General features: G+C 64.8%; 51 protein-coding genes, 2 pseudogenes and 1 riboswitch (2 of these 54 only partly in view). Of the genes and pseudogenes, 22 read left to right on the top strand and 31 right to left on the bottom strand.

Going from position 1 to position 56,301, the window contains the following annotated elements; all coding sequences use genetic code 11:
• From ABIA90_RS00750 to ABIA90_RS00740, 3 genes and pseudogenes are all read left to right on the top strand, one after another.
• Nucleotides 1-1,125, top strand: a pseudogene (locus ABIA90_RS00750) (thiamine pyrophosphate-requiring protein); its annotated part reaches 519 nt to the left of the window's first position; the annotation flags it as partial.
• A 101-nt stretch (nt 1,126-1,226) separates the two neighbouring features.
• Nucleotides 1,227-3,740: a GAF domain-containing protein gene (locus ABIA90_RS00745; protein WP_354116926.1), complete on the top strand. Its 2,514-nt coding sequence runs from the start codon at nt 1,227-1,229 to the stop codon at nt 3,738-3,740.
• A 21-nt stretch (nt 3,741-3,761) separates the two neighbouring features.
• Complete coding sequence (locus tag ABIA90_RS00740; RefSeq protein WP_354116925.1) at nt 3,762-5,462, top strand: alpha/beta hydrolase; 1,701 nt, start codon at nt 3,762-3,764, stop codon at nt 5,460-5,462.
• A gap of 3 nt (nt 5,463-5,465) precedes the next feature.
• Here the strand turns inward: ABIA90_RS00740 and ABIA90_RS00735 are convergent, their stop codons facing one another.
• On the bottom strand, nt 5,466-7,052 hold the full coding sequence (locus ABIA90_RS00735) for an MDR family MFS transporter (RefSeq protein WP_354116924.1): 1,587 nt from the start codon (nt 7,050-7,052) through the stop codon (nt 5,466-5,468).
• Between the two features lie 155 nt (nt 7,053-7,207).
• On the bottom strand, nt 7,208-7,723 hold the full coding sequence (locus ABIA90_RS00730; protein ID WP_014496718.1) for a YcgN family cysteine cluster protein: 516 nt from the start codon (nt 7,721-7,723) through the stop codon (nt 7,208-7,210).
• A gap of 292 nt (nt 7,724-8,015) precedes the next feature.
• Between ABIA90_RS00730 and ABIA90_RS00725 the strand changes: the two genes are divergently transcribed.
• Genes ABIA90_RS00725 through ABIA90_RS00715 form a run of 3 tightly spaced genes read left to right on the top strand, consistent with a single transcriptional unit; the run spans nt 8,016 to nt 11,470 of the window.
• Nucleotides 8,016-10,301, top strand: coding sequence for a transglycosylase domain-containing protein (locus ABIA90_RS00725; RefSeq protein ID WP_354116923.1), 2,286 nt, complete (start codon nt 8,016-8,018; stop codon nt 10,299-10,301).
• Between the two features lie 9 nt (nt 10,302-10,310).
• Nucleotides 10,311-10,889 (top strand): DUF1214 domain-containing protein, encoded by a 579-nt coding sequence (locus ABIA90_RS00720; RefSeq protein ID WP_354116922.1) that lies wholly within the window; start codon nt 10,311-10,313, stop codon nt 10,887-10,889.
• Nucleotides 10,886-11,470 (top strand): DUF1254 domain-containing protein, encoded by a 585-nt coding sequence (locus ABIA90_RS00715; RefSeq protein ID WP_166351371.1) that lies wholly within the window; start codon nt 10,886-10,888, stop codon nt 11,468-11,470. Before ABIA90_RS00720 ends, ABIA90_RS00715 begins: the two co-directional genes overlap by 4 nt.
• 350 nt (nt 11,471-11,820) lie before the next feature.
• Here ABIA90_RS00715 and ABIA90_RS00710 read toward each other — a convergent pair whose 3' ends face one another.
• Both ABIA90_RS00710 and ABIA90_RS00705 read right to left on the bottom strand, forming a co-directional pair.
• Nucleotides 11,821-12,513: a glutathione S-transferase family protein gene (locus ABIA90_RS00710; protein WP_063984560.1), complete on the bottom strand. Its 693-nt coding sequence runs from the start codon at nt 12,511-12,513 to the stop codon at nt 11,821-11,823.
• 40 nt (nt 12,514-12,553) lie between these two features.
• Nucleotides 12,554-12,790: a DUF1127 domain-containing protein gene (locus tag ABIA90_RS00705; RefSeq protein ID WP_354116921.1), complete on the bottom strand. Its 237-nt coding sequence runs from the start codon at nt 12,788-12,790 to the stop codon at nt 12,554-12,556.
• A 129-nt stretch (nt 12,791-12,919) separates the two neighbouring features.
• Here ABIA90_RS00705 and ABIA90_RS00700 point away from each other — a divergent pair, with 129 nt between their 5' ends.
• Nucleotides 12,920-13,858, top strand: coding sequence for a transcriptional regulator GcvA (locus tag ABIA90_RS00700; RefSeq protein WP_354116920.1), 939 nt, complete (start codon nt 12,920-12,922; stop codon nt 13,856-13,858).
• Nucleotides 13,859-13,930: 72 nt separating this feature from the next.
• Here the strand turns inward: ABIA90_RS00700 and ABIA90_RS00695 are convergent, their stop codons facing one another.
• From ABIA90_RS00695 to ABIA90_RS00685, 3 genes are all read right to left on the bottom strand, one after another.
• The gene (locus ABIA90_RS00695; protein WP_354116919.1) at nt 13,931-14,677 is read right to left on the bottom strand and encodes a sulfite exporter TauE/SafE family protein; all 747 of its coding nucleotides are present in this window, start codon (nt 14,675-14,677) and stop codon (nt 13,931-13,933) included.
• Between the two features lie 143 nt (nt 14,678-14,820).
• Entirely contained in the window at nt 14,821-15,417 is a 597-nt protein-coding gene (locus ABIA90_RS00690) for a superoxide dismutase (RefSeq protein WP_354116918.1), read from the bottom strand.
• Nucleotides 15,418-15,445: 28 nt separating this feature from the next.
• Nucleotides 15,446-16,342, bottom strand: coding sequence for a DUF1259 domain-containing protein (locus ABIA90_RS00685; RefSeq protein WP_354116917.1), 897 nt, complete (start codon nt 16,340-16,342; stop codon nt 15,446-15,448).
• Between the two features lie 701 nt (nt 16,343-17,043).
• On the opposite strand from ABIA90_RS00685, the gene ABIA90_RS00680 reads away from it, so the two are divergent.
• Entirely contained in the window at nt 17,044-17,826 is a 783-nt protein-coding gene (locus ABIA90_RS00680; RefSeq protein WP_354117610.1) for a sulfite exporter TauE/SafE family protein, read from the top strand.
• A gap of 5 nt (nt 17,827-17,831) precedes the next feature.
• Here the strand turns inward: ABIA90_RS00680 and ABIA90_RS00675 are convergent, their stop codons facing one another.
• From ABIA90_RS00675 to ABIA90_RS00655, 5 genes are all read right to left on the bottom strand, one after another.
• Nucleotides 17,832-19,004 (bottom strand): MFS transporter, encoded by a 1,173-nt coding sequence (locus ABIA90_RS00675; RefSeq protein ID WP_354116916.1) that lies wholly within the window; start codon nt 19,002-19,004, stop codon nt 17,832-17,834.
• A 28-nt stretch (nt 19,005-19,032) separates the two neighbouring features.
• The gene (locus ABIA90_RS00670; RefSeq protein WP_354117609.1) at nt 19,033-20,253 is read right to left on the bottom strand and encodes an MFS transporter; all 1,221 of its coding nucleotides are present in this window, start codon (nt 20,251-20,253) and stop codon (nt 19,033-19,035) included.
• Nucleotides 20,250-21,620, bottom strand: a complete 1,371-nt coding sequence (locus ABIA90_RS00665; RefSeq protein WP_354116915.1) for an NAD(P)-binding domain-containing protein — start codon at nt 21,618-21,620, stop codon at nt 20,250-20,252. The genes ABIA90_RS00670 and ABIA90_RS00665 overlap by 4 nt, the downstream gene beginning before the upstream one ends.
• A 48-nt stretch (nt 21,621-21,668) precedes the next feature.
• The gene (locus ABIA90_RS00660; protein WP_063986549.1) at nt 21,669-21,986 is read right to left on the bottom strand and encodes an ArsR/SmtB family transcription factor; all 318 of its coding nucleotides are present in this window, start codon (nt 21,984-21,986) and stop codon (nt 21,669-21,671) included.
• 90 nt (nt 21,987-22,076) lie between these two features.
• Nucleotides 22,077-22,277, bottom strand: a complete 201-nt coding sequence (locus ABIA90_RS00655) for a GDCCVxC domain-containing (seleno)protein (protein ID WP_354116914.1) — start codon at nt 22,275-22,277, stop codon at nt 22,077-22,079.
• 98 nt (nt 22,278-22,375) lie between these two features.
• Between ABIA90_RS00655 and ABIA90_RS00650 the strand changes: the two genes are divergently transcribed.
• From ABIA90_RS00650 to arsC, 4 genes and pseudogenes are all read left to right on the top strand, one after another.
• Entirely contained in the window at nt 22,376-22,738 is a 363-nt protein-coding gene (locus ABIA90_RS00650; protein ID WP_063984569.1) for an ArsR/SmtB family transcription factor, read from the top strand.
• Nucleotides 22,731-22,868 (top strand): annotated as a pseudogene (locus ABIA90_RS00645) (arsenate reductase/protein-tyrosine-phosphatase family protein); the annotation flags it as partial. The gene ABIA90_RS00650 and the pseudogene ABIA90_RS00645, both read left to right, overlap by 8 nt.
• A gap of 20 nt (nt 22,869-22,888) precedes the next feature.
• Entirely contained in the window at nt 22,889-23,590 is a 702-nt protein-coding gene (locus ABIA90_RS00640; protein WP_354116913.1) for an aquaporin, read from the top strand.
• On the top strand, nt 23,587-23,988 hold the full coding sequence (arsC, locus tag ABIA90_RS00635) for an arsenate reductase (glutaredoxin) (protein WP_354116912.1): 402 nt from the start codon (nt 23,587-23,589) through the stop codon (nt 23,986-23,988). The genes ABIA90_RS00640 and arsC overlap by 4 nt, the downstream gene beginning before the upstream one ends.
• 97 nt (nt 23,989-24,085) lie before the next feature.
• Here arsC and ABIA90_RS00630 read toward each other — a convergent pair whose 3' ends face one another.
• The 4 genes from ABIA90_RS00630 to ABIA90_RS00615 form a co-directional block, all read right to left on the bottom strand.
• A complete protein-coding gene (locus ABIA90_RS00630) occupies nt 24,086-27,256 on the bottom strand; it encodes an efflux RND transporter permease subunit (RefSeq protein ID WP_354116911.1) in 3,171 nt (1,056 codons plus the stop codon).
• Nucleotides 27,253-28,686, bottom strand: a complete 1,434-nt coding sequence (locus ABIA90_RS00625) for an efflux RND transporter periplasmic adaptor subunit (RefSeq protein WP_354116910.1) — start codon at nt 28,684-28,686, stop codon at nt 27,253-27,255. The genes ABIA90_RS00630 and ABIA90_RS00625 overlap by 4 nt, the downstream gene beginning before the upstream one ends.
• An 84-nt stretch (nt 28,687-28,770) precedes the next feature.
• A complete protein-coding gene (locus tag ABIA90_RS00620) occupies nt 28,771-29,163 on the bottom strand; it encodes a FixH family protein (protein ID WP_014496735.1) in 393 nt (130 codons plus the stop codon).
• A gap of 102 nt (nt 29,164-29,265) precedes the next feature.
• Entirely contained in the window at nt 29,266-29,631 is a 366-nt protein-coding gene (locus ABIA90_RS00615; RefSeq protein ID WP_354117608.1) for a hypothetical protein, read from the bottom strand.
• Nucleotides 29,632-29,863: 232 nt separating this feature from the next.
• Nucleotides 29,864-30,071, top strand: a riboswitch (cobalamin riboswitch).
• A gap of 125 nt (nt 30,072-30,196) precedes the next feature.
• Here ABIA90_RS00615 and ABIA90_RS00610 point away from each other — a divergent pair.
• From ABIA90_RS00610 to ABIA90_RS00600, 3 genes are all read left to right on the top strand, one after another.
• A complete protein-coding gene (locus tag ABIA90_RS00610; protein ID WP_502916613.1) occupies nt 30,197-32,620 on the top strand; it encodes a TonB-dependent receptor in 2,424 nt (807 codons plus the stop codon).
• Between the two features lie 138 nt (nt 32,621-32,758).
• Nucleotides 32,759-33,169 carry a GFA family protein gene (locus tag ABIA90_RS00605; RefSeq protein ID WP_354116908.1) on the top strand — a complete coding sequence of 137 codons (411 nt, stop codon included), beginning with the start codon at nt 32,759-32,761 and terminating at the stop codon, nt 33,167-33,169.
• Between the two features lie 157 nt (nt 33,170-33,326).
• Complete coding sequence (locus ABIA90_RS00600) at nt 33,327-34,406, top strand: Cj0069 family protein (RefSeq protein ID WP_354116907.1); 1,080 nt, start codon at nt 33,327-33,329, stop codon at nt 34,404-34,406.
• 138 nt (nt 34,407-34,544) lie between these two features.
• Here the strand turns inward: ABIA90_RS00600 and ABIA90_RS00595 are convergent, their stop codons facing one another.
• The 5 genes from ABIA90_RS00595 to ABIA90_RS00575 all read right to left on the bottom strand — a co-directional run bounded on the left by ABIA90_RS00595 (nt 34,545) and on the right by ABIA90_RS00575 (nt 40,265).
• Complete coding sequence (locus ABIA90_RS00595; RefSeq protein ID WP_354117607.1) at nt 34,545-36,392, bottom strand: TRAP transporter large permease; 1,848 nt, start codon at nt 36,390-36,392, stop codon at nt 34,545-34,547.
• Nucleotides 36,393-36,433: 41 nt separating this feature from the next.
• The gene (locus ABIA90_RS00590; protein ID WP_208072437.1) at nt 36,434-37,459 is read right to left on the bottom strand and encodes a TRAP transporter substrate-binding protein; all 1,026 of its coding nucleotides are present in this window, start codon (nt 37,457-37,459) and stop codon (nt 36,434-36,436) included.
• Between the two features lie 169 nt (nt 37,460-37,628).
• Nucleotides 37,629-38,639, bottom strand: a complete 1,011-nt coding sequence (locus tag ABIA90_RS00585; protein WP_166098524.1) for a transketolase family protein — start codon at nt 38,637-38,639, stop codon at nt 37,629-37,631.
• Nucleotides 38,636-39,481 carry a transketolase gene (locus ABIA90_RS00580; protein WP_354116906.1) on the bottom strand — a complete coding sequence of 282 codons (846 nt, stop codon included), beginning with the start codon at nt 39,479-39,481 and terminating at the stop codon, nt 38,636-38,638. Before ABIA90_RS00580 ends, ABIA90_RS00585 begins: the two co-directional genes overlap by 4 nt.
• 22 nt (nt 39,482-39,503) lie before the next feature.
• Complete coding sequence (locus ABIA90_RS00575; protein WP_071915650.1) at nt 39,504-40,265, bottom strand: SDR family NAD(P)-dependent oxidoreductase; 762 nt, start codon at nt 40,263-40,265, stop codon at nt 39,504-39,506.
• 137 nt (nt 40,266-40,402) lie between these two features.
• Here ABIA90_RS00575 and ABIA90_RS00570 point away from each other — a divergent pair, with 137 nt between their 5' ends.
• Complete coding sequence (locus ABIA90_RS00570; protein ID WP_354117606.1) at nt 40,403-41,299, top strand: LysR substrate-binding domain-containing protein; 897 nt, start codon at nt 40,403-40,405, stop codon at nt 41,297-41,299.
• Here ABIA90_RS00570 and ABIA90_RS00565 read toward each other — a convergent pair.
• The gene (locus ABIA90_RS00565; protein ID WP_354116905.1) at nt 41,296-42,123 is read right to left on the bottom strand and encodes an MBL fold metallo-hydrolase; all 828 of its coding nucleotides are present in this window, start codon (nt 42,121-42,123) and stop codon (nt 41,296-41,298) included. The genes ABIA90_RS00570 and ABIA90_RS00565 overlap by 4 nt on opposite strands.
• A gap of 93 nt (nt 42,124-42,216) precedes the next feature.
• On the opposite strand from ABIA90_RS00565, the gene ABIA90_RS00560 reads away from it, so the two are divergent.
• Nucleotides 42,217-43,080 carry a LysR family transcriptional regulator gene (locus ABIA90_RS00560; protein WP_354116904.1) on the top strand — a complete coding sequence of 288 codons (864 nt, stop codon included), beginning with the start codon at nt 42,217-42,219 and terminating at the stop codon, nt 43,078-43,080.
• Here the strand turns inward: ABIA90_RS00560 and ABIA90_RS00555 are convergent.
• Nucleotides 43,077-43,838, bottom strand: a complete 762-nt coding sequence (locus ABIA90_RS00555) for a hypothetical protein (RefSeq protein ID WP_085402711.1) — start codon at nt 43,836-43,838, stop codon at nt 43,077-43,079. The genes ABIA90_RS00560 and ABIA90_RS00555 overlap by 4 nt on opposite strands.
• 15 nt (nt 43,839-43,853) lie before the next feature.
• Nucleotides 43,854-44,042, bottom strand: coding sequence for a hypothetical protein (locus ABIA90_RS00550; protein ID WP_014496746.1), 189 nt, complete (start codon nt 44,040-44,042; stop codon nt 43,854-43,856).
• Nucleotides 44,043-44,297: 255 nt separating this feature from the next.
• Between ABIA90_RS00550 and ABIA90_RS00545 the strand changes: the two genes are divergently transcribed.
• Nucleotides 44,298-45,272: a DUF2336 domain-containing protein gene (locus tag ABIA90_RS00545; protein ID WP_354116903.1), complete on the top strand. Its 975-nt coding sequence runs from the start codon at nt 44,298-44,300 to the stop codon at nt 45,270-45,272.
• Here the strand turns inward: ABIA90_RS00545 and ABIA90_RS00540 are convergent.
• Genes ABIA90_RS00540 through ABIA90_RS00530 form a run of 3 tightly spaced genes read right to left on the bottom strand, consistent with a single transcriptional unit; the run spans nt 45,269 to nt 48,251 of the window.
• Nucleotides 45,269-45,613: a DUF1491 family protein gene (locus ABIA90_RS00540; protein ID WP_063986550.1), complete on the bottom strand. Its 345-nt coding sequence runs from the start codon at nt 45,611-45,613 to the stop codon at nt 45,269-45,271. The genes ABIA90_RS00545 and ABIA90_RS00540 overlap by 4 nt on opposite strands.
• 57 nt (nt 45,614-45,670) lie before the next feature.
• The gene (locus ABIA90_RS00535) at nt 45,671-46,387 is read right to left on the bottom strand and encodes a peptidoglycan-binding domain-containing protein (RefSeq protein ID WP_354116902.1); all 717 of its coding nucleotides are present in this window, start codon (nt 46,385-46,387) and stop codon (nt 45,671-45,673) included.
• Nucleotides 46,380-48,251 carry a PAS domain-containing sensor histidine kinase gene (locus tag ABIA90_RS00530; protein WP_166098565.1) on the bottom strand — a complete coding sequence of 624 codons (1,872 nt, stop codon included), beginning with the start codon at nt 48,249-48,251 and terminating at the stop codon, nt 46,380-46,382. The genes ABIA90_RS00535 and ABIA90_RS00530 overlap by 8 nt, the downstream gene beginning before the upstream one ends.
• A 409-nt stretch (nt 48,252-48,660) precedes the next feature.
• Here ABIA90_RS00530 and ABIA90_RS00525 point away from each other — a divergent pair, with 409 nt between their 5' ends.
• Complete coding sequence (locus ABIA90_RS00525; protein WP_354116901.1) at nt 48,661-49,086, top strand: DUF5330 domain-containing protein; 426 nt, start codon at nt 48,661-48,663, stop codon at nt 49,084-49,086.
• A gap of 68 nt (nt 49,087-49,154) precedes the next feature.
• On the top strand, nt 49,155-49,583 hold the full coding sequence (locus tag ABIA90_RS00520) for a SufE family protein (RefSeq protein ID WP_028149946.1): 429 nt from the start codon (nt 49,155-49,157) through the stop codon (nt 49,581-49,583).
• Between the two features lie 5 nt (nt 49,584-49,588).
• Here the strand turns inward: ABIA90_RS00520 and ABIA90_RS00515 are convergent, their stop codons facing one another.
• Entirely contained in the window at nt 49,589-50,005 is a 417-nt protein-coding gene (locus ABIA90_RS00515; RefSeq protein WP_063984587.1) for a Ros/MucR family transcriptional regulator, read from the bottom strand.
• 158 nt (nt 50,006-50,163) lie between these two features.
• Nucleotides 50,164-51,024, bottom strand: a complete 861-nt coding sequence (locus ABIA90_RS00510) for a DUF308 domain-containing protein (protein WP_354116900.1) — start codon at nt 51,022-51,024, stop codon at nt 50,164-50,166.
• Between the two features lie 312 nt (nt 51,025-51,336).
• Here ABIA90_RS00510 and ABIA90_RS00505 point away from each other — a divergent pair, with 312 nt between their 5' ends.
• Entirely contained in the window at nt 51,337-52,986 is a 1,650-nt protein-coding gene (locus tag ABIA90_RS00505; RefSeq protein WP_354116899.1) for a glycosyltransferase family 39 protein, read from the top strand.
• Between the two features lie 175 nt (nt 52,987-53,161).
• Nucleotides 53,162-53,941: a class II aldolase/adducin family protein gene (locus ABIA90_RS00500; protein WP_028153549.1), complete on the top strand. Its 780-nt coding sequence runs from the start codon at nt 53,162-53,164 to the stop codon at nt 53,939-53,941.
• 294 nt (nt 53,942-54,235) lie between these two features.
• Here the strand turns inward: ABIA90_RS00500 and ABIA90_RS00495 are convergent, their stop codons facing one another.
• Together ABIA90_RS00495 and ABIA90_RS00490 are read right to left on the bottom strand one after the other, a co-directional pair.
• Entirely contained in the window at nt 54,236-55,630 is a 1,395-nt protein-coding gene (locus ABIA90_RS00495; RefSeq protein ID WP_354116898.1) for a M20/M25/M40 family metallo-hydrolase, read from the bottom strand.
• Between the two features lie 24 nt (nt 55,631-55,654).
• Nucleotides 55,655-56,301, bottom strand: partial view of a glycosyltransferase family 87 protein gene (locus tag ABIA90_RS00490; RefSeq protein ID WP_354116897.1) — the 3' portion only. It continues 637 nt past the right edge of the window; 647 of the gene's 1,284 nt are visible here — the last part of the coding sequence; its start codon lies off the right edge, out of view — the gene reads right to left on this strand; it ends in the stop codon at nt 55,655-55,657.

Below are 56,301 nucleotides of genomic sequence, written 5' to 3'. Positions count from 1 at the left end.
CCGGTGCTGCGCACGCGCTACGGCGCCGATCCCGTTCATGTGAAGGAGGCGGCAGCCCTGCTCGTCAACGCGAAGCGCCCCGTGATCTATGCCGGCCAGGGCGTGCACTACGCGCAGGCCTGGCCGCAACTGAAGCGGCTCGCCGAACGGCTCGCCATTCCCGTCACCACCAGCTTGGGGGGCAAATCATCGTTCCCGGAAACGCATCCGCTGTCGCTAGGCTCGGGCGGCCTCGCGGTGCCGCGCGCTGTTCCAAAATTCCTCGCTGAGGCCGACGTCATCTTCGGCATCGGCTGTTCCTTCACCGAGACCAGCTTTGGCATCGCGATGCCGAAGGGAAAGACCATCATCCACTCCACGCTCGATCCGAACCATCTCAACAAGGATGTGGAAGCCAAGGTCGGCCTCGTCGGCGATGCCGGCCTCGTGCTCGATGCGCTGCTGGAGGAGATCGGCAAGACCGTCACGGCGGATCGCGACGCATCAGCGGTCGCGGCCGAGATCGCCGCTTCGCACAAGGAGTGGCTGGCGAAATGGATGCCGAAACTCACCAGCGATGACGCGCCGCTCAGCCCCTATCGCGTGCTCTGGGACCTGCAGCACACCGTCGACGTCAGCAACACCATCATCACCCATGATGCCGGCAGCCCGCGCGACCAGCTCTCGCCGTTCTGGAAGGCGGTCGAGCCCCTCACCTATCTCGGCTGGGGCAAGACGACGCAGCTCGGCTACGGCCTTGGGCTGGCGATGGGCGCAAAACTCGCAAAGCCCGACAAGCTCTGCATCAATGTCTGGGGCGACGCCGCCATCGGGTTCACCGGTATGGATTTCGAGACCGCGGTGCGCGAGCGCATCCCGATCATGTCGATCCTGCTGAACAATTTCTCGATGGCGATCGAGTTGAAGGTGATGCCGATCTCGACCGAGAAATATCGCTCGACCGACATTTCCGGCGACTATGCCGCGATGGCGCGCGCCTTTGGCGGTCATGGCGAGCGGGTGACGCGACCGGAGGACATCATCCCCGCGATCAAGCGCGGCATCCAGAAGACGAAGGAAGGCATTCCGGTGCTACTGGAGTTCATCACCAGCAAGGAGACCGAGGTGTCTCGGCCGGGCACGTGAGCCGTTTGCACTAAGGCGGGGGCTCGGCGCTGGCTCCGGCCGCAGGAGATGTGATAATCGGGCTGGTACCGCATACGTCGCGGCGCTTAGCCGGATTATCAATGACCGCGCCTCCCCAGGACAAGGCCGCCGAGTTCGAACGGCAATTGCGATCCCAAGCGGCCGAGAACGCCCGCCTGCAAGCCGAGCTTGCCATTGCGCGCGACCGCCAGAACGCCAGCATGGAGATCCTGCGCACCATCGCTAACTCCTCGGGCGATGCGGAGGGCTCGCTGCAACAGATCGCGGAAGCGACCATGCATCTGTTCGGCGCGCCGAGCGCCACCATTCACATTGCGGAAGGCGACGGGTGGTCCAGGGTGATCCGGGTCGGCGACAGCTCCATGCGCGTCGGCGCCGGCGTGCCGCTCGCCCAGCTCAAGATCGGCGGCCGCAACATGCCCGGCACCATCGTGGCCGAGAACCGGCAGGTTCATGTTCCCGATCTCGACAATGTCGATCCGGCCATCGCCGACTGGCCCGGCATGCCTCACGCTCGCGCCGCCGGCACGCGTTCGATGTCCGGCTCGCCGCTGCGGCTTGAAGGCAAGGCCATCGGCGCGTTGATCGTCTACCGCGACCGCCTCGCGCCCTTCACCGATGACGAGATGGCGCTGCAACAGAGCTTTGCCGACCAGGCCGCGATCGCGATCGAGAACGCGCGCCTGTTCAACGAGACGCGGGAATCACTGGAACGGCAGACCGCGACCGCCGACATTCTGAAAGTGCTGGCGAGTTCGCCCTCCGACGTGCAGCCGGTGTTCGACGCCGTCGCCGCCAACGCCAACCGGCTGATCGGCGGCTTCTCCACCGCGGTGCTGCGCTATGTCGACGGCGCCGCGCACCTCGTGGCATTCACACCGGGCGATCCGGCCGGCGACCGCGTGCTCCAGGCTTCGTTTCCGGTGCCGTTCGCGCAGTTCCCGGCGTACCAGCTCACGGCCCATGGTGAATCGGCGCAGCTGCCGGATACCGAGCTCGAGCCGGCGGCACGCGACATCGCGCGCGCCCGCGGCTTTCGCAGCATGCTGTTCACGCCGCTGATGAGCGAGGGCGAGGCCAAAGGCGTCATCATCGCCACGCGGCGGACGACCGGCGCATTCGCCGAGCATCATGTGCGGCTGCTGCAGACCTTCGCCGACCAGGCGGTGATCGCGGTCAAGAATGTCAGCCTGTTCAACGCCACCAGGGAAGCGCTGGAACGGCAGACCGCGACCGCCGACATCCTCAAGGTGATCGCGGCCTCGCCGGCGGACGTCACGCCGGTGTTCCAGGCCATCTCCGACAGTGCCAAGGCGCTGGTCGGCGGACATTCCTCCACCGTCACCCGCGTCATCAACGGCATGCTGCATCTGGCCGCCTTCACCACTGACAACGAGGCCGGCAACGCGGAACTGCGCAGCTCGTTCCCGGCGCCGCTTGCGGCATCGGGCATTCACAGCCGGGTGGCGACGAGTGGTGAATACGCCTTCCGCAGCGACATGCAGAACGAGCCCGACCTCACGGAGGCGATGCGGGAGCTGGCGCGGACGCGAGGCTATCGCAGCATCCTCGTGATTCCGATGCTGCGCGACGGGATTGCAATCGGAACCATCGGCGTGACGCGCCCCGAGGCCGGGCCTTTCCCGGACAAGGCGATCAGCCTGCTCAAGACCTTTGCCGACCAGGCCGTGATCGCGGTCGAGAACACCCGCCTGTTCAACGAGGTGCAGGACCGCACGCGGGAGCTCGCCAGATCGCTCGACGATTTGCGCGCGGCGCAAGACCGCCTGGTCCAGACCGAAAAGCTGGCCTCGCTCGGCCAGCTCACCGCCGGCATTGCGCACGAGATCAAGAACCCGCTCAACTTCGTCAACAATTTTGCATCGCTCTCGGCCGAGCTGACCGACGAGCTGAACGAGGTGCTTGCGCCCGTCCCGCTCGCCGACGATCTGCGCGCGGAGGTCGACGAGCTGACGGGGCTGCTGAGAGACAATCTTGGAAAGATCGTGCAGCACGGAAGGCGGGCCGATTCCATCGTCAAGAACATGCTGCTGCATTCGCGCGAGGGCGGCGGCGAGCACCGGCTGAGCGACATCAACGCCCTGGTCGAGGAGAGCCTCAACCTCGCCTATCACGGCGCGCGTGCCGAGAAGCCGCTCTTCGACGTGACGATGAAGAGCGAGCTCGACCCGGCGGCAGGTTCGGCGGAGGTGTTTCCGCAGGAGATTTCCCGGGTGCTTTTGAACCTGATCTCGAACGGGTTCTATGCGGTGACCAGGCGCCAGATGGGCAGCGGCGCCGGTTACGAGCCGGTGGTGATCGCAGCGACCCGCGACCGCGGCGACAGCATCGAGATCCGCATCCGCGACAACGGCACCGGCATTCCGGAAGACGTCAAGGCGAAGATGTTCAATCCGTTCTTCACCACCAAGCCGGCCGGCGAAGGTACCGGTCTCGGGCTGTCGATGAGCCACGACATCATCGTGAAGCAGCACGGCGGCACGATCGACGTCACGACAGAGCCCGGCGCGTTCACGGAGTTCACGATCCTGTTGCCGCGAAAGAGCAGCTTTCCGGACACGACCGGAGGATAGCGTGGCTCGGGAGGTGCTTTCATGAATCCAGCTCGGTTCATTCGGCGACAATTGCTGTCGCTGTCCGGCGTCGGCCTCATGCTGGGTGCGCTGTTCTTCGCGGCCGCGCTGACGCCGACGCTGATCCCGCGCAGCTATCTCACGCAAGGTGCCCTCGCCGGCGGCTGCTTTGCGATCGGCTATTTCACCGGAATCCTGTGGCGCCGGCTGTGGCACTATCTCGAACTGCCCGAACCTTCGGCGCGCGCAAGATCAATTGCGAATGCACTGGCCGCAGCCGTCTGCTTGCTCGTCGTCATCGTCTTCCTGTGGCGCACGGCCGAATGGCAGAACTCGATCCGCGCCGTGATGAAGATGGCGCCGTTGGAGACCGCCCATCCGCTCAAGGTCTGCGTCATCGCCCTGATCACGTTCGTCGTGCTGCTGGCGCTGGGGCGGCTGTTCGCGCTTGTCGCCCGCTTTCTCGCCGCGCGCACACGACGCCTCGTTCCGCGGAAGGTCGCGAACGTGATCGGCGTGCTCGTCGCAGCCCTGCTGTTCTGGTCGATCGCCAGCAATGTCCTGATCCGCACGGCGTTCAACGCACTCGATTCGTCCTTCCGCGAACTCGATGTTCTGTTCGAGCCGGAGCGGCCGCAGCCGACCGCAGCCGACCGGACGGGAAGCCCAGCATCGCTGGTGAAGTGGACGGAGCTCGGGCGCATGGGGCGCCGGTTCATCGCCTCAAGCCCGACCGCAGCCGAGATCAGCGCCGTCACGGAAAGGCCCGCGCAGAATCCCGTGCGCGTCTATGTGGGGCTCGGCAGCCGCGACACCGCGCAAGCGCGCGCCAGGCTCGCGCTCGAGGAGCTCAAGCGCCAGCACGGCTTCGACCGCAAAATCCTGATCGTCATCACGCCGACCGGCACTGGCTGGATCGATCCGGCCGCGATGGATACGGTCGAATATCTCCACCATGGCGATGTCGCGAGCGTCGCGATGCAGTATTCCTATCTCAACAGCCCGCTGTCGCTGCTGTTTCAGCCCGAATACGGCGCCGAAGCCTCGCGCGCGCTATTCGCGGAGATCTACGGCTATTGGACGACGCTGCCGAAGGACAAGCGGCCGATGCTGTATTTGCACGGACTGAGTCTCGGCGCCATGAACTCGGAGAAATCCGCGGAGCTGTTCGAGACGATCGGGGATCCCATTAGCGGCGCACTGTGGAGCGGGGCGCCATTTGAGAGCCGCATCTGGCGCTCGGTCACCGCGAACCGCAATCCGGGATCGCCGGCCTGGCTCCCGGAATTCCGCGACGGCCGCCTCGTCCGCTTCATGAACCAGAACGGGCCGACGGTGCCGGCGGATAGGTCCTGGGGGCCGATGCGCGTCGTTTATCTGCAATATGCCAGTGACGCGATCACGTTCTTCGCTTACCGCGACGCCTATCGGGCGCCGGACTGGATGAATGCGCCGCGCGGGCCGGACGTATCACCGGAGCTGCGTTGGTATCCCATCGTGACGATGCTGCAGCTCGCCCTCGACATGGCGGTCGCGACCGCTACGCCGATGGGTTTTGGCCATGTCTACGCGCCCGAGCATTACGTCGATGCCTGGGTCGCGGTGACGAATGTTAGTGATTGGTCCGCCGACGCACTGGCGCGTCTCAAGGAACAGCTCGCGGCGAAGGCGCGAAAGACGAGCGCAGGTGATGCCGACGACGATCCCGATCGCGGCGGCTAACCCCTACTCCGCCATCTCCACCTGCTGCGTGACGGAGGGGCCGGCGAGCGGCCGCTCCTCCATCATGATCAGGCAGAGCGAGGCGGTGGTCATCAGCGCGGTGGCGGCACCGAAGACGTAGCGGAACGCGTGCCTCATATCCTCGGCGGGAATCGCGGGGATGTTGCCCACGGCATGATGCTCACCGGCGAGTGGAACGTCGGCGCCGAGCGCGATCAGCAGGATCGCCGCGAACGCCGCGACCGTGAACGAGGACATCAGCGAGCGGAAGAAGTTCATCGCGCCGGTGATGGTGCCGACTTGCGGACGCGCGACCGAATTCTGCAGCGAGACCACGCAGACCGGGAAGGTCGTGCCGAGGCCGAGCGCGAACGCCGCCATCAGCATCAGCAAGCCCCACAGCGGCAAGGTGGTGACCGTGAGGGCGAGGCCGCACAGCGCGGCCCAGGACGTGCCGATGATGGCAACGCGCTTGTAGTGTTTTGCGCGCGCCATGGTACGGCCGGCAATCGCCGCACCGCAGGTCGAGACTGCCGCGAGCGGAATCAGCGCAAGGCCCGCCTCGCTTGCGCTGAGATGGTAGACCGACTCGTAGTAGAGCGGCAGCTGCACGGTGAGGCCCGTGATCGCACCAAGCCCGCAGCCACCGGCTGTCATGGCGAAAGGCGCCACCGAACCCGTCAATAGCTTCAACGGCAGGAACGGCTCGTCGGCCTGCCGCGCGTGCCAGACGAAGGTGACCGCGAGCGCGACTGCGCCGCCCACCATCGCAAGCACGGTCGGCGAGAGCCACGGATAGCGCGTGCCGCCCCAGGTCAGCACCAGCATGAAGACGACCGCTGAGGCCATCAGCAGCACGCCGCCGAGCCAGTCGACCTTGCGCTTGCGGTGGAACACCGGGATCTTCTTCATCTTCGGCAGCAGCATCGCGATGGCGGCGGCCGCGAGCGGCAGATTGATCCAGAAGATCATCGACCAGTGCAGATGCTCGGCGAACACGCCGCCGATGACCGGGCCCAAAATGCCGCCGACCATCCAGACGCTGGAGAAATAGGCCTGGTACTGGCCGCGCTCGCGCGGGGAGACGATGTCGGAGATCACGGTCTGCACGACCGGCATGATGCCGCCGCCGCCGAGGCCCTGAAGACCGCGCGCCAGGATCAGCATCGGCATGTTCGGCGCGATCGCGCACAGCACGGAGCCGGCGACGAACAGGCTGAGCGAGATGATGATCATCACGCGGCGGCCGTAGATATCGCTCAGCGTCCCGAACACCGGTGCGACCGCGGTCGAGGCGAGCAGATAGGCGGTGATGACCCAGGAGAGATTGGAGACGTCGTGAAACTGGCGCCCGATGGTCGGCAGCGCGGTCGCGACGATGGTCTGGTCGAGCGCAGCCAGGAACATCGTCAGCATCAGGCTGATCACGATGGTCCGGACCTCGTCCTGCGACAACGGTGCCGGCGGCGCGAGCGATGGCGCGTCGTCGACGCTCAAGACCTCGCTGGGAAGGCGGGACAGCTCTTCGGCAATGTCGTCAGGCAACGCCTGAATGTCGGCAGAACTGCTCTGCCGGTCAAACTTGTTCATCTCGATCGGAAGCCGTGAGGCGGCGCAACACCGCGAGGGATTCGTTCTATGCAGGCAATGTAGAGAGGAAAGTTCTTCTCAGGCAGGCACCGCGGCGCATGGGTGCATCCCGCCGCGAGGTCATCGCGATGACGTGATTCGACGTCGCAGGCGGGTCAGTCCTTCGGACGTCGCTTCAGGCGTGCCCGTTTCGGCAGCTGCGCCGGCCATTGTACGATGTGGTCCTCGAGCTCCTCGTCCGGGATCTCCTCCTCGCTGCCCTCGACCCGGCCGCGGACGGAGACGCCGGCTTCATGAACGGTGTTGGGATCGCCCGAGACCAGCGGATGCCACCAATAGAGGTCGCGGCCTTCCGCGACCAGCTTGTAGCCGCAGCTCGGCGGCAGCCAGTTCAGGGTGCGGACATTGGCCGGGGTCAGGCGGACGCAGTCGGGAACCTTGGCGGAGCGATTCGGATAGTCCTTGCAGCCGCAGGTCCCGGCATCGAGCAGCTTGCAGCCGACATGGGTGAAATAGATATCGCCGGTATCCTCGTCCTCGAGCTTGTTCAGGCAGCAGCGGCCGCAGCCGTCGCACAGGCTCTCCCATTCGGCCGTCGACAGCTCTTCCAACGTCTTGGTTTTCCAGAAGAATCCTTCCTGGCCTGAAGGTCGTTTGGGAGCTGCGGTCATGCGCCTCAACAAGGGTTCGAAAGAGCTACGGCTCGTTCATCTACGGCGTGCGGCCGGGACGCTGCAAGCAACGCCCAATTGAGGCCCGTAATGAACCGGGGTCAATTAGGCCTGTTGTTCAAAATCGCGAGCCTGACCATTGGTTTATGGGCCCTGCTCGGCTAGAAGGAACAGCAAGTCCCCTCGGACGCGAAACCGGCGCCTTGGGTTTGCCGTAACATTCCCTCAAGACGTCTCGGTGCCGCCCGGCCGGGTGCCTGAACGCTGTCGAACCGAGCCTCAAGGGTTCTAGGTGGTCCAGAACACACCATCCAATTGGAAGAGCCGCGTCCGGAATTTCTTTCTGGACCTCGACGCGCGCATCGATTCCTCGCTGTTCTCCTCGGCCAAGGGCATCCGCGAGCTCTACGAGCGCTATTCGACCTTCATGGACCGCTTCTATGTCGGGCGGTGGAAGCGCTGGGTGTTCATCGAGCCGCTGTCGGAGGCCGCGACGCTGGGCCTCGGCGGCCTGGTCGTGATGCTCACCCTCGCCATCCCCGCCTTCCGCGAGACCGCGGACGAGGACTGGCTGAAGAAGTCCGACCTGGCGGTGTCGTTCCTCGACCGCTACGGCAACCCGATCGGCAGCCGCGGCATCAAGCACAACGACTCGATCCCGCTGGAAGACTTTCCGGACGTGCTGATCAAGGCGACGCTCGCCACCGAAGACCGCCGCTTCTACGAGCATTTCGGCATCGACATCGCCGGCACCGCGCGCGCGCTCGTCACCAACGCCCAGGCCGGCGGCGTCCGCCAGGGCGGCTCCTCGATCACCCAGCAGCTCGCCAAGAATCTGTTCTTGAGCAACGAGCGCACCATCGAGCGCAAGGTCAACGAAGCCTTCCTCGCGGTCTGGCTGGAATGGCGCCTGACCAAGAACGAGATTCTCAAGCTGTACCTCGACCGCGCCTATATGGGCGGCGGCACTTTTGGCGTCGACGGCGCAGCCCACTTCTACTTCAACAAATCCGCGCGCGACGTGACGCTGGCGGAAGCCGCGATGCTCGCCGGCCTGTTCAAGGCGCCGACCAAATACGCGCCCCACATCAACCTGCCCGCGGCGCGTGCCCGCGCCAACGTCGTGCTCGACAACCTCGTCGACGCCGGCTTCATGACCGAGGGCCAGGTGTTCGGCGCCCGCCGCAACCCGGCCTTCGCGGTCGATCGCCGCGACGAGGCCTCGCCGAACTACTACCTCGACTACGCCTTCGACGAGATGCGCAAGCTGGTCGACACCTTCCCGAAGTCGTACACCGAGCGCGTCTTCGTGGTGCGCCTCGCGATCGACACCAACGTGCAGAAGGCCGCGGAAGACGCCATCGAGAACCAGCTGCGCCAGTTCGGCCGCGATTATCACGCGACGCAGGCCGCGACTGTCGTCTCCGATCTCGACGGCGGCATCCGCGCCATGGTCGGCGGCCGCGACTACGGCGCCAGCCAGTTCAACCGCGCCACCGACGCCTACCGCCAGCCCGGCTCGTCGTTCAAGCCTTACGTCTACACCACCGCGCTCCTCAACGGCTTCACGCCAAACTCGATCGTAGTCGACGGTCCGGTCTGCATCGGCAATTGGTGTCCGCAGAACTATGGCCATTCCTATTCCGGCTCGGTGACGCTGACGCAGGCGATCACGCGCTCGATCAACGTCGTGCCGGTCAAGCTGTCGATCGCGATCGGCCAGAAGGAACAGCCGAAGGCGCCGAACCCGGCCAAGCTCGGCCGCGCCAAGATCGTCGAGGTCGCCCGCCGCTTCGGCCTCAAGGCGCCGCTGCCCGACACGCCGTCGCTGCCGATCGGCTCGGACGAAGTCACCGTGATCGAGCACGCCGTCGCCTACGCCACCTTCCCCAACCGCGGCAAGGCGGTGACGCCGCATTCGGTGCTGGAAGTGCGCACCGGTGCCGGTGATCCGGTCTGGCGCTGGGACCGCGACGGTCCAAAACCGCGACAGGCGATCCCGGCCTCCGTTGCCGCCGACATGGCCGGCATGATGAGCCACGTCGTCAGCGAAGGCACCGCGCGCCGCGCCGCGCTCGACGGCATTCCGACCGCCGGCAAGACCGGTACGACCAATGCGTATCGCGACGCCTGGTTCGTCGGCTACACCGGCAATTTCACCTGCGCGGTGTGGTACGGCAATGACGACTATTCGCCGACCAACCGCATGACCGGCGGCTCGCTGCCGGCGCAGACCTGGCACGACATCATGGTCACCGCGCATCAGGGCGTCGAGGTCCGGGAAATCCCCGGCATCGGCATGGGCCAGAAGCTGCCGCCGCAGCCGATGGCAGCGCAGGCCAATGCGGCACCGAAGGTGCTGGAGACCAAGCCCGGCCCGCCGCCCGTGCTGACCAAGCGCGGCGCCGACGTGCTGGTGCGCGTCGAGAAGCTGCTCGATGACGCCGCCAGGACCGCGACCAAGGCGGCTGCCGACGACGACAAGCTGGCCAAGCCGTCGTCGTCGACGAGCGCGCTCGCCTTCCCGCAGAACTATGCGGAAGAGAATGCGAATGCATCCGTCCCGCGCAAGAACTGATCGAAACCCGTGCGGCTGATCCTGATCACATTGACGGCCCTTTTGCTCGCGAGCGTGGTCGGCGTCGGCGCGACCTGGATGACGACGACGCGCGGCACCGAGATCGGCGCGCTGACCATCGGCCCCTGGACCGCCCGCCCGCGCACCGGCACCGCCGACGTCGATCCCTATTCGCGCGCCACCATCGTGCGCAATGGCGAGCTGCCGATCGGCACCGGTGACGGCGTCGCCTTCACCGCGACCGCCGACGAGAAGAAGAAGGCGCTCGACGGCCGCTGCGACGTCATCGTCTCCGGCGTGACGCCGCCGGCGCGGTTCTGGACGCTGACGCTGTACGACCGCAAGGGCCACCTCGTCGCCAATTCGCTGCAGCGCTATGGCTTCACCAGCCAGGAGATCTTGCGGCAGTCCGACGGGACGTTCGAGATCCGCATCGCCTCGCGCTCACGCGCCGGCAACTGGCTGCCGACCGGCGGCATCGAGCGCTACGCGCTGATGCTGCGCCTCTACGACACCCCGGTCGGGGTCGCGACGCGCACCCAGCGCGATGCGCCGATGCCCACGATCAAGACGGTGGGCTGCTCATGATCCGCCTGATGTTCACCATCGTCGCGGGCGTGGTGCTGGGCCTCGTGGTCCATCTCGTCAGCGTGCTGGCGCTGCCGCGGATCGCGACACAGGACGCCTATTCGCGGCTGACGCCGATGACGAAGCTCAACGCCGTCACGCAGCTTCCCCTCGCCGATCCCAACAATTCGCCGATGCCGTTCATGGACCCGGCCTTCGCGATCGCGATCTGCCGCTACGACCTCACGGGCGGGCCGCTCAAGCTCACGGTGCCGGTGAGCCAGGCCTACACCTCGGTGTCGTTCTACACCCGCAACGAGATCGCCTATTACGCCATCAACGACCGCTCCGCCGGCAAGAAGGTGATCGAGCTCGACCTCATGACCGAGCCGCAGCACAACGAGCTGCCCGAGGACGAAGAGATCACCGCGGCCGACCGCCTCATCATCGACTCCCCTGCTACCACCGGCCTGATCGTGATGAAGGCGCTCGCCGCCGAGCCCGGCCTGATGCAGCAGGCGCAAAACTCGCTTCAGGCTGCGACCTGCGCGCCGCAGACCGAGCCGCCCGCCAAGGCCGAAGCGCCGCGCGGACGGCGCTGAGCGCGGCCGTTTCGGCGAGCCGCAATACAAAAACTGAAAAACAACCCCATGCACAGTAGCGGGGGCATTGAAACTGTTAGCTAATCTGAACGACCGATCAGCAGCAACGCGACCTCAGCGGCGAGACCATTTTGGCCGCCTTTGACACGTCGGGCAAAACACTGGCATGATGGCAACATCGAAAGTTCGTAACACCCGCGGCGGAGCAATCCGCCGCGTTTTTTTTCATGTCGTAGCACAGGTTGCCGTGATCTAAGGATCACCGTCGTCCCCCGCCGCTCGAAAACGCAATCCACTGCGTCGGGTACCTGGCGGAAAGTCCCTGCCCCCAGTGTCAGTCCAAGCCTAGCTCAATATCTCGGGCGGTGCGAGTGCGCCCACTCGCGGGCATGCGCAATGGGCGCGCGCGGCGGCAGGATCGCGCGCAGCTTCTGCGTCGTCGGCAGGCTCTCCATGCGCTCCCGCCATCGACAGAAGGCCGGATATTTCGGGTACATGGCCTTGCCTTCCTCCGTCAGGCTGAACGCAAAGGTGCTTGGCAAAAGGTAGAAATCCGCGATCGAGAGTTCTGGACCGAGGAGGTAGTCCCGACCATCGGCGAGCTCGCGCTCGATGGCTACGAGTGCGTTCTCGACCTTGGGCAGTGCGTGCGCCACCACCTTCTCGTCGGATGCAATCCCGAGCTCGGGAAACACCAGCCGCTCGTGGGTCACATGGTAGATCATGTAGGGATAGACGTAGGAATCGACGACACCGATCCATTGATTCATGCGAGCCCGCGCGTGCGGGTTCTGCGGCGTCAGCCGTGCTCCCGCGAACACCTCGTCGATGTAGCCGACGATGGCGCGCGTCTCGTAGACGGTGAAGTCGCCGTGCCGGAAGATCGGAACGCGGTTGAACGGATGGAGCGCGAGATGCTCGCTCCTGCCCATCACGGGCTCGAGGTCCTCGAAGCGGTAGGCCACGTCCTTGTGGGTGAGGACGAGCCGCACGATGTTGACGAACGTGCTGCGGGGAAAGCCGTAAACGATGGTCTCGGACATCTTTTCTCCTCCCGGTTCGCTTGCTGTCGATCGGGCTCGATCAGTGCCAGAACGGCTTGTTCGCTTGCTCCAAGGCCTCTTCCCGGGTGAGCCCGAGATCGGCAAGGAGATGGGGATTGTCGGCAATCGCGCGAAGATCGTCGCGCTGATTTATCCGCTCGATACGGGCAAGCCATCTGCCGATCAACGCCTGCCATGAATTTTGTTTATGATCCGCAGCCGTCGCGCTGCGTCGAACTCGCGCCGGAAAACCGCGAACGGCAATAGTTATTGACATTTATTGCCTCCAACTCCCATGATTTCGTGTCGTGGCCGCCTGCATAGGGCCGGCAGGGCAAAGTCCGCAAAGCATCGTTTCTCGGGCCAGCCCCAATTTTTCTCATGAAGTCCCTCAGGAAGGTTCGTCATGCGCCCGCGTTTGCCACCGCTGAACGCACTAAAGGCCTTCGAAGCCGCAGCCCGCCACGAGAGCTTCACGCGGGCCGCCGAAGAGCTGTGCGTCACGCAAGGTGCGGTGAGCCATCAGGTCAAGGCGTTGGAAACGCAGCTCGCCATCAAGCTGTTCAGCCGCGAGCGCCAGCGCCTGATCATCACGGAAGCGGGCCGCGACTATCTCGCGGTGATACGCGATGCGCTGGACCGAATTGCCGCGGGTACGGAGCGGCTGTTGCAGCGACAGAACGCAGGCGTGCTCACGGTCAGCACGTCCCCGGATTTCGCCGCCAAATGGCTGGTGCATCGCCTCGGCCATTTCGCGGAAGCGCATTCGGGAATCGATCTCCGCGTCTCGGCAACGATGCATCACGTCGATTTTGCGCGTGAGGAGGTCGATCTTGCGGTCCGCCATGGCGATGGAAACTGGCCGGGCCTCGATGCCACAAGGCTCTGCACGGAACGGCTCTTCGCCGTATGCAGTCCCAAGCTGCTGTCGGGACGCCGCCGCATCGGCGGGGTCGCGGATATCCTGAGATTTCCCCTGATCCACCTCGACAGCAGATCCGACTGGGCAGATTGGCTACGTGGCGTCGGCATTGACGACGCCGATGTCACGCATGGTCCGGTGCTCAATCGCGCCAGCATGGTCATCGATGCCGCAATCAACGGCCAGGGCATCGCCCTGGCCCGCACGACATTAGGCGCCTGGGACCTGATCAATGGACGGCTGGCGCTGCCCTTCCCGGAGTCGGTGCCATTGTCGAAGAGCTATTGGATCGTCTGCCCCAAGGCGACCGCGTCACTTCCGAAGATTGCGACATTTCGTGACTGGCTGCTCGCGGAGGCGTCGAGCGACCTGCGCCTGCTTAAATCCGTCACCGGGACACCAAAGGCAGCGAGGCGGCGATAGGCCTCTCTCCGGCGATTTTCTCGTCCGCGGAGAATAGTCCGAGGTGGTAAGCCGCCGGGGATTCGGCTGATATCAACGCAGTCCGAACGACAGCACCGATACGATCAGCGACAATCCCGCGAGCAGCAGAAGCGCCAGCACGGTCCTGCGGAAGGTCTCGTCGTTGATCTTGCCGAAAAGTTTGAAGCCGGACCAAAGGCCCGCGACCATGAAGGGAACGCCCAATGCGTATAGCATCAGCGTTTCCTTCGTAATGGTACCGGCTACGGCCTGAGAGCTCGAGATGACAACGAACGCCACGAACAGCACTGGCTGAAACACCGCGCGCTGCACGTCCTTGGGCCAGCCGCGCCATTGGCAGGAAATCGTCGAGATGACGCCGCCGAGCCCCGTCAGACCGCCAAGCAAGCCGTTGGAGACGCCAATGGCGATATCGGCTCCGACTCCGATCTTTACCGGAGCGAATACGGGCTTCGTCAGGCCGTAGATTGCGTAGAGCACCAGCAGGACCCCCACACCAAATCGGAGGTAGCTGGGGTTCAGATAGGCGAGAATGCTGACGCCGATCGGGATGCCGATGACAGTTCCGAGCGCGAGCGGCCAAGCCTTCCGAAGGTCGAGGAGACGTCGCAGCTTGAAGATGCCGTAGCCCTGCGTGAGCAAGCCGTAGCCTGCGATCAAGGTAGCGGTCTGCATCGGCGTGATGATGTGCAGCCATACGCCCGACACCACGAGGCCCATGGCGAATCCGGAAAAGCCGCTGACGAAGCCGCCAGCGAGCGCGGCAAATGCGAAGAGAGCGAAGACAGATCCTTCCATAGGTCGTCTCCCCAAGAACAATGCAGGCGAGCACTTGGATGCATATCCATCTGATGGGGAGGTCGCGGGTCCCCGCAATCGATCACTCGATTACCTCAGCGTCCGATCCCCCATCGCCTCGAAATGCGGGCCCGCGCCCTCTTTCAGGATTCCCCGGCGTATCGATCGTACAATTTGGCGGCGTTCTCCCAGCGAATGGCCTCCATGTAGACGTCGACATAGCGGGCGGCGGCAGCGCCGAAATCCATGTGATAGGCGTGCTCATACATGTCGAGCACCAGCACCGGCCGACCGCCGGCGAGCGTTGTCGTATGATCTGCGGCCCATTGGTTGATGAGCCGCCCGTCACGGGGTGAATAGGCAAGGATCACCCACCCCGAGCTGCCACCTTCGGCCTTGCCCATGGCCGCGAATTCCGTCCGCCAACGCTCGATGCTACCAAAGTCGCGTGCAATCGCATCGGCGAGAGCGCCGCTCGGCCGCTCAGCTCCACCAAGACCGTCGAAGTAGATCTCGTGCAGGATCATCGAGTTCGCTGCGATCAATTCCTCGCGCTTCAGGCCGTTGATGAGAAAGTTCGGCGCCTTGGCGAAATCGAGCTCTGCGAGCTGCGCGCCAATCGCGTTGAGCCGCTTCACGGCCCCGCCGTAGTTGTTCTCGTAGTGGCTGATAAGAACCTTTTCGGAGATACCGTTGATCGACTTCGGATCGAACGGCATCGGCTTGGCTTCGTAACGCATCGGGCGTCTCCTTCCCTCGATCTTTGGCTCAACTCTTCGTGCTGGCAGTCTTGTCCAAGGCCGCGCGCAGTCCTTCGGCGAGCTTGACGGCGTCGTCGTTCGCCCAGAAGTGCATGAAGAAAAGTCGCGGCTGCTCATCCAGCATGTGGCTATGCAGCGCGGTCACCTCGATGCCGTGCGTGCGCAGCGCCAGAATGACAGGGTTGACCTCGTTGCCCGTCAGTACGAAGTCGCCCGTGATGGCCGCCTTCCCACCCCCGGTCGGCTGGAAGTTGATACCGATCGCAACGCCCATTGGAGCGACGGGGGTCAATGGCATGCCGTCTTGCGTGATCGGATCACGTCGCTTCACATTGAATTGGTAGACGCCTCCGTTGGCCTGTCCCTTGCTGCCGATAATCTGGTCGAGCTTCGCGGTGTCGAGGTCCACGGCCGGCGGCGGGCTCGCCGGCGCTGCGACGGTCAATGGAGTCTTGCTTTCGGCAAGTGCATCGTGGATCGCAGCGGCGAGCTTGACCGGGTCTCCGTGCCCGGCAACATGCATGTAGAACGTCGCCGGACTCGCGCGCAGCAGATGATTGTGGATGGCGGTGATCTCAAGGCCGTTCGCGATCATCTTCGCCATCACGGGATTGATCTCGGTTTCGAGCAGCACGAGGTCGCCCATGACCATGGCGGCGCCGTGCCCAGGCTTGAACGCGACCCAGCCGCCGAGCGCCAGCGCCGGCTTGATCGTCACCCCGTCCAACGTCACGGAGAGATCGCTGCGGGGAAAGCCGTAGCGATGGACGTCGTCCGAGACGGCGGGCTTGCGGCCCAACGTCTCGTCGACCTTCTGCCAGTCGACGTTCTGCGCTTGAGCCGACGAGATCGAGCCAAGGAGGCAGGCGCCGAGACCGATGAACGCGAAGAGTGTGTTTCTCATTGATGTGCTCCTAGGTCTTGAAGCAGCTGCGGCTAATCACGCCCCGAGATCGATCGCATCGGCCCATCAAGCGGGAGGCCCAATCCTGGACGTCGCGCGACGCCAGGTATCAGGCGGGGGTCGGCTGAGACGTCCCCGTCAATGCGTGCATCGATAAGCGCCGGCGCATTCGCCGTGCCGATCAGTCCAGATAATCTGCCGGAAGAAATGGGGATGTATGATGCTGACATGCTGCGCCCTTGGTGATTAAGGACGCGATACTTGGGCATGTCGCCTCACGGGGAGATCGCACATCCCCGTAGCGGCGAATTAAAACCCGGATGGCCGAACTGTCAACCTGCTTAAGTCGGGGAATGCAGAAGTCATCGGAGGCACGTCACGAGGATAGCGCCGACGGTTTGGAACCTTTGGCACGTCGAGCAAAAGACCCGCATACAGGCAGCATCTAAAGTTCGTAACACCCGCGCGGAGCAATCCGTCGCGGTTTTCTTCATGTCGGAGAAAAGCGAGCCATGATCGAAGGATCGTCATCGTCTCCCGCCGCTCGAAGCCGAGTGGACGTAAGTTTGCAACGCCCGAGGTTCTAGACTAGCCTGTTCCTCAGCCCCACGCCCTGCCGTAAGCAGGTGTGAAGCTCCCCGCCACGACGGACTACGGGCAGGTCTAGTTTTGCGCACCAGCGCATTTTTTCCGTCGTGACCATGCGAAACAATTCCGCCGCGTTCGGCTCGGGCGCAATCATCGGTACCTTGGGCGGCCTCATCGGCCTCGGGGGCGCCGAGTTTCGTCTGCCGCTGCTCATCAGCTTGTTCAGGTTTCGCGGTCTTGAAGCCGTGGTCCTCAACAAGGCGACGAGCCTGATCGTGGTGGCCAGCGCACTGCCATTTCGTGCCCGCGCCGTTCCCTTTGCCGAAATATATGCGCATTGGCCGGTCATCCTGAACCTGCTGGCTGGCAGCCTTGTTGGCGCCTATGCCGGAGCATCCTGGGCGACGCGCCTCAAGTCCGAAACGCTCTACAAGGTCATAGCCGTCTTGTTGCTGCTGATCGCAGGTGTGCTTCTGTTCGCACACGGCACTGCGGCAGCACCCGCCCCGGCACTGACTGGCATGTACCTGATTATCGCGGGCGTAGCGGCAGGCTTCGTGATTGGCATCGTGGCGTCGTTGCTCGGCGTTGCCGGTGGAGAGTTCCTGATCCCCACCCTGATCCTGCTGTTCGGCGCGGACGTCAAGCTGGCAGGCAGCCTCTCACTTGCGGTGAGCCTTCCGACGATGCTCGTGGGATTCGCGCGCTATAGTCGCGATCAGAATTTTCCAGTGCTCCGCGCCAACTGGCAGTTCATGCTTGCAATGGCGATCGGATCGATCGTCGGCACATTCATCGGCGGCTTGCTCCTCGGTATTGTCCCGAATTCGATTCTTCTGCCGGGATTGGCTGTGATCCTGGTCATCTCAGCCGTGGAGATATGGCGGCACGAGTAGAGCGCTCAGACGTGATGTGTTCGACTAATCCGCGCCCAGAGCAGCGCGAACGGACCGAGCGCAATTCCCGCCGCAAGAACGATGAACGCCAGCAGCCAGCCGGTCGCGCTCTGCGGACCGCCGGCGGCGTCGAGCGCGGCGCCGGTTCCCCAGGCTCCGACCGCCGACAGACCGAAGCCGACCGTCGAATGCAAGGCCAGGGTCGCGCCGCGATGTTCGGAAGTCGCCGCGGCAGACATGCCGGCAGTCAACGCACCTGAATCGGCGGGCACGGTCAGGCCATAGGCAAGCAGTAGCAGTGCGAGCACCCATGCCGGCGCCGTCGCGTTGAGCCCGATGACCAGCGCGACGCAGGCCGATGCGATCATGACGATCGTGATCGCCCGATGGCGGCCGAATTTCAGCGCGGCCTCGTTGCCGAGGATGCTTGCGGGCATCGAGATCACCGCGAAGCAGAAGCTCAGCACGACGGGGCTCAACCAAGACGGCGCGCCCTGGTGCGCAACGACGAAGGTCCAGAACCCGACCAGCCAGGTGCGGATACCGTAAAGCTCGAAGCAGTGCGCGCCGTAGCCGAGGATGTAACCGAGCGCCTCGCTGTTGGCGAAGACGGGCGCGAAGTTGAGCAGGCGCCCCGCCTTCGGCGCGGGCCGCTGCTCCCGCATCAGAAGGCACGCGATGACCATGGCGATGGGGCCGAAGCCGGTGACGAGGAAAGCGATCCGCCATCCCCAGCGGTCGGCGATCAGTTGCGCGACCAGGAACGAGAGGCCGACGCCGACCGAGAAGCTCGACGTGTACAGCGTAACGGCGCGCGAGGTGTCACCGGCGGGAAGCCGGTCCGTCAGCGCCTTCAGGCCCGGCATATAGGCGCCGGCAAAACCAAGTCCTGCAAGGGACCAGATCGCGGTCGCCGACCAGAACCCTTGCGCGAAGATTCCGAACGCTGCGGTCGCGAGCCCGCTGACGATCGAGCCCCAGAGCAGGACAATCCGCGCGTCGATCCGGTCGGTCAACGTCGTCAGCACGGGCACCGCGAGCATGTAGCCGAATGCATAACCGCTTGCCATCAGCCCGCCTTCGGCCGCCGACAGTCCCCACTCAGGCATCAGGTGCTGCGCCAGATTTGCGGACAACGTCACATGCGGCAGCAGGTTGCCGACCTGCCCTATGCACATCACCGCAATCAGAGACCGGCCGCCGAGCTTACGAATTTTGTTCTCCCACCTGAAGCGGCGCTGAGTTTGCCCGCTCCGTACGAAGCAGCAAGAGCGCGAAGAAGGCCGAGACCGAGACGAGCGCACTGATCCACAGCGCACTGCTGCCGATGTGCTCCACCATCAGCCCCAGTGCGAGCGGCGCGGCGGCACCCGTCAGTCTAGAAGGCAGCGAGATCATGCCGACCCGCCTGCCGAATCCGGCCGGCCCAAACAGCGCCAATGGGAGCGTACCACGGGCAATGGTGATGATGCCGTTGCCCGCTCCGTACAGCACCGTGAAGGTCGACGCGAGCAAGGGTCCGCCCATCACCAGCGCAACGACGCCGATCGGATTCATCAGCATGGCCAGCCTCGCCGACAGCAGCGGGTGAAACCGGGCGAGCCATCCTGCTTCCAACAGGCGCGCGCCGACTTGCGCAGGCCCGACCAGCGCGCCCGCGAGCAAGGCCTGAGCCGGTGTGGCGCCGAACGCAACCAGCATGGTCGGCAGAATGGCCGAGATGCCCGAACTGACGAAGCTTGCTGCCGCGAACATGTAAGCCAGCAGCACCATCGCGAAGGTCTCGCTCTGGCGTCCGGATTGCTGGATTGCACCCGGCCCCGGTTGAGCCTGCTGGTCCAATGGGACGGCGCGCGGCAGCGAGAGATTGAGCGGCAACGCAACAGCGATATGGATCGCCGCCCATACCTGGCAGGCGACGCGCCAGCCGTACTCCGACGCGAGCCAGGTCGTGAGGGGCCAACCGAGCGTGCTGGCGAAACCGGCGATCAGGGTGATGCCAGTGATGGTTCGTCGTGCATTGGTACCGTAGATGCGCGCAAGCGTCGCAAAGGCCGCCTCATAGAGGCCCATCCCCATGCCGATCCCGAGCAACGCCCAGGCCGCAATCAGCACCGCCACGCCATGGGCCACGGACAGCAGGAGCAGGCCTGCCACAAACACGAGGTTCGAAATGACAAGCAGGCTGCGCCCGCCAAACCTATCGATGGCATGCCCCACGCGCGGGCCGAGCAGACCAGAGATGACGAGCGCTCCCGACAGCGCGCCGAACACGTAAGTCGGCGCGAGACCGAGATCGCGCGCAATCGGCGCAGCCAGGATGGCCGGGAGATAATAGCTCGACGCCCATGCAACCGTTTGCGCCGTGCCGAGCGCGGCGACGACGCCGAGCGGGCCTCGGGCTTGGCCCGCGAGAACTTGCTTCATGAACAACCGCACCCCGCAGCGCCGGCCTTCTTGGCCGTTTCGTCGGCAGCACAGCAGGCGGACAAATCCTCCTTCGCCGGCCCGCCGCAACATCCCGATGCGGTCCCGGCAGCCTCGACACCACCACGCGTGCAGACGCCAGTCTCCGGCAGCACAAGCTCCACCCTCGCCGCCGCCTCCTTGTCGCCAGCGAGATCGGCCGCAATCGAGCGAACCTGCTCATAACCCGTCATCATCAGGAAGGTCGGAGCGCGGCCGTACGACTTCATGCCAGCCATGTAGAAGCCCGCTTCATCATGCGCGAGCTCGCGCGCGCCGTGGGGACGCACCGTCCCGCAGCTATGCTCGTTGGGATCGATCAGCGGTGCGAGAGCGACCGGTGCCTCGATGGCGGGATCGAGCCGCAAACGCAGTTCGGACAGGAACGAGAAGTCAGGACGGAAACCTGTCGATACGATCAGTTCGTCCACGACCACGCTTCGCCCACCGCAACAGGACCCTGCCGCGATCTTGAGGCGACCTTCGGAGTCCGAGAGGTGCGTGACGCCGAATTCGGTTTCGACCTTGATCTTCCCGGAGGCAACAAGTGCGGCGAAGGCACTGCCAAGTTCGCCGCGCGCCGCGAGTTTATCGTTACGGCCGCCGCCAAAAGCCTTCGCGGGATCGGCGCCACGCAGGAGCCAGACAGGTTGCGTGCCCGGTACCTCGTCGGCGAGATGTACGAGATCGATGAGAGTACCAACCGCGGAGTGGCCCGCGCCCAAGACAGCAACGGTCTTGCCTGCATATCTAGAACGAGCGACACCCCGGACATCCGGCATGCCATAGGCGACACGGTCGCCGTATTCGGGCTCGCCGATCGCCGGCAAGCCATTGCGGCCGGCCGGATTGGGGGAGAACCAAGTGCCTGAGGTATCGATCACGGCATCTGCACGCAGAACCTCGGGCCCCTTGCCGTTCTGATAGCGGATTTCAAAAGGCGCCTGCTCGCGCCCCCTGGTCTTTGCCTTGTCGAAGCCGACGCGGCTGATGGCCGAGACGCGGCTGGAGGTCCGGATCACATCGCGTAGCGACGTTCGCGTCGCGAGCGGCGTCAGGTATCGGTCAAGCAGTTCGCCGCCGGTCGGATAGGATTGCGGGTCCGGCGAATTCCATCCCGTCGGTGCAAGCAGGCGCGCGGCGGCCTTGTCGACATTGTACTCCCACGGCGAGAACAGCTGGACCTGCTGCCACTGGCGGACGGCGTGTCCGGCTTCGGGTCCGGCCTCGAGCACAATGGGAGACATGCCGCGCTCGAGCACGTGCGCGGCCGCAGCCAGGCCGACCGGTCCTGCCCCGATAATGGCAACTGTCTTTCCGTCGCTCATTTCGCTACTCTCGTCTTTCTAGAATTATCGAATAACTCGGCAAAAAAATCAGGCCGCCGTTTTGGTATCTTTGCATTCGGTTTCGTCGGCACAGCACTCCGACACCAGGAAATCCACCAGGCCCCGCATCCCGTCGTAGTTCGCGTGGCAGACCAGGGTCGTGGATTCGCGGACCTGACTTATCAGCCCGACCGCAACCAGAGACTTGATGTGGTGAGACAGCGTCGATGCCGGGATCTTCAGTTTGTCCTGCAAGCGACCGACGGGCATGCCCGGCTGTCCAGCGCGGACCAGGGCCCGATAGATCTGAAGCCGTGTCCGGTTACCCAGAGCTTCCAAGCGTGCTGCTGCGTCGTCGATCTTCATGTCGATAAGATGCGCCGATCCACCCTCGCCGTCAACCATATTTCTAGAATATTGGAAATATAGGGGCGACCGCCCGCCGGCGGGGCGGCCTCAGCAGCACTTTCCGTTCTGCTGGATCGGCGGACAAGGGACCGATCCGTACGAACAGAAGACGCAGCAATCGCCGCTCGTCGGCTTGAGCCGGGTCCCGCATCCCTTGCAATCGTAGAAGAACTGACAGGCCTCAACCGGCATGGTTTCGGCTGACGCGTGATGACAGACCGGACACGTAATGACCGATTGGGTTTGCATCGCCGGCTTTCCTCGATCGCGAGACACAACGCATTCTAAACGCGGCGAGTTCGGAAATTCAATTGACGCTTTATCATCATTTCTATAAATCTGGATATATGGAAACTGAAGAAGCAGTCCTCGCGCTCGCCGCCCTGTCACAATCGACCCGTCTGGAGGCCTTCCGGACGCTGGTCCGACACGAGCCCGATGGCCTTGCGGCCGGCGACCTCGCACGTCTGCTGGAAGTCCCGCCGAATACGCTTTCGGCTCATCTCTCGATCCTGACGCGTGCCCGCCTCGTCACCTCCGAGCGACACAGCCGTTCGATCGTCTATCGCGCCAACCTTGCGGAGTTCAGGGACGTTGCGGTTTTCCTGCTTCGGGATTGCTGCGGCGGCCGGCCGGAGGTTTGCGAACCGGTCGTCGAGAGCCTTCAAGCCTGCTGCTCGCCAAAGCGAAAGGAGCGAAGCCGTGCCTGACCAGATGTACAATGTTCTGTTCCTGTGCACCGGCAATTCGGCGCGCTCGATCCTCGCCGAGTCGATCCTTCGCAAAGACGGAGCCGGCCGTTTTCAGTCCGAGATCGGACGCTCCCAGGGCGCAACACATTCAACGCCGAAGGCCGGCTGATGGACAATTTCGATCTTCCACGGCGCCTCGCAGCCGAAGCGCTCGGCACGGGCATTCTCGTCGCCACCGTCGTCGGCTCCGGCATCATGGCCGAGACGCTGACCAGGGACGTGGCGCTTGCGCTTCTGTGCAATACCCTGCCGACCGGAGCCATTCTGGTTGTCCTGATCACCGTGCTCGGTCCGATCTCCGGCGCGCATTTCAATCCCGCGGTGACCCTCGTCTTCGCCGGCAAGCGCGAGCTTCCGGTCAACGAAGCCGTGCTCTACGTGGTCGCGCAGATCGCCGGCGGCATCGCGGGAACGATGGCCGCGCATCTGATGTTCGGACTTCCCCTGCTCGATTTCTCGACGAAGGTTCGAACGGGAGGGCCGCAATGGTTCGCCGAAGCGGTCGCCGCCTTCGGTCTGGTCGCGACGATCCTGGCCGGCATCCGATTTCAGCGGACGGCGGTTCCCTGGTTGGTGGGCCTTTACATCACGGCAGCCTATTGGTTCACGGCCTCCACGTCGTTTGCAAATCCGGCGGTGGCCATCGCGCGGTCGCTGACAAACACGTTCTCGGGCATTCGTCCGACCGACCTGCCCGGATTCATCCTTGCGGAGCTCTGCGGAGCATTCGCCGGCATGCTGTTGATGAACTGGCTGCTCGGGCACTCCGGGGCCCGCGGCCCCGTACAAATTGCGGAGACTACCCGATGAGCGTGACGATCTACCACAACCCCGATTGCGGCACCTCGCGCAACACGCTGGCGATGATCCGGCAGAGCGGCGCGGAGCCCACTGTCATCGAATATCTCAAGACCCCGCCATCGCGCGAGACGCTCAAGCAGCTGATTGCAGCGATGGGCATTCCGGTTCGCGCATTGCTGCGCGAGAAGGGCACGCCGTACAAGGAGCTCGGCCTCGCCGACCCCAAATGGACCGACGACCAGTTGATCGACCAGATGCTCGCGCATCCCATTCTCATCAACCGCCCGATCGTCGTGACCTCGAAGGGCACGCGCTTGTGCCGCCCTTCCGAAGCCGTCGTCGACCTCCTCGACAATCCGGTCGGCCGGTTCGTAAAGGAGGACGGCGAGGTGGTCGAAGCGCGCTAGGCAACTCACCGCCCCTAACGCTCCTCGGTCGGAATCCGCCGCGGGCTTTTTCACGCCGGAGCGGCGGTCGCCATGAAGACGACCTCCGCTGCCGAGCCTATTCGGCGGCTTGCGACGCGCGCACGGTCCATTCATCGGCAGGAGCCGATCGCTCGCCCGATGGAAGCCCCCGCCCCTTTACCAAGCCGAAAATTGCGGGGATCACGACCAGCGTCAGCAGTGTCGATGACGTCATGCCGCCGATCATCGGCACCGCAATGCGCTGCATGATCTCCGATCCGGCCCCGGTGCTCCACATGATCGGCAGAAGACCGGCCATGATGGCAACCACCGTCATCATCTTGGGCCGCACGCGCTCGACCGCGCCCACCATGATGGCGTCGTGGAGATCCCGGCGCGTCAGTGGCCTCCCCTCGGCGCTGCACCTGGCCCTCACCTCGGCCAGCGCATGATCGAGGTAGATCAGCATGACGACACCCGTCTCGGCGGCGACGCCTGCGAGCGCGATGAAACCGACCGCGACGGCAACGGACAGGTTGAAGCCGAGCCACCACATCATCCAGATGCCGCCGACCAGCGCGAACGGCAGTGACAGCATCACGATCAGCGTCTCGGTCATCGCCCGGAAGTTCAGGTAGAGCAGCAGGAAGATGATCGTAAGCGTCACGGGCACCACGATCTTCAGACGGGCCGCGGCGCGCTGCAGATATTCGTACTGGCCGCTCCACACGACGTAGGTGCCGGCGGGAAACCGGATGCTCTCCGTCACGGCGCGTTGCGCATCGGCGACGTAGCTTCCGATGTCGCGATCACGGATGTCGACATAGATGTAGGTCGCGAGCTGGCCGTTCTCCGTCCGGATCGACGTCGGCCCGCGCGCGGGTTCGACCTTCGCCACCTCGCCGAGGGGCACGGCGCCACCCGACGGTATCGGCACCAGGATGTCGCTGGCAATGGCCTTGGGGTTGTCGCGAAGGTCGCGCGGATAGCGCATGTTCACCGTGAACCGTTGCCGGCCCTCCACGGTCGTCGTGACCGTCTGACCGCCGAGCGCGGCCGCGATGGTGTCCTGGACGTCCTGGATCAGGATGCCGTAACGGGCGAGCGCCTCACGGTCGGGAACGATCTCGAGATAATAGCCGCCGATGCCGCGCTCGGCGTAAGCCGACGACGTGCCGGGTACGGTCTTGATGACGCGTTCGATCTGCTTCGCGAGCCGGTCGATCTCGGCGAGGTCATTGCCCATGACCTTGACGCCGACCGGCGTGCGGATTCCGGTCGAGAGCATGTCGATACGTGCCTTGATCGGCATGGTCCAGGCATTGGAGACACCCGGAAACTGCAACGCCTTGTCCATCTCGGCGATAAGACTGTCGACGGTCACGCCGGAACGCCACTGCTCCTTCGGCTTCAGGTTGACGATCGTCTCAAACATCTCGGTCGGAGCGGGATCGGTCGCAGTAGCGGCTCGTCCCGCCTTGCCGTAGACCGAAGCGACCTCCGGAAACGACTTGATGATGCGGTCCTGCATCTGCATCAGTTCGGCCGCCTTGGTGACCGAGATGCCGGGCAGCGTCGTTGGCATGTAGAGCAGCGTTCCCTCGTTCAACGCCGGCATGAACTCGGTGCCGAGCTGGCGCGCCGGCCAGATCGTCACCGCAAGCACGACGAGCGAAGCCAGGATAACCAGCGTCTTGGCGCGCAGAACCCCCTTGATCACGGGACGGTAGGCCCAGATCAGGAAGCGGTTGATGACGTTCCTGCTCTCCGGGACGATCCTGCCGCGGACGAAGATCACCATCAGCGCCGGCACCAGGGTGACGGACAGCAAGGCCGCGGCGGCCATGGAGAAGGTTTTCGTGAACGCCAGCGGACTGAACAATCGGCCCTCCTGCGATTCCAGCGTGAAGATCGGCATGAACGACACGGTGATGATCAACAGGCTGAAGAAGAGCGCGGGGCCGACCTCGGATGCTGCGTCGATCAGAACCTGCACGCGCGACTGATCGGGCCTCGCCCGTTCGAGGTGCTTGTGTGCGTTCTCGATCATGACGATGGCGGCGTCCACCATGGCGCCGATCGCAATCGCGATGCCGCCGAGGCTCATGATGTTCGATCCCAGCCCGAGCAGCTTCATGGCGCCAAACGCCATCAACACGCCGACCGGCAACATCAGGATCGCGACGAGTGCGCTGCGGACATGCAGAAGGAACACGATGCAGACGAGCCCGACGACGATGCTCTCCTCGAACAGGGTATGCTTGAGGGTATCGATGGCCGCGTAGATCAGGTTCGACCGGTCGTAGACCGGCACGATCTCGACCGATTTCGGCAGGCTGCTCGCGATCTCCCTGAAGCGCTTCTTGACGTTTTCGATGACGTCGAGGGCGTTGACGCCGAACCGCTGCAGCACGATGCCGCTTGCGACCTCGCCCTCGCCGTTCAATTCGGCGATGCCGCGCCGCTCGTCGGGCCCGAGCTCGACGTTGGCGACGTCCCGCAGGAGCACCGGGGTGCCGTTGCTCGTCTTCAGCACGATGTTGCCGAGATCGTTGATGCTCTTGATGTAGCCCTTGCCGCGGATGACGTATTCGAACTCGGAGAGCTCGACGGTGCGGCCGCCGACGTCGGCGTTGCTGGCGCGGATCGCCTCACGTATTTTTTGCATGCTGATGCCGCGGTCGCGCATCCGCTGCGGGTCGAGGACCACGTTGTACTGCTTGACGAAGCCGCCGACGCTGGCGACCTCGGCGACGCCTTCGGCCTTGGCCAGCGCGAACTTCAGATTCCAGTCCTGGATCGTACGCGTGTCCGCCAGGTTCAATTCCTTCGATACGACGGCGTATTGGTAGACCCAGCCGACGCCGGTCGCGTCGGGCCCGATGGTCGGGGTGACGCCGGCGGGAAGCCTGGACGCCGCGCCGTTCAGGAATTCCATGACGCGCGACCGGGCCCAATAGATGTCGGTGCCGTCCTCGAAGATCACGTAGACGAAGGAGACGCCGAAGAACGAGAAGCCGCGGACGACCTTCGATTTCGGTACGGTGAGCATCGCCGTCGTCAGCGGATAGGTGACCTGATCCTCGATCACCTGCGGCGCCTGGCCGGGATACTCGGTGTAGACGATGACCTGCGTATCCGAGAGGTCCGGGATCGCATCCAGCGGAAGGTGAACCAGGGCATAGAGGCCGGCGGCGGCCGCGAAGCCGGTCCCGAACAGCACGAGCAGCAGATTGCGCGCCGACCAGGCGATGATGCGGGCGATCATTTGTGATCTCCCGTTGCATTGCCAGGGCCGGCGTCGGTGGCCTGGGACGCCGCCTCGCCAAACCCCTTCAGCGCCGCCTTCAGGTTGCTTTCCGCATCGATCAGGAAGTTGGCGGAGGTCACCACCGCCTCGCCGTCCGCGAGACCCTGGCGCACCTCGACATAGCCGCCGCCGCGACGGCCGAGCTTGACTTCCCGCGGCTCGAAACGCCCTTCCCCCTTGTCGACGAGCACGGCCTGCCGGCTGCCGGTGTCGAGCACCGCGCTGTCCTGTATCGCCAGGACCGGCGCGGCATCGGCCGTGTCGATGTCGGCATCGACGTACATGTCGGGCAGCAGCACCGCGTCCGGGTTGGCAAGCTCGATCCTGACGCGAACGGTTCGCGTGTCGCGGTTCACCTGCGGATAGACGACAGCGATTGTCCCGGTGAAGGTTCGGCCGGGGAAACTGCGCGCGCGCACCGCGACTGACTGGCCCACCGCGATGTTGCCGAGATCGCGCTCGGCCACGTCGACCAGCGCCCAGACCATCGAGGTGTCCGCGATCCGGAACAGAACGTCGCCGGGATTGGCCCGCATACCTTCGATCGCGTTGCGTTCGAGCACGACCCCGTCGCGCGGTGCAGACCAGCGTATGGCGACGGGCGCGGTGTGCGTCTTGTCCATCTCCGCAATGACGGACTCGGGAACGTCGAGATTGACCAGCCGCTGTCGCGAGCCGCGGCCGTACATCTCGACACCGCCGACCGTCTTGGAGGTGATCGTCGCGAGATATTCCGCCGCCGCGGACACCACCGCCGAACTGTAGATTTCCATCAGCGGCTGGCCGGCCTTCACGCGCGTGCCGGTCGTCACATCGGCGACCTTCTGCACGAAGCTTTCGGCGCGCATCGCGATCACCGACACGCGGCGTTCATCGAGCTGGATCGTGCCGGGCGCCTTCACCGAGACCCGGATCGAGCGCCGCGCGACGGGCTCGGACTTCACGCCCGCGCGCTGGATCTTGCCGGGCGACAGCTTCACCGTGCCGTCGTCGGTGTCGTCGCCTTCGTAAACGGCGACATAGTCCATCCCCATCGGATCCTTCTTCGGAACGGTCGACGTATCGGGCAGCCCCATGGGATTGCGGTAGTAGAGGATCTTTCGCGGCGAAGCCGCTTGCGCCTTCGGCAGCGCCGGCGCGACGGCCGCTCCATCGTTGTCGTAGACCGGCAGATAGTCCCGCCCGCGGTCGTCCTTCTTCGGACCCGCAGACCAGAGCGACGCGCCGCTTGGATCGCGGTAGTAGAGCGGAGTTCGCTCCGCGGCGGCCGCAGCCGATGATATGTCGGCCTCAGCGAGCCAGCCCGCACCGTTCGAATGCCAGTAGTAGCCGGCCAGGACCAGGCCGCCGCCCAGCGCAAGTGCCGTCAGGAGACGCAGCGTTTTCATGTCGTGTATCCGCGCACCCGGGAGCGCGCGTCCGTGTGAAGGAAAAGGGGGAATGTCGGGCGCTGCCGGGCAGCGCCCGAACGCTCACTTGACCGCCGTGACGATCACCTTGCCGGTGACGGTCTCCGGTTCGCCCTGCACCTTCACGGACAGCGTCATCTGGTAGCGGCCGGCCATCGGCAGGTCCGTCTTGAAGGCGTACACACCCGGCTCCCTGGACGGCAGCGGCGCGACCGCCGACTCCATCTCGGCCATCCCGTCCGGAGCCATGTCGAGGCGGGTCTTGAAGATGACCGCGTCCGGTATCGGCTTGCCGGTCTGCTTGTTCGTCAAGCGAACGGCGAGCGTGACGTCTTCGCCCTTCTTCATCTGCGGAGTGACGGGCTCGAAGGCGTAGTCGCCCGCGCCCGCCATCGCGGCGGAAGCGGCAAGCGAAAGGGTGGCGGCGAGAGCCGCGGTGCTGATCTTGGAAAGCATTGTCCTGTCCTCATGAATTGATCTTTCGCCGTGGCGCGCGAAGCGCGCACGTCAGTCGTCGTCGCGAGCAGGCCTGCCGCTCGCGTCTCGGGCTTTGCGAGATCAGATTCGAGGAGGTCGGAAAGGAGGACTGGCGCCGCGGAAGGAAACGACCTGATCCGGGGGGATAGCCATCGTGCTGGCCATGACGGCGAGACGTTCGAACGCCACGGGCCTGACATCACCGAGCGCGATGATCCCACCGACGCAGCAGAAGCCCATCCCGCACTTGTAGCCGCCGCTATGGGAGCCCGTGCCCTTCATGTCGGGACAACAATCGTCCATCGACATGTCGGCGTCGCCGCTCATGTGCATGGCCGTCTGCATGCCATCCGACGACATTGCGAGGTTCGCCGCGGACGCGCCAACCGGCAGCATCGCCAGGGATATGGCGATGGCGACTGCCAGGATGGTACGGACGAACTGCATCAATATCGACTTGCCTTGTCGGGCCGGAACTCGGCCTCAGTAGCATATTCGGACACCAAAGGCAGTCATTGATCGTGGTCAAGCGTTCGTTACCCAGGCTCGCACGGAGGCCGGGTTGGACGTTTCGACGCAGCCCCCTCGGACTATCGTGCAAAACAGCAACACAAGGCCACCATCGACCGACCGGCCCGTCCAGCAGCCCGCGCGGATGTTGACGCGCTCATCCCCTGATGCCAGTTTCGTGATCGGTAGTGTCCGCAAGGACTCTTCAAGGGAATGCGGTGCGTCCACCTCAGTGGGCAATTCCGCGGCTGCCCCCGCAACTGTAGGCGGATAGCCGACGACCAAACGAACCACTGGAGCCCCGCTTGGGCCTCTGGGAAGGTGGTCGAAGGCGATGACCCGCGAGCCAGGAAACCTGCTGCCAGCCATGGTCACGCGCGAACGCATTGGGCGGGGTGCCCTGATGTCGGACAAGTAGCCGGTGCATCCGCCGCCTGGGGCGAAGGTGGATGACTAAGGCAACCGCGGTGACGGTTTGTTTGCGTCGCCGCAGAGCGTTGTTGTGCAAAATCTTCATTTCCGTGCTGGCGCAAGGCCAGCGTTATCGCGTGCTTTCCTGATTACTCTGCTCTCGTCGGTATCCTTGTCGTCCGCGGCGCTCGCGCAAAGCGCGGCGCAGGACAACCGCTCCCGGGAGGTCGGCCCGGTGATCGTGTCGCCGCCTGCGCCGCGACAGGCTCCTGCCGTCAGCCCCGGCACTCAGAAGCAGCGCGCGGCCCGGCGCGCCGCGGGACGCAATCGTGGCGCCCCTGCTGTCGCCGTTCCGGCCACGCAAGCTCCGAGCGGCCCGGTGCAGACGCCGCTCAACACGGCAGCCGTCACCGACGTCGTCTCCCGGCTCGGCATCACGGCGCGCGAGATGCCGGCGACCGTCGAGGTCATCAGTCAGCGGACGATGCAGGACCTGGGCATCCGGACCACGACCGACGTCGCCAAGGCTGCAGTCGGCGTCACCGGCGGCGATGCGCCAGGCGCGCCCGCCATCTTCTCGATGCGTGGCTTTTCCGGCGACCAGATCTCCACGCTCTACAACGGCATCCCGATCGGGCCGTCGACCATGACCGGCCGTCCCATGGACGTGGCTGGCCTCCAGCAGGTCGAGATCATCAAGGGACCGGACTCGCTGGTGGCGGGCCTCGGTGCGACCGGCGGCGCCATCAACTACGTGAACAAGGCGCCGCACACCGGACCAATCGTCAACGACGCCTTCACCTCCTACGATTCCTTCAACGGCTATCGCGCCGGTTACGGATCGGGCGGCAGCACGCTGATCAACGGCCTCGACTACCGCTTCGACATCAGCCATTTCAACAACAAGGGCTTTATCGACGACACCTATTCCAAGCTCAGCAACGTCTCGGGCCAGCTGAACTATCGCGTCAACGAGAACCTGAGGATCTGGGGCGCGACCGAATACAGGCAGGACAACGACCGCTTCTACTGGGGAACGCCGCTGGTGCCGGCGAACGCGCCGGGCATCGTGCCGACGTACGGCGTCGTCTCCGGCCTCTGGAGCAACTATTACCTCGGCGGCGGCACGCCGGTCCCGGTCACCATCGACGCGCGCACGCTGACCACGAACTACAACGTGCTCGACAATCACAGCGGCGCCAACGAGCTCTGGCTGCGCAGCGGCTTTCAATGGGACATCACCAACAACATCTCGCTGAAAAGCCAGGTCTATGGCTATGACGCCCACCGGCACTGGTTCAACAACGAGATCTCCTCGTTCGACCAGACCGTAGGCAATTTCGCAGGCGCGCAGAGCATCTACCGCGAGCGCCTGGCGCTCGATCACGCGCAGCGGCTCTACGGCAACATCACCGACCTCACCGTCAATTCCAACGTCGCCGGAATGGACAATCGCTTCGTCGCCACCGTGGCGGCGAGCAGCAACCAGTTCAACGTCTCGCAGGACACGCTGTTCTTCAATGACTACGTCAATCTCCTCAATCCGGACCGCGGCCTCTACGGCCCGCGCAGCGACGAGAAGATCTACACCCATCTCGACACCGCCTCGCTGTCGTTCGAGGACCGGCTCAAGCTGACCTCGACCTTCGCGCTGATCGGCGGCATCCGTTTTGAGAATATCGAGCTGTCGCGGACCCGCTTCGACGAGAATGGCCTCCTGAAAGCCAACTATCCTTTCTCGAAGACGTTCAATCCGGTCACCGGACGCATCGGCTACACCTGGGACATCGCGCCCGGCGTGATGCTTTACAGCCAGTATGCGACGGCAGCCGACCCGACGGTGGCGAACATCTTCATCCTCAGGCCCACGACGCCGCTGCTGCTCACGACGTCGCGGACCTACGAGACCGGCGTGAAGCTGCTGTCGGCCGACAAGCGCGCGGAGGCCACGTTCTCGGCCTTCGACATCGAGCGCAAGAACGTCTACGTCCCCGAAAGCGGCATCCTCTTCAACGTCGCCGGCAAGATGGCCTCCAAGGGCGTCGAGATTGCCGCCGCGGTCAATCCGGTCGCGGGCCTGAAACTATGGGGCAACGTCGCCTTCGTGCAGTCGCGCTTCATCGACTTCACCTATGTCGACGGCAATGGCGACTTCCAGTCCTATTCGGGCAAGACGCCGCCGAACGTTCCGAACTTCATCGCCAATGCGGGGGCGTCCTACCGCTTTGACACGAAACTGCCGGTGGAGATCGGCGGCCTCGTCCGTCACGTCGGCGACCGCTTCAACTTCCAGGACAATCTGGTCACGATGGACGCCTACACGATCTTCGACGCGTTCGCGTTCGTCGATATTCCAAAAGCCTATTTCCCGGGCGTCGACCAGACCCGGATCAGCTTTCGCGTGAGGAACCTGACCAACAAGCTCTACGCAGCCTGGGGCGATCCGGGTTACACCGACCAGATCATCCTCGGCGCGCCGCGCAGCTACGAGATCGCGGCTTCGTTCAAGTGGTAGTCGCGGATCCCCTCGCACGCGCCGTGGCGGGAGTTGTCACGCGACAGTAGGACGCAATCGCAAATCGATTGCGCCGTTGAAGCCGCAGGTCTCGAGAGCTATCGATCAACGAGACCTGTCTTCCATCGGGAGGAACGCATGAGCACCATCACCGGCGGTTGTCACTGCGGCGCGATCCGCTATCAGGTCGAGGGCGAAGCGATCGTGCACGCGCTGTGTCACTGCCGCGATTGCAGGCTTCACGCCGGCGCTCCCGTCGTCGGCTGGACGATGTACGCGGACGATGCCGTCAAGGTGACCAAGGGCGAGCCCAAGGTGTATCACTCCTCGGAACATGCCCGGCGGCACTTTTGCGGCGACTGCGGAACCGGCCTGTTTTATGTCAATGCCGACATGTTGCCCGGGGTCATCGACGTCCAGAGCGCGACCTACGACGATCCCGATGCCGTACCGGCGACGATGCACATCCAGGTCGCAGAGCGCCTTCGATGGATGGAGCGGGCGCACGAACTGCCGACATTCGACCGCTATCCGCCGCCACCGGAGTAGCGAGCGCGAGGGGTTCGCCGTCTGGACGGAACCGCACAATCGCCATCTTGCAACGACCGGACGATTTCACGTACATTCATCGGTGTGGGGACGAAGCAGACTCCCCGTGAGACCTCGGTCCAAGCTCTGCGCAGCACGCCATTCGTGGAGCTTGCGCATGGATACCGAACGCCACCCTCCTCTCCGCCATACCGTTGCCATCCTCTCCCGCGGCGACGCTGCCGCGCGCCGGGACACGACGGCACAAAACAGCCGCTTCGTCCGCGTTTTCGAAGCACTCGCCGCGGTCGGCATCGAAGCCCGGCCGGTGATCTACGACGAGATCTTCGCCGACGCCGTCCGCGATCAACTGCTCGCCGTCGATGGCGTGCTCGTCTGGGTCGATCCGATCCATCAGGGCAAGACGCGCGAGGCCCTCGACCCGCTGCTGCGCGACGTTGCGGCGCAAGAGCCATGGGTGAGCGCCCATCCCGACGTGATCCTGAAGATGGGCGTCAAGGACGTGCTCTACCGAACGCGTCATCTCGGCTGGGGAGCCGACACGCATCGCTATGACACCGCCGCAAGCTTCCGCGCCGAATTTCCCGCGCGCCTTCAGGCGAACGGTCCGCGCGTGCTCAAGCAAAATCGCGGCAATGGCGGCCAGGGGGTGTGGAAGGTGGAGGCCTTGCCCAACGCAGACGCCATGGTTCGCGTACTGCATGCCCAACGCGGCAGTCTACCCGAGGACGTACCGCTCGATGCCCTCCTCGCCCGCTGCGAACCGTATTTCGGATGGGGCGGCTGCATCATCGACCAGGCGTTCCAACCCCGTCTGCCCGACGGCATGATCCGCTGTTACATGAGCGGCGCCAAGGTCGCGGGCTTCGGGCATCAATTGATCAAGGCCCTGATCCCGCCGCCGCCGGAAGGCCCCGACGCACCCGAGGCGCAGCCGGGCCCACGGATCATGCACGGACCCGATGCTTCGCAATTCCAGGCGCTCCGAAGAGCGATGGAGGACGAATGGACGCCGCAACTGATGGACACGCTCGGCATCGACGAGCCGTCGCTGCCGGTGATCTGGGACGCCGACTTCCTGTACGGGCCCCGCGACGCCGCCGGCACCGACACCTACGTCCTGTGCGAAATCAACGCGAGCTCCTGCTTCGCGATTCCCGACGAGGCGCCGGCGGCAATCGCCCGAACAGTGAAGCACCGCTTGCTCCGGACTCAAGCAGTGCGTTCGGGCGCATAGCGCGGAACAGTAGGCCGGCAGCCGTGCTGTGACGTCGTCCGATATTTCCGTGCACAACGGGCGGCGTTGTCGAGGCCCGTGGTGGCGCGATCAACGCGCCCGCACCGGGCAGCGCTGACGGGCCCGCGCCACCTCACGTCACAGGAAGCCGGTCGATATCCACGGTATCGCGGCAACCACGAGCGTGCCGATCAGCAAGGCCACGATATAGCCGATGATCGGCTTGATGCCTTCGTCGGGACTGATGCGGCTGATGGCACAGGCCGCATAGTAACCGACGCCGAACGGCGGGGCGAACAGACCGATGCCCATGGCGAGAACGACGACCATCGCGTAATGCACCTCGTGCACCCCGACCTGACGCGCGATCGGAAACAGCAGCGGCCCGAACAGAACGATGGCCGGGATGCCCTCGAGCACGCTGCCCAGAATGACAAACGCCACGATGGTAACGCCGAGGAAGACCGGTGTTCCGCCCGGCAGCGCGGTCATGAATTTGGCGAGCGATGCCGAGAAACCCGACTGGGTCAGGGCCCACGCCATCCCGGTCGCGGCACCGATGATCAGCAGAATCGCGCCGGACAGCGACGCGGTCTCCACCAGCATCGGATAAAGGCGGCGCCAGGAGAACTGGCGATAGATCAGAAGTCCGGTGAGAACCGAGTAGACGATGCCGATGGTCGACACCTCGGTAGCCGTCGCAACGCCCTCGACCACCGCGGCCCGGATGACGAAGGGCAGAGCCATCGCCGGAATCGCGATGACGAAGGCGCGGCCGATCTCGCGCCCGCTCGCGCGCTTCACATGCGACAGGTCTTCGCCGCGGTATCGCCACCAGACCACGGAGCAGAGCCCGATCGCCAGCACAATGCCGGGCAGCAGACCGCCGGTGAACAGCGCCGCGATCGACACGCCCGTCACCGAGCCGATCGTGATCAGCACGAGCGAGGGCGGGATGGTCTCGGTCTGGGCGCCGGTTGCAGCAAGCAGCGCGACGAGATCGCCGGGTTTGGCGCCCCGCTTGGTCATCTCGGGAAACAGCACGGGCGCTACCGCTGCCATATCGGCCGCCTTGGAACCCGAGATTCCCGACACCAGGTACATCGCGCCGACCAGCACATAGTGCAAACCGCCACGCACATGTCCAAGCAGGCTGGCGAGAAATCCCACCATGGCACGCGCCATGCCGGTCATTTCGATCAGCAGGCCGAGGAACACGAACAGAGGCACCGCCAGCAGGATCAGATGGCTCATGCCTTCGTCCATGCGCCCGATGATGACCACATCGGGCGTGCCCGTCGTCAGCGCCAGATAGCCGACGGTTGCAAGGCCAAAGGCAAACGCGATCGGCACCGCCGCAAGGACCATGGCGCCGACGATGACCACGAAGAAGATGAGCAGGTTAAGATTGCCGAGAGGCTTGAGCAGCGGCCCCGCCAGTACAAGCGCGGCGATGATCCCGGCGACGAGCGCTACGGCGGCCAGCAGGCTCCGCAAGCCGGCGATGCGAGCCAGCCGCAGAACTGCGGCGACCAGCATCAATCCGATGCCGACGGGTAACGCCGCAGCGCGCCAGCTGTTGACGATTTCGAGCGCCGGCGTCGTGACGAACACCTCGTCGGCCGCGAACTCGTAAGCCGGGTGGATCACCAGCAGGAGAAACGCCAACGACGCCGCGGCGGCAACGACATCCAGGAACGCGCGGGCGTCGGGCCGAAGCATGCCGATGATAGCCGTCATCCGCATGTGCTCGCCACGCTGGAAGGCAATTACCGATCCCAGCATAGCGAGCCACAGGAACAGAATGCCGGCGAGCTCGTCGGCCCAGATGATCGGAGCGTGAAAAACATATCTTCCGACGATGCCGGCCGACAACACGACGATCTCGGCCAGCACCAGCAGTGCCACCGGGATCGCAACCACATGACCAAGCACCTTGTTGGCGCTGGCGGCCCACAGGTGCACACCTGACTGAGGTGCCGCCATTGCGGCACCCTGATCGATATTCGGCATATGGTTGATCGCGGTCATGACAGCTTGCCCGCCGCTTTCTCGAGCTGCGCCCAGGCCTCTTCACCGAACTTGGCCTTCCAGTCGGCATAGAAGCTCGTCTTCGCCAGCGCCTGCCTGAACGCGCCGCGGTCGACCTCGATGAACTGCATGCCCTTGGCGGTCAGATCCGAGCGCAGTGTGTCGCTCAACTTCGCGATGTCGGCGCGCTCGTCCTTGGCCGAGCGGTCGAACTCGCGTGTCACGATCTGCTGCACGTCCTTTGGCAGTTTTTCGAAAGCCCGCTTGTTGCCGAGGATCCAGTAATTGTCCCACACATGCCCGGTCAGGGAGCAGGTCTTCTGCACCTCGTAGAGCCGGGCCGTCGCGATGATCGGCAACGGGTTCTCCTGGCCGTCGACCACCTTGGTCTGCAGCGCCGAATAGACCTCGTTGAAATTGATCGGCGCGGGTCCAGCGCCGAGTGCCTGGAACAGCGACGTCAGATTGGGCGCCGCCGGCACGCGCAGCTTGAAATTCTTGAGGTCCTCCGGCGTCCTGATCTCGCGGCCCGAGGACGTCACGTGGCGGAAGCCGTTGTCCCAGGCGCTCGACACCGTCATGATCGGCGTTTTGGCGATCTGCGCGCGAATGTAGGTGCCAAGCTCACCGTCCATCGCCTTCCAGACGGCATCATAGCTCGTGAACAGAAAGCCGAGGTTGACGATACCCGCCGCCGGAACCAGCGTCGCGAGGATCAGCGAGGAAAGATTGAAGAACTCGACGCCGCCGTTGCGCACCTGCGTCAGCAGGTCGGTATCGGAGCCGAGCTGGTTGGCCGGAAAGAGATTGATTTCGAGCCGCCCGCTCGTCGCCTCGCGAATGCGGTCGGTCGCCTCTTTCGCGCGAACGTTGACGGGATGGGTCGGATCCTGGCCGGTCGCGAGCTTGTAGGTGAATTCCGCGGCCGAAGCGGGACGCGTGAGAATGCCGCATAGCGGCACGGCTGCGCCGGCCATGAGCAGCTTGCGACGGCTGAGGGTGATTGGCTTCCGCGGGGGCATCGTCTCCTCCTGTTGAGCATGGATTGATCTGTAGCGACGGCTCTCGCCGCCAGCTGTTGCTGCAGGCCGGCTCTCGATGCGCCGGCATTGGACAGCAGCTCTCGTTCTCCGCAGCAGCGCTGCGAAACATTTTGGCCCGATCGATCGTGAATGGTGGCTACGTGCGCCGCTAGCGCAGCCACTCCTTGATCTGCCGCTTCACTTCCGCGGTCGAGATGCCGTAGCGGTCGTGCAGCGTCGGCAGCGCGCCGGCGGCGAGAAACTCGTCGGGAAGCCCGATCTGCCGGAACGCCGGATGGACGCCCGAGCGCATCAGGAGCGCCGCGACGGCTTCGCCGAGGCCGCCGATCACGGTGTGGTTTTCGGCGACGACGACCAGGCGGCCCGGCTTGCCCGCCTCGCGCAGGATCGCCTCGGTATCGAGCGGCTTGATCGTCGGCACGTGCAGGACGCCGACGTTGATGCGGTCATCGGACAGGGCCTGGGCAGCCTCTAGCGCGCGCATGGTCATGATACCCGAGGAGATGATCAAGACGTCGGCGCCGTCGCGCAGAAGCGCGGCCTTGCCGAGCTCGAAACGGTAATTGTACTCGTCGAGCACCAGCGGCACCTGGCCGCGCAACAGCCGCATATAGACCGGTCCGCGATGCGCGGCGATGGCCGGCACGATCTGCTCGATCTCGTGCGCATCGCAGGGGTCGATCACCGTCATGTTGGGCATCGCGCGGAACAGCGCGAGGTCCTCCGCGGCCTGATGGCTCGGTCCATAGCCCGACGTCAGGCCAGGCAGCGCGCAGGCGATCTTCACGTTGCGGTCTTCTTCCGCGATGGTCTGGTGGATGAAGTCATAGGCCCGCCGCGAGGCGAACACCGCGTAGGTCGTCGCGAACGGCATGAAGCCTTCCGCCGCGAGGCCCGAGGCGGCGCCGAACAGCAGCTGCTCGGCCATGCCCATCTGGTAATAGCGATCGGGAAAGGCCTGCGCGAAGATGTGCAGATCGGTGTATTTGCCGAGATCGGCGGTCATGCCGACGACGTCTTCACGGCTGCGAGCGAGTTCGACGAGCGCGTGACCGAAGGGCGCCGGTTTGGTGCGCTGCCCTTCCGCCGCAATCGAAGCGATCATGGCGGACGTGGTCAGCCGCGGCTTTGCGGACGGTGTCGATCCGGCGGACTTCATGACTGGTCTCCCGCGTTCAGTGCAGACAGCGCGAGCTGCCATTCGTGCGGCTCGACGCGAATGAAGTGGTTCTTTTCGCGCTGCTCCAGGAAGGGAACGCCCTTGCCCATCAACGTGTCGGCGACGATCATGCGGGGCTTCGCTTCCGGATGCGCCATCGCGGCATCGAAGGCACCCACCACCGCGTCAAGATCGTTGCCGTCCACCCGCTGCACGAACCAGCCGAACGCCTTGAGCTTGTCGACCAGCGGCTCGAACCCCAGCATCTGCTTGGAGGGACCATCGGCCTGCTGATTGTTGACGTCGACGACCCCGATCAGATTGTCGAGCCTGTGATGAGCGGCCGACATGATGGCTTCCCATTTGGAGCCCTCGTCCAGCTCGCCGTCTGAGAACAGCGTGAAGATGCGCGCTGCCGATTTCTTGCGCTTCAGCCCGAGCGCCATGCCGACGGCGATGCCAAGTCCAAGGCCCAGCGAGCCGCCGGACATCTCCATGCCCGGCGTATAGGAGGCCATGCCCGACATCGGGAGCCGGCTCTCGTCGAAGCCGTAGGTTTGCAGCTCGGCCTCGGGAATGATCCCGGCCTCGATCAGGGCCGCATAGAGCGCGATCGCATAATGTCCGTTGGACAACAGAAAACGGTCGCGGCCTTCCCAGGCGGGATCTTCGGCGCGGAAACGCATCGCGTGAAAATAAGCCACCGCCAGCACATCGGCGATATCGAGCGCCTGCGCGATGTAGCCCTGGCCCTGGACTTCGCCCATCAGCAAGGCGTTGCGGCGGATGTTGCGGGCACGCTGTGCGAGCGTCGGCGCGTTCGCGAGTGTCGGTGTTGTCATGATCGTTTCTCCTCCCCTCCGCTCAGTGGATCAGCATGCCGCCGTTCACGTCGATGACCGCACCAGTCACGTAGGCCGAGAGGTCGGAGGCGAGGAAGGTATAGATCCCGGCGACGTCGGCGGCCTCGCCGAGCCGGCCGAGCGGAATTCCCTCGAGGATCTTCGCCCGCATCTCGTCAGTGAGCTTGCCGGCGGTGATGTCGGTCCCGATCAAGCCCGGTGTCACGCAGTTGACGCGGATGCCATCGGGGCCGAACTCGCGTGCCATCGCCTTGGCGAGCCCGAGCACGCCGGCCTTTGCCGCCGAATAGTGTGGTCCGCCGAAGATGCCGCCGCCGCGCTGGGCGGAGACCGACGACATGCATGCGATCGATCCGCTCTTGCGCTTCTGCATGTGCGGGATCACGGCCTGCGACAGGAACAGGATGCCCTTGAGATTGACGTCCTGGATGCGGTCCCAATCCTCGGGCTTGATGTCGAGGAGCTTCACGGGCTGGGTCACGCCCGCGTTGTTGATGAGGATGTCGATCTGGCCGAATTTCGCGATGACCGCCTCGACGGCCCTGATGCAGGTTTCCCTGTCGGCCACGTTGCAGGCGAGTCCGAGATGCGGCTCGCCGGCGCTGGATTCGATGCTGCGCGCGGCTGCTTCCGCCGCAGGGCCGTCGATATCGAGAATGGCGACCCGGGCCCCTTCGGCCGCAAAGCGGCGGGCGGTTGCAAGTCCAATGCCCCGCGGAGAGGCCGCTCCGGTAATGATTGCAGTCTTGCCGCGTAGCAGCATCTACTCCTCCCTGAATGGCTGTTGCCGGGCACCCCAAAAGGCGCCGCTGTTCTTGACCCGGTTGATTATGCCCCCGCCCGATTTCCCACAAACGCGCTGTTGTCTTGCATGGATGAATTTGGTTCACTTGTCGGATGCTGCTGTCCAGTATCCCGATATCGTCCATCCGCGCCTTCGAGGCGGCCGCACGCACCGGCTCGTTCCGGGATGCGGCGAACGAGCTTCATCTCACCCCGAGCGCGGTGAGCCACGCCATTCGCAAGCTCGAAAGCGCGATGAGCACGACCTTGTTCGAGCGCAGCGCCCGGGCTGTCCGCCTGACACCGGCGGGCGAGAACCTGATGCGTCACGCCGGCGCCGCGTTCGACAATCTGCGCCGGGGCATCGAAGAGGTCGCGGGCCGCGGACCGCAATTGCTGAGGGTGCACTGCGCCCCGAGCTTTGCCGCCCAGTGGCTCGCGCCGCGCCTCGCCCGCTTCATGGCCGCCGAGCCGAAGCTCGAGGTCCGACTCGCCGCCAACACGGAATATGCCCGGTTCAGCAACGACGACTTCGACATCGACATCGTGTACGGCCAGCCGAGGGCGGAGGGCGTCGAGGTCATTCCGTTGGGCGAAGAGACCGTAACGCCCTTATGCACGCCCGAACTCGCGAAAAAAATTCGCAAACCGAAGGACCTGCTCGTCCAGGTGTTGATCCGCTCGGACGTGAAGCAGGTGCAGTGGCACCAATGGTTCACCGCAAACGGGCTCGAAGCGCCGGCCATTCACGGCATGCGCTTCGATCGCAGCTTCCTGGCGATCGCGATGGCTTCGAGCGGCCTCGGCGTGACGCTGGAATCAACACGACTGGCCGAACGGGAAATCGCGACAAAGCGGCTGGTTGCGCCCCTTGCGGGACGCTCGGTCGACATCCGTTATGTCGGCCACCATCTCGTTTTTCCACGCGCAAGCCGGCAGCGTCGACCGATCCGGGTTTTCGCCGACTGGATCACGCGTGAGCTTGCGGCCGGCGGCCCGGCTTCGACACCCTAATGCGCAGCGCAGCGGCAGCTTTCATAGGCGACGGGATCGTGGCTGTTGACGATGCTCACGCGGTCGCCGTGGGTCAGCTTCAGCGCGCGCAGCCGCGCCTGGTTGGCGATCCGCATCTTGCGATCCATGTCGCCGCGGCGCTGGAAGTAACCCAGCATCAACGGCACGCGCGGCGATGGGTCGAGCTGGGCGTGGTGGAAATAGCTGTCGCCGGCATGCAGCAGCCATTTGTCAGCTGATCGCACCGCGATGCCGCAATGGCCGAGCGTGTGGCCGACGAGCGGGATCATCAGGATGTCGGCTTCCTTGTCGCCGAGCGCGCGCACGCCCTTGAAGCCGAACCAGTCCTCGCCGGCCTCGCCATAGAATGTCCAGCCCGGCCCATGGCTCCACTGCCCCGTGACATAGCGCCCTTCAGGCGGCGCAGGCTTGCGTAGCACCGCCATGTCGTATTCGGCGCGGTGGACGTGGATCGCGGCATGGGGAAAGTCCGGCACGCCGCCGGCGTGGTCGCGGTCGAGATGCGTCAGCAGCACGTGGCGCACATCGCCGGGTGAGTAGCCGAGCGCCTTCACCTGCTCGACCGCCGTCTCCGCCGGGTCCAGCCTTGGCGCGGTCTGGCGCAGCCATCGGCCACCCAGCCGATTGGGCGTTGCGATATCGCCGAGACCGATGCCGGTGTCGACCAGAGCGAGGCCGTCCCCGGTCTCGACCAGCAGGCAATGGCAGACCAGGCGCGCGCGCTGGAACAGGCCGCCGGTGCCGTTCACCAGGCGGCGGCCGATCGGGCACATCGTGCCGGTGTTGAGGTGGTGGATCTTCATCGCGCGTTCCTGCTGTTGTGAGCAGGGCGTTCTTGCCACCGGGCGATCTATAGGTAAAATATTTAATATTGATACGATCTCTAGGCTCATCCTATGGACATCCGCGAGCTTCGCTACTTCGCCGCCGTGTACCGCGAGCGCAATCTGACCGCGGCGGCGCGCGCATGCTTCGTGTCGCAGCCGTCGATCTCGACCGCGATCACCCATCTGGAGGCCGAGCTCGGCACCACGCTGTTCATCCGGCACAAGAAGGGCGTCGCGCCGACCGCCTCAGCCGAGCAGTTTCATGCGCTGGCCCGCCGCATCATCGACGAGGCGGACGCCGCACGCAGCCTGTTCAGGAAGCCGAATACGAAGACCACCGTCACGCTGGGACTGATGCGCACGCTCGACATCCCCCGAACGATCGCGCTGCTGAAGCCGCTGACGGCGCGCACCGACATCGCGCTCCGCCTCGTCGGCAGCGACGAGCGCGCCGATGCGCGCATCATCTCGAAGAGCATGCTCCGCGCCGACGAGCATTTCGTCGCGCTGTGGAGCGAGCGCTATGTCGCCGCACTGCCGCCCTCGCATCCGCTGACGCTGAAGGAGAAGCTGCGGGCTGCCGATCTCGCCGGCGTCCCTCTGATCGACCGCTGCCATTGCGAGCAAAGCGAATTCTTCGGTCAGAGTTCACAACGAAGGCAGACCGCGGCGATCGCGCAATCGGAGGATTGGGCGATGGCGCTGGTTGCGGCTGGCGTCGGCATTGCCATCGTCCCGGAAGGCGTGGCGCGCGGCAATCCCGACGTCGCGGTGCGCGAGATCGAGGTCAGGGTCAAACGCGAGGTCGGCCTCGCCTATCGCGCATCAGTGCCGCTGGCGGATGCGCTGAAAGACTTTGTCGGGAAACTTCAGAAGCAGCGGCGCAAGCCGGATCCGACCGGCCCACGGCGCAACAAACGCAGGAAGTCCTAGCCCTTCGAGATGACTGCGCGGCCATAGGGCGGCTGGGCCGCGACCGGCGGGTTGGCGGTCTGGGCTGCGAGTTCGCCGATCAGGCGGTCGGCATCGGCGGCCATGCCGTCGGGCGCCTGGATCACCAGACGTTCCAGCGCCCAGCGATAGGACGAGACGCGCTGCTCGAGGCAGAGCTGCACCCACTGGATGATCAGCGAGTTTTCCCGCATGCGCGCGACCGCATCCTCCCTCTCCCTTGGCGAGAGCTCGGAGACGCGCGCCATGGTCGCATCGCGCTTCCTGTCGAGATCGATGACGCGGATCGCGGAGCCGAAGAACGGCTCGAAACGGGTGATGTCGTTGCGCACGTCCTCGATCAGCTGCGCATAGCGCGAGGAATGCGAGCGATGCGGCTCGTCGATCAGCGTGCGCCCATACATGGTGCGGTCGAACACGACCTTCTGCTGCCAGGGCGACGGCAGCGCCTTGTAGTCGCCGAATACGCTCTTCCAGGCGGGCCGCGACAGCGGCGGCTCGATCATGGGATAGGCGAGATCGCGAAGCTGGCGCTCCGCGTCGGTGAGCTGGAATTGGGACGACTTCAGGCCGACGCTGCCGGTGGCCTCGGCCCCGAGCCAGCGATGCATGTCGTCGCTGCGCATGTCAGCGCGGGTGCGGCCGAAATCGCCGCCGCTGCACGCGCCGAGCGTCGCACCGACGAGTGCGAGCAGGACGGCCGTTACGACAGGCCGAATCTGGCGGATGGCATCCGGCATTGCAAAAGCCGGATGCTAGCGGCGACGACGACGGCGCCCCGGCGCTGTGCCCTGCTCCGGCCCGCGATCGCCGCTGGTTTCTTCCGTCTGGCGCTCGATGCGGATCACGGGGAGGATCAGAATCGTTCCCGTTTCCGTACGCGGCGTGGCATCCCCCGACGAGCCTGCCCGGCGACCGGCCGGAAATTCGATAATGGTCCCCATATCAGCTCTCTATCAATTGCCGCGCGACCGAGCGCGCTGGTGCAACGTGCGTTCATTAAGATCAGTTCATGGTTAACGGGGTGTAAACGCGCCTTCCGGACCGTAACTTCACGGGCGGCCTCCCGCGTCCCGTTGCGGGACGACAACACCTGAAATGATGGGGTCGACTTCACGCCTCGTTTTCCTTAACGAGCCTTTAAAGGAACCTGCGTTAGGCTCGCGGACGAGTATCTTTTCCAGGTCGCGTATCTCTCCATGACCAAGTCGCTGTTTCCCGGATTCGACGGGCTGATGAGCCTCTCCCGTCGCGAAGGCGTTGATGTTCGCCCGACGCTGCTGCGCGTGCTGACGGACCTCTATGTCCAGGCGCCCACCCACAGCGACGACGAGCAGCGCCAGTTCATCGAGCTTGCGACGCGGCTGATCGACCAGGTCGACGATGCGACGCGCGCGGCCGTCAAGGCGAAGCTTGCAATCTATCCGCAGACGCCCGTCCCGGTCCTGCAGAAACTCGGGCTGGTTGCGACCCAGGAAGGCCGCAGGGTTCCGCTCGCGCGCGAAATTCGCAGCTCCCCGCGGGCGGCTTCGCCAGCTCGCACGCCGACCGACGCCGAGTTGCGCATGGCCGCCAACATGGCGATGCAGCCGAAGGAAGCGGCCGAGATCCACGACATGTTCTTCCGCGCCGATGCGACCCAGCGCGCGCTGGTCCTGCACAATCTGGCGCAGACCCCGCTGAAGGCCGCGCCGCGGATTCCGACCGTGCGTGCCAAGCGTGCGATCCAGATCCTGGAGATGGCGGCAATCGCCAACGATGTCGAGAATTTCACCTACGAGCTCGGCGACAGCCTGATCCTGCCCTCGCGCGTCGCCGCCCAGATCGTCGACGATGCCGGCGGCGAAGCGCTCGCGGTCGCCGCGCGCGCGCTCGACATGCCGAGCCCGAACTTCCAGCGCATCCTCCTGTTCTTCAAGCCGGAGATCGGCACGTCGGTCGATGCGGTGTACCGGTTGTCGCGGCTCTACGACCGGCTCAACGACCGCTCCGCGCTGGTGATGCTGGCGGCCTGGCGCGGCTCGACGCTCGCGGTCACGCGCGCAAAATACCAGTCGTCGCTGCATGACAGCGAACGCCAGCGCGCGCGTGCGGGCGCCAGCCAGACCCGGCCGGGCGTGCAGCCGGGCTCCGCGCCCGCGGTGCGGACGGGCACCGACGGATCGGACCGCTAGGTCTTCGCCAATTCGAGGAAGTGACGACCTTTGCGGTCCTCGGTCTCGACGATCCAGGCGTCCGGATCGAAGCGGATTTCCTTGGTGAGGCGCTCCTCGACCGCTGGCTCAGGCATCGGCTGCGCGGCAAGTGGCACGAAGAAGCGATCGACCGGCCGGCCGTCGTCATAGACGGTCTGCGGCGCCGGTACGTACAGCATCGCGTTGCCGTCGAGCAGCGACACCTTCACGAATACCGCGCCCGCCTCCTCGGCACCGCGACGACGCACCGCCCCGAACACGCCTTCGGTCTGGCACCGGCGCAGGTAGGCGGAAACCCAAATGTTTGATTTCAAACGCATGAAGAGCACGATAGGCCAGTGCTGCAATCAGCACCAGCCTTCGCACAACAATGACGCTTATTCGACGGGGTGGCCGATCGCGGCTCCGAGCTCGCGCAGCAGGCGGTCGGAGACCTGACCCGTCACCTGCATCTTGTGCTCGCGCTCGAATTTCTGGATCGCGGACTGCGTCTCTGCGCCCATCGTGCCCGTGATCTTCAAATTGCCATAGCCGTATTCGGACAGCGCGCGCTGCACGCCGGCGATACGCCGCGCGGCCGGACTCTGCGCGACGGGAATCGGCGCCGGCGGACGCGCGATGGCGACGGATTGCGGCGGCGCCGACGTCGTTTGCTTGACCAGATTGGTCATCGGATCGCCCGCGCGCGGCGTCGATGCCGTCGCCTCGACCGGCTTCTCGGGGGCCTTCTCGGCGGCGCGCTCGACAGGCTTGGGCTCGGCGCGGAATTCCGTCGCTCTCGGCTCCAGCGGCGAGGTATCCGCGCCGACGGGGCGCGGACGCGGCAAGGGGTTCGACAGCGGCACGGACGACGGCGCGGGAAGATTGATCACTGTGCCGAACATCGGCGCCGGATGCCGGCCGGTCTGAAGGAACAGCGCGTTGGCAACGATCGCGCTGACTGCGGCGACGGCGACGAGACCGGCCAGCGTGTCCTTGGGACTGTACAGCAGGATGCGCATCGCAAGATTGCGCTCGGTCTCGACATCAATGACCGCGGCCTTGGAGCCACGGCGGCGCGGAGCGGCTTCGTCCTTGGCAGACTTCTTAGGCACTTTTCTTCACCAGAGCGGGTTGGTCGTGAGATTGGTCCTGAAGCTCCTGGCGCGGCACCGGCGTCAGCGTCGCGATCTTGCTCTCGGCCGCCATTCTATCGGACGTCTTGGCCTGCGGCGGCGTGTAGACGAGCGGCAATCTGACGGTGACGGAGGTGCCCTCGCCGAGCCTGCTTTGTACAGTCAATTCGCCGAGATGCAACGCCACCAGACTCTTCACGATCGAAAGTCCGAGACCCGTGCCCTCGTGACGACGTTGATAAGTCTTTCCGGCCTGGAAGAACGGCGCGCCGATGCGCTTGAGATCATCCGCCGCAATGCCGACACCGGTGTCGCTGATGCGCAGCGCGAGCTGCGATCCGGACACCGCGGCCGATACGGTGACCTGACCGCCGCGCTCGGTGAACTTGATGGCGTTGGCGACGAGATTGAGCACGATCTGCTTGAAGGCGCGCGGATCGCCGGTCATGACAGGCAGGTCCTGCGGCGCATCGGTGATGAGGTCGATGCCGTTCTCCCGCGCCTTCAGCGCCAGCAGATTGCAGCAATGCATCAGAGAGGCGCGCGGCGCGAACGGTTCCGACGCAATCTCGAAATTGCCCGATTCCATCTTCGACATATCGAGGATGCCGTTGACGACCGACAGCAGATGCTGGCCGGAATCGTTGATGAGCTGGGCGTATTCCTTGCGCTGGGCCGCACCCAGCATCAGGGTCTGCTCCTGCGCGATCATCTCGGAGAAGCCGATGATGGCGTTGAGCGGCGTGCGCAGCTCGTGGCTCATGGTGGCGAGGAAGCGGGTCTTGGCGGCATCGGCCGCTTCCGCGGCGCTGCGCGCCTGATCGAGCGCCTGCTCCGCGAGCTTGCGATCGGTGACGTCGCGCATCACGCCGACGACTTCCGCCTCGCGCGTGGCGTCACCGTCAATATCCTGGCGGCCGATATCCTGGTCGAGCGGCCGGCAGCGCATCTCGACCCAGATGAAATCAACCTGGCCACGCTCCGATCCGGCCGGCTCCCGCCGCAGCCGGAACTCGACGCTGCGCACGTCGCCGCGGGCGGCATCGGAGAGCGCGGTGAGATAGGCCGGACGATCGGCGACATGGACGCGGTCGAACAGGCCGTGGCCGAGCAGCTGCGCGACAGGCATGCCGAGCATGGCTTCCACCGCCGGCGAGATGAATTGCACAGCGCCGTTGCGCCGATGCCGCGAGATGACGTCGCTCATGTTGCGCGCCAGCAGGCGATAGCGCTCTTCCTCGCGCAACAGCAGAGCAACGCTGGTGCGCGCGAGCGATTCCGCACCGAAGGCGAGGCCCGCGGCATAGAGCGTCGCCGAGGCGACGCCGAACGCCATCAGCACGCCGCGTTGTGCGGAGCTGGCGTCTCCGGCCGGCAGCCAGCCGAGCTGGCCGGCAAGGATCAGGACGCCGGCGCAGGACAGCGCAAGCAGGGAGGCGAAGGCCGCGACGCGGCGCGAGGCCGACAGCGCGGCTTCCAGGGGAACCACGACCAGCCAGATCGCGGCGAATGATTCGATGCCGCCGGTGGTGCCGGCAACCGCCATGATCAGGCCGGCGAGCGCCAGCGACGACAGCACATGGGCGCCTTCATAGCGGCCGGTGCGCGACAGGAACCATGACAGGAGAATGGGGGCGATCAGCCACGCGAAGGCGGCGACCTCGATCGCGCTCGGCGCGCCGCGCGTGGCGAGATAGACCGGGAATGCGGCAAACGCGGCCAGGCTGCCGAGCAGCCGCGGCGCCATGAAGGCACGATGGCGCGCTCGCGTCAGCGCGTCGTAACGCGCGGAGGGATGCAGCAGTGCATCGAGACAATCGCGGATGATACTCAAAACTGTCACGGGTCTCGCGCTTCGGCCCACTCGTCGAGAAGACGTGCCGGAACGCCTCCTTATCGTTGAGCCACCGTGTCAGAGCGACCTTAAACGAGTGCTAAGGCGATGCGGCCCGCCGCCGGACACTGTGTCATCGCTGAGATTTTTAGGCGATTTGACCACGTCATCATCGGGGATGGTGAACACAGGGTTTCACCAGTCCCCGCATGGTTTCGAATTGGTGGACAAGCGGCGCCACCGAAATCACGGGGCTCCGGCGTCAATCGAAAATTTACGACGTGGCGGTTCGGGAAGATTCTTGCGTAGATTTTCCGCGAATTAAGCGGAAGGCAATCACTTGCGATTTATCGAGAGTTGCTAGGTCCGGCGCCTCGCGGGCATCGCCGCGGCGGGATCTAACATACAGGTCGATAAGATGCGCTTTCTGCTCCGCATCACATTCTGGCTCGGGCTGGTGCTGGTGCTCCTGCCGCGGGACAAGACGCCCGAATCGGACAAGCTGCCGCAGATCGGCGCCGCCGATGCGGTGCAGGCTGCGACCGCGGCCGTCTCCGACGTGACCCAGTTCTGCAAGCGCCAGCCGGCGGCCTGCGAGGTCGGCGGACAGGCCGCGACCATCATCGGCCAGCGCGCACAGGACGGCGCGAAGAAGATCTACCAGATCATCAACGACAAGAAAGAGCAGCTCGATAAGACCGACAAGAAGGCGCCCGATCATACCGGCTCGATCGCGCTGGCCGGCGAAGGCGATGCCGCCTCGGGCGAGGCGCCGCGCGACACCCTGAGCCAGGACGACCTCGCGCTGGAATGGCGCGGCCCTGCGGCGGCGCCGGCGAATTAGCGCCCAAACCCTATCGATTTCGCGTCCTCGCATCCTTATATTGGCCTGAACGGGAACATTGGGCCAGCATGACGACGATCGACGAAATCAGGGACAATTTCGAGCTTCTGGACGAGTGGGACGACCGCTACCGGTACGTCATCGAGCTCGGCCGCACCCTGGAACCGATGCCCGAATCCGAGCATTCGGCCGAGAACAAGGTGAATGGCTGCGTCAGCCAGGTCTGGCTCCAGAAGCTGGTCGATCGCGATGGCGGCGCCCCGATCCTGAAATATCGCGGCGACAGTGACGCCCACATCGTGCGCGGGCTGGTCGCGATCGTGCTCTCGCTTTACTCCGGCCGCACGCCGCAGCAGATCCTTGCGACCGACGCGATCGCGGTGTTCAACGAGTTCGGCTTTCGCGATCATCTGACGCCGCAGCGTTCCAACGGCCTGCGCTCGATGGTCGAGCGCATCAAGACCGACGCGAAAGAGGCGCTCGCGGAAGCCACCTGAAGCGACTACTTCCGCTTCCGCTGCTGCTGCCCCAGTCCCATCTGCTTTGCCAATTGCGAGCGCGCCACCGCGTAGTTCGGCGCGACCATGGGATAGTCGGCCGGCAGGCCCCATTTCTCGCGATATTGCTCAGGCGTCATGTTGTACTGGGTGCGCAGATGGCGCTTCAGCGACTTGAAGCGCTTGCCGTCTTCCAGACAGACCAGGTAGTCCGGCGCGATCGACTTCTTCAGCGACACCGCCGGCTTGGCCGGCTCGAGCGGCGCGGTCTCGGTGCGGCCTGACGAGACGCGCACCAAGGCGCCATGCACCTGGCTGATCAGGTTCGGGATATCGGCCGCCGGCGTCGGATTGTTGCCGACATAGGCGGACACGATGCTCGCCGTCAGCTCGATGAAATTCTTAGCCCCGTTATCCGACATGGGCCCGACCTTTCCCTGACCTTGCGTCTCGCCGGAGAGACGACGCCTAAGTATTCCGTGTCAACAATACATTCGGCCGAAATAAGACGACTGACGAATATGAGCTGATTACTGACGAAGTGACAAGAACGATGGCGCTCTACTTGGACGCGGCGGCCTCAGGACCGCTGGTCGAGATGGGCGCGCAGTTCGTCGATCGAGGCGAAGCGCATCATGCCTTCCGGCATCTGCGCTTCGATCGAGCCATCGGAATAGAGCGAATAGGCCATGCCGTCGACGATACCCGATTTGAGCACGGTCACGGGCGCCTGCTCGACCGGCGTCGGTTCGGGGGGAGGCGGCGGCGGGCCGGGCTCGGTAAAGATCGACGGCGAGCGCGGCGGCGGGCGACGCCCGGCGGCCGGCGGTTCCGGTGGCCGCATACGGTCCGGCCTCGGCCAGGCATCGTCGAAGCTCGCCGGCTGACTCTCCGGGCCGGCCGGTTCCGTGGGCTCGTCATGAGGCTGCGGCGGCAAGCTCTCTGTCGCCTTCGCCTCCGCGCGCTCGCGCTCCTTGCGGGAGGACGAGGCGAACAACAGGTTGCGGCGGCGCGGCGCTTCCGGAGCCGCAGGCGGTGTCGGAGCTTCCGGCTCCGGCGGCGGTTCGGCGCGCGGACGCTCGCGCGCGGCGGCCTCGCTCTGCCACGGCGGCAGACCCGCGGCCGGTGGTGGCTCGGTTTTCGTCGCCGATGCCGGGAACGGCTCGGACACTGGCGCGCCAGGCACCGCGAGGCCCGGCAGCACGGGCCTGACCCGAACCTCGCCCGGCGCGGCCGATCCGGCCAACCGGCGGGCGATGCCCTTCAGTTCCACGACCACGACGTAGAGGCCGGCCAGTAACATTCCGGAGCAGACGCCAATGGTGCCGGAGATTATGAGGGTGCTGCCGAGGCTGGCCTCCCTAACGGTGAAGCCGAACAGGATCGTAAGGAGGCCCGCCAGGACGGCGAAAATCCCCACAATCAACAATGCCAAGCTCATCGAACTCACCCCTGGTCGCGCAGCCGTGCGCGACACCCGTTACGCCAAGATACCGTCATACGGTGTTCCACGCCAACGGCGAATTAGAGCCTGCGTTCCTAAAGGGAAGGATATCAGGGACTTATTCACATTCCCTTCAGCTACCGCCCGCTACTTCTAACCTGCTCTCAACTGTCTGGATTTGCTGCGTCGCATCAGGATTTTAGCCATAATGCCCAATTACTTGGTAATGGAACTGCGCTATAGGGATTCCGGGGAAGTGGCCCGCGGGCACCAGCAGGGCCAAGAGGGGATTCCGGGTCACCAATAGCCATGACATCCATCACGACTTCGGCGATCGACACGCCTCTGCGGCGCTCGGTTGAACGGACTTGCGACGATCTCGCCATGCTGGTGCTGGCTGCGGTCGCCGTCATTGCAGGCTTGACCTTCCGCGACTACGGGCTCGGCTGGGACGATTACACCCACGCTGAATATGCCGACCTGCTGCTGCGCATGTTCGGTTCCGGCTTCAGGGACACCGCGGCACTCTCCTTCGCGAACCTCTACATGTATGGCGGCGGCTTCGACATGGTCGCGGCTCTCTTGCACAAGGTCATTCCGCTCGAGCTGTTCGAGACGCGACGCCTGCTCGGCGCCACGGTCGGCGTGATCGGGCTTGCGGTGACGTGGCGGCTCGGCCGCCGCATCGGCGGGCCCCTTGCCGGTCTTGCCGCGCTGTTGTTGCTCGCGCTCTGCCCGATCTTCTACGGCCACATGTTCATGAATCCGAAGGATGCGCCCTTCGCGGTGGCCATGATCATCCTGATGCTGGGCCTCGTCCGTCTCGCCGAGGAATATCCGCAGCCGTCGCCGCGCACGATCCTGATCGTCGGCCTGGGTGCCGGCCTCTCGCTCGGCTGCCGCGTCCTCGGCGGCCTCGCGCTGGTCTACGCCATGATCGGCTTCATGCCGTTGTTCCTGGAGGAACTGCGCACCGAAGGCGCCCGCGAAGCAGCCCGCCGCTTCGCCCATGTCGTCTACGTGCTGCTGCCCGGCCTCGTGTTCGGCTATCTCGTGATGGGCCTGATCTGGCCGTGGTCGATCATGGAGCCCGGCAATCCCTTCGAGGCCCTGACCTATTTCTCGCACTTCTTCGAGAAGCCCTGGAAGGAGATGTTCGACGGCGCAATCGTGTCCGTGCCCGACATGCCCTGGTCCTATCTGCCGACGCTGTTCGCGCTGCAGCTTCCCGAGGTCATGCTGGTGCTGATGGGCGGCGCCGTGGTCAGCACCTTCGCGATGCTGCCGCGCCGCGAGGTTCCGGCGCGCCGCAAGACCATCCTCTTGATGCTGACGCTGGCGGCGACCCTGCCGCTCGCGATCGCGATGGTGAAGCGGCCGGCGCTGTACAACGGCATCCGCCACTTCGTCTTCGTGATCCCGCCGATGGCGGTGCTCGGCGGCGTCGCCTTTGCCTGGGCCATGGAGCGCCTGCGCACCAACCACCGCACCTGGCAGCCCGTCGTGCTCGCGACCTTCTGCTTCGGCCTCGCGCTCTCGCTGGCCGAGATGATCCGGCTGCATCCCTATCAGTACACGCATTTCAACCACATCGCCGGCACCGTGCGCGGCGCCGACGACCGCTTCATGCTGGACTATTGGGGCCTTGCGCTGAAGCAGGCCTCGGACGAATTGCGCGAGCAGATCGTCGAGCGGCAGGAAGTGGCGCCGGGCAACCGCAAATGGAAGGTCGCGGTGTGCGGTCCGCAGCGCCCGGCCCAGGTCGCGCTCGGGCCCGACTTCACCATCGGCTGGGATTCCAACGCGGCCGATTTCGCGATGACGCTTGGCGAGTTCTACTGCAAGGGCCTCACCGCGCCCGTGTTGGTCGAGATCAAGCGCGACGACGTGGTGTTCGCCCGCGTCTACGACATCCGCGGCCGCAGCATTTCCAGCCTGCTGTCGATCCCGGCGCCGTAAAATTCTTCTCCCTTGTAGCCCGGATGGAGCGAAGCGAAATCCGGGGACAGCGGCCCCCGCATTACGTTGGCTCCATGCGGGCTACGCGTGGCTGCTGCGATTTGACCGCCTTGCCGCCAGCCTCACCCGCGACTACGCTCCCTCCCCGCAACAACGATGTTCGGAGAGATAAGCCATGTCGCCAGCGGAAGCGCGCCTGAAGGAAGTGCCGTCGAACATGACGGAGGCGGAGTGGCAGCAACGGGTCAATCTCGCCGCCTGCTACCGCCTCGTCTCGCTGTATGGCTGGGACGATCTGGTCGACACCCACATTTCGGCGCGCGTGCCCGGCCCCGACCATCACTTCCTCATCAACCCCTACGGACTGATGTTCGACGAGATCACGGCATCGAGCCTCGTCAAGGTCGACCTGCACGGCAACCAGCTCTCCGAGAGCGAGTACAGCATCAACCCGGCCGGCTTCACCATCCATTCGGCGATCCACGAGGTGCGCGAGGACGCAATCTGTGTGCTGCATCTCCACACGCTCGACGGCACCGCGGTGTCGAGCAGCGCGGAAGGGCTGCTGCCGCTCAACCAGACCGCCCAGCTCGTCACCCACGACCTCGCCTATCACGACTATGAGGGCATCGCACTCGACCACGACGAGCGGCCGCGGCTGCAGAAAGACCTCGGCGACCATAACCACATGCTGCTGCGTAACCACGGCACGCTGACGGTCGGCCGGTCGGTCGCCTCCGCGTTCGAGCGCATGTATCACCTCGAGCGCGCCTGCTCGATGCAGGTGCGCACGCGCGCGCTGGGCACGCCGGTCTATCCGGTCGAGGAGATTGCGATCGAGAAAAACACCGAGCTGCTCGCCAACCGCGACCGCGCCGAGCTCCGCGCCACCAACCTGGTCTGGCCGCCGCTGCTGCGCAAGCTCGACCGCGAGCTTCCGGGCTACCGGTCTTGAGATTTTCCGGATTTGGTGTAGGGTAGGTCTCAACACCCTCTACACGTTTCGGAATGAAACGCCGCCCAATTCCGGGCGGCGTTTTTATTTGCGCCGTCATTGCGAGGAGCGAAGCGACGAAGCAATCTAGACTATTTCCGGGATTCTGGATTGCTTCGCTTCGCTCGCAATGACGAGGAGAGGTCTCGTAGGGTGGGCAAAGGCGCATAGCGCCGTGCCCACCATCTTGCAGCTCGCCTGGGAAGTGGTGGGCACGCTACGCTTTGCCCACCCTACGGCACTACGGCACCGCGCCTACTTCACCTCGGCGAGCGCCGCGAGGATCCGCGCCCAGGAGCGGATCCCCTTCTGGAAACTGCGGAGGTCGTACTTCTCGTTGGGCGAATGGATGTTGTCGTCGTCCAATCCGAAGCCGACCAGCAGCGAGTCGAGTCCAAGCGTCCGCTTGAAATCGGCGACGATCGGGATCGAGGCGCCCGAACCCATCAGTACGGTCTCCTTGCCCCACTCCTCGGTCAGCGCCTTGCTGGCGGCCGCGAGCGGTTTCATGTTCCAGTCGAGCGCCACCGCGGGCGCGGCGGAGTGATCGCCGAACTCGACCTTGCAGTCGCCGGGGATACGCGCCGTCACGTAGTCGCGAAAAGCCTTGCGGATCTTCTGGGGGTCCTGCCCCTCGACCAGGCGGAACGAGACCTTGGCCGAGGCGTGCGACGGGATCACCGTCTTGGAGCCTTCGCCGATATAGCCGCCCCAGATGCCGTTGACGTCGCAGGTCGGACGCGACGAGGCCTGCTCGATCAGCAGCCGGCCCTTCTCGCCGGCGGGGATCGACAGACCGATCGGCTTGAGGAACATCTCCGGCGTGAGGTTCAGCTTCTTCCACTGCTCCAGGATATCGGGCGGCAGATCCTTCACGCCGTCATAGAAGCCGGGGATGGTGATGCGGTTGTCGTCGTCGAACAGGCCGCCCAGGATTTTCGTCAGCACCCGGATCGGGTTCATCGCGCTGCCGCCGAACACGCCGGAATGCAAATCACGATTGGCGGCGGTGATCTTCAGCTCCTCATAGAGCAGACCGCGCAGCGACGTCGTGATCGCGGGCGTGTTGCGATCCCACATGCCGGTGTCGCAGACCAGCACGTAGTCCGCTTTGAACTCGTCCTTGTTGGCCTCGATGAACGGCACGAAATTCTTGGAGCCGACCTCCTCCTCGCCTTCGATCAGGAAGGTGATGTCGATCGGCAGCGAGCCCGTCACTTTCTTCCAGGCGCGGCAGGCCTCGACGAAGGTCATGACCTGGCCCTTGTCGTCCTCGGCACCGCGCGCGACGATGATCTTGCGGCCGTCGGCATGGTCGGTCACGGCAGGCTCGAACGGCGGACGGTGCCAGAGATCGAGCGGATCGACCGGCTGCACGTCGTAATGGCCGTAGAAAATCACATGCGGCCGTCCGCCCGCCCCGGTCTTGCCGACGATGGCGGGATGGCCGGCGGTCGGGCGCACTTCAGTGGCGACACCGAGGCTCGCGATGTCCTTGGCGAGATGCTCGGCCGCGGCCTTGCAGTCGGCGGCAAAAGCCGGATCCGCAGAGATCGACTTGATCCGCAACAGCGAGAACAGACGCTCCAGGCTGTTGTCAAAATCCTTGTCGATGTGATCGAGCACCGATTGAAGCTGCGCATTGGCCATGGTCGTATTCCTGACTTTTGAGTCTCAAGAGGTACCGGGTTTTAGCGCTGCCGCCGCCTCGGAGCCAGCCGCAACCGGCGGATGCCGGATGTGCCATGCGAGGCTACCCGCAAGAATGGCGGTCGCGACAAGGTTATTGCCCCAGGCCTGGATGACATTGGGAAACCACGGCAGCGACAGCAGCATGAGGATGCCGGCGGCGCCCAGCGCGAGCCAGGTTCCCAGCCGCACGTTCGGTCGCGCGTCGAAGGCGGCGCGATGCATCAGCACCGTCATCGGGAAGAACAGCCACATGAAGTAGTATTGCCGCGCCAGCGGCGATGCAACCGTCATCAGGCAGAACAGGATGCCGAGCTCCTCCGCATCCGAGCGCGCCGTTCGCCGCGCTTGCCGCGGCATCAGCGCGAGGAAGCCGAGCCCGAGCAACGCCGACAACGCCAGCACGATCAAGTTCGCCGTCTTGTAGTCGACGTCGATGACATTCATCGTGCGCGGCGGCTTGCTGGGATCCTCCTGATTGTAGTTGATCGGCCGGACCAGACGGTGCGTGACGGCAATGAGGGACTGGTTGACCCACGACCAGTTCTGCTCGTCGCGCTGGCCAAAGCCCTTTTCCGAGCTCGTGCCGACCATGCCCTGATACCAGGTCTTGAGCTCGGCCGCGTTGCGCT

This window comes from Bradyrhizobium sp. LA6.8, assembly GCF_040547935.1.
Classification (GTDB): domain Bacteria; phylum Pseudomonadota; class Alphaproteobacteria; order Rhizobiales; family Xanthobacteraceae; genus Bradyrhizobium; species Bradyrhizobium barranii.
The sequence above is the reverse complement of the archived record's forward strand: the minus strand, read 5'-3'. Positions and strand labels throughout refer to the sequence as shown.

What these genes read in the sequence shown, in the direction of transcription:
- ABIA90_RS00525 (WP_354116901.1), top strand. Translation starts at nt 48,661, where the DNA reads ATGCGCTTTCTGCTCCGCATCACATTCTGGCTCGGGCTGGTGCTGGTG.
- ABIA90_RS00745 (WP_354116926.1), top strand. Translation starts at nt 1,227, where the DNA reads ATGACCGCGCCTCCCCAGGACAAGGCCGCCGAGTTCGAACGGCAATTG.
- ABIA90_RS00560 (WP_354116904.1), top strand. Translation starts at nt 42,217, where the DNA reads ATGGACATCCGCGAGCTTCGCTACTTCGCCGCCGTGTACCGCGAGCGC.
- ABIA90_RS00655 (WP_354116914.1), bottom strand. Translation starts at nt 22,277, where the DNA reads ATGCAAACCCAATCGGTCATTACGTGTCCGGTCTGTCATCACGCGTCA.
- ABIA90_RS00595 (WP_354117607.1), bottom strand. Translation starts at nt 36,392, where the DNA reads ATGGCGGCACCTCAGTCAGGTGTGCACCTGTGGGCCGCCAGCGCCAAC.
- ABIA90_RS00625 (WP_354116910.1), bottom strand. Translation starts at nt 28,686, where the DNA reads ATGAAAACGCTGCGTCTCCTGACGGCACTTGCGCTGGGCGGCGGCCTG.
- ABIA90_RS00685 (WP_354116917.1), bottom strand. Translation starts at nt 16,342, where the DNA reads ATGAGAAACACACTCTTCGCGTTCATCGGTCTCGGCGCCTGCCTCCTT.
- ABIA90_RS00515 (WP_063984587.1), bottom strand. Translation starts at nt 50,005, where the DNA reads ATGTCGGATAACGGGGCTAAGAATTTCATCGAGCTGACGGCGAGCATC.
- ABIA90_RS00665 (WP_354116915.1), bottom strand. Translation starts at nt 21,620, where the DNA reads ATGAGCGACGGAAAGACAGTTGCCATTATCGGGGCAGGACCGGTCGGC.
- ABIA90_RS00675 (WP_354116916.1), bottom strand. Translation starts at nt 19,004, where the DNA reads ATGTGCATAGGGCAGGTCGGCAACCTGCTGCCGCATGTGACGTTGTCC.
- ABIA90_RS00700 (WP_354116920.1), top strand. Translation starts at nt 12,920, where the DNA reads ATGCGCCCGCGTTTGCCACCGCTGAACGCACTAAAGGCCTTCGAAGCC.
- ABIA90_RS00670 (WP_354117609.1), bottom strand. Translation starts at nt 20,253, where the DNA reads ATGAAGCAAGTTCTCGCGGGCCAAGCCCGAGGCCCGCTCGGCGTCGTC.
- ABIA90_RS00585 (WP_166098524.1), bottom strand. Translation starts at nt 38,639, where the DNA reads ATGAAGTCCGCCGGATCGACACCGTCCGCAAAGCCGCGGCTGACCACG.
- ABIA90_RS00615 (WP_354117608.1), bottom strand. Translation starts at nt 29,631, where the DNA reads ATGCAGTTCGTCCGTACCATCCTGGCAGTCGCCATCGCCATATCCCTG.
- ABIA90_RS00555 (WP_085402711.1), bottom strand. Translation starts at nt 43,838, where the DNA reads ATGCCGGATGCCATCCGCCAGATTCGGCCTGTCGTAACGGCCGTCCTG.
- ABIA90_RS00650 (WP_063984569.1), top strand. Translation starts at nt 22,376, where the DNA reads ATGGAAACTGAAGAAGCAGTCCTCGCGCTCGCCGCCCTGTCACAATCG.
- ABIA90_RS00620 (WP_014496735.1), bottom strand. Translation starts at nt 29,163, where the DNA reads ATGCTTTCCAAGATCAGCACCGCGGCTCTCGCCGCCACCCTTTCGCTT.
- ABIA90_RS00495 (WP_354116898.1), bottom strand. Translation starts at nt 55,630, where the DNA reads ATGGCCAATGCGCAGCTTCAATCGGTGCTCGATCACATCGACAAGGAT.
- ABIA90_RS00680 (WP_354117610.1), top strand. Translation starts at nt 17,044, where the DNA reads ATGCGAAACAATTCCGCCGCGTTCGGCTCGGGCGCAATCATCGGTACC.
- ABIA90_RS00545 (WP_354116903.1), top strand. Translation starts at nt 44,298, where the DNA reads ATGACCAAGTCGCTGTTTCCCGGATTCGACGGGCTGATGAGCCTCTCC.
- ABIA90_RS00735 (WP_354116924.1), bottom strand. Translation starts at nt 7,052, where the DNA reads ATGAACAAGTTTGACCGGCAGAGCAGTTCTGCCGACATTCAGGCGTTG.
- ABIA90_RS00575 (WP_071915650.1), bottom strand. Translation starts at nt 40,265, where the DNA reads ATGCTGCTACGCGGCAAGACTGCAATCATTACCGGAGCGGCCTCTCCG.
- ABIA90_RS00505 (WP_354116899.1), top strand. Translation starts at nt 51,337, where the DNA reads ATGACATCCATCACGACTTCGGCGATCGACACGCCTCTGCGGCGCTCG.
- ABIA90_RS00550 (WP_014496746.1), bottom strand. Translation starts at nt 44,042, where the DNA reads ATGGGGACCATTATCGAATTTCCGGCCGGTCGCCGGGCAGGCTCGTCG.
- ABIA90_RS00510 (WP_354116900.1), bottom strand. Translation starts at nt 51,024, where the DNA reads ATGAGCTTGGCATTGTTGATTGTGGGGATTTTCGCCGTCCTGGCGGGC.
- ABIA90_RS00705 (WP_354116921.1), bottom strand. Translation starts at nt 12,790, where the DNA reads ATGTCAATAACTATTGCCGTTCGCGGTTTTCCGGCGCGAGTTCGACGC.
- ABIA90_RS00710 (WP_063984560.1), bottom strand. Translation starts at nt 12,513, where the DNA reads ATGTCCGAGACCATCGTTTACGGCTTTCCCCGCAGCACGTTCGTCAAC.
- ABIA90_RS00580 (WP_354116906.1), bottom strand. Translation starts at nt 39,481, where the DNA reads ATGACAACACCGACACTCGCGAACGCGCCGACGCTCGCACAGCGTGCC.
- arsC (WP_354116912.1), top strand. Translation starts at nt 23,587, where the DNA reads ATGAGCGTGACGATCTACCACAACCCCGATTGCGGCACCTCGCGCAAC.
- ABIA90_RS00540 (WP_063986550.1), bottom strand. Translation starts at nt 45,613, where the DNA reads ATGCGTTTGAAATCAAACATTTGGGTTTCCGCCTACCTGCGCCGGTGC.
- ABIA90_RS00500 (WP_028153549.1), top strand. Translation starts at nt 53,162, where the DNA reads ATGTCGCCAGCGGAAGCGCGCCTGAAGGAAGTGCCGTCGAACATGACG.
- ABIA90_RS00600 (WP_354116907.1), top strand. Translation starts at nt 33,327, where the DNA reads ATGGATACCGAACGCCACCCTCCTCTCCGCCATACCGTTGCCATCCTC.
- ABIA90_RS00565 (WP_354116905.1), bottom strand. Translation starts at nt 42,123, where the DNA reads ATGAAGATCCACCACCTCAACACCGGCACGATGTGCCCGATCGGCCGC.
- ABIA90_RS00630 (WP_354116911.1), bottom strand. Translation starts at nt 27,256, where the DNA reads ATGATCGCCCGCATCATCGCCTGGTCGGCGCGCAATCTGCTGCTCGTG.
- ABIA90_RS00605 (WP_354116908.1), top strand. Translation starts at nt 32,759, where the DNA reads ATGAGCACCATCACCGGCGGTTGTCACTGCGGCGCGATCCGCTATCAG.
- ABIA90_RS00690 (WP_354116918.1), bottom strand. Translation starts at nt 15,417, where the DNA reads ATGCGTTACGAAGCCAAGCCGATGCCGTTCGATCCGAAGTCGATCAAC.
- ABIA90_RS00730 (WP_014496718.1), bottom strand. Translation starts at nt 7,723, where the DNA reads ATGACCGCAGCTCCCAAACGACCTTCAGGCCAGGAAGGATTCTTCTGG.
- ABIA90_RS00715 (WP_166351371.1), top strand. Translation starts at nt 10,886, where the DNA reads ATGATCCGCCTGATGTTCACCATCGTCGCGGGCGTGGTGCTGGGCCTC.
- ABIA90_RS00520 (WP_028149946.1), top strand. Translation starts at nt 49,155, where the DNA reads ATGACGACGATCGACGAAATCAGGGACAATTTCGAGCTTCTGGACGAG.
- ABIA90_RS00740 (WP_354116925.1), top strand. Translation starts at nt 3,762, where the DNA reads ATGAATCCAGCTCGGTTCATTCGGCGACAATTGCTGTCGCTGTCCGGC.
- ABIA90_RS00695 (WP_354116919.1), bottom strand. Translation starts at nt 14,677, where the DNA reads ATGGAAGGATCTGTCTTCGCTCTCTTCGCATTTGCCGCGCTCGCTGGC.
- ABIA90_RS00590 (WP_208072437.1), bottom strand. Translation starts at nt 37,459, where the DNA reads ATGCCCCCGCGGAAGCCAATCACCCTCAGCCGTCGCAAGCTGCTCATG.
- ABIA90_RS00640 (WP_354116913.1), top strand. Translation starts at nt 22,889, where the DNA reads ATGGACAATTTCGATCTTCCACGGCGCCTCGCAGCCGAAGCGCTCGGC.
- ABIA90_RS00660 (WP_063986549.1), bottom strand. Translation starts at nt 21,986, where the DNA reads ATGAAGATCGACGACGCAGCAGCACGCTTGGAAGCTCTGGGTAACCGG.